Raw genomic sequence first — 55,387 nt, 5'->3', positions numbered from 1 at the left:
AATAGCGGAACCGCACCGACCTGAGATCGTAGGCTTTATCGTAGTCCGTCAAGATGCGCTCCACCATGAGTTTGGTGGCCCCGTAGGGGTTGATCGGGTTTTGGGGATGGGTTTCGGTAATCGGCATTTCCTCGGGCACGCCATAGGTGGCGCAGGTCGAGGAGAAAACGATGTTTTTGACTCCGGCTGCGACCATTTCATCCAGTAGCGATAGCGTCCCGACGACATTGTTTTCGTAGTATTTGCTCGGATCGCTAACCGATTCACCCACGTAGGCGTAGGCCGAGAAATGCATGACGGCGCTAACGTCGTAGCGATTGAAAACTTCCTTTAGGAGCCCCCGATCGAGCGTACTGCCTTCAATCAGCTCGGTCTTTAGAACGTTCTCTACCAGATCGCGATGGCCGTAGACCAGGTTGTCTAAAATCACCACTCGATAACCTGCCTGCTGAAGCGCCATCACGGCATGGCTGCCGATATAACCGGCTCCTCCTGTCACCAGGATTAATTTTGTATCAGTTGTCATAGAAGATATCTCTAGGGTGTTTAGGACCAACGCGTTAAGCCACAGGCTGAGTTACGTGTTGGCTAAGTGATGCCATTTTAGCTTTAGCCCTGGCCTTGTCCTGCGCCCCAAGGGCAGGGTTACGAACTTTTTATGTCTAGACAAGGTTATCGTACAGAACTCCCCTCTCAGGCTCGGATACCAGACCCGAATCGCATAACTCCGATTCAAAACAGGCGGCTTGCGCAGGGGCCAACGATGTTGGTTCACCCCCACTAGAGCTAGCCAGGGCGAATTCAGGATGACAGGGGCAGGCCTGACTAGCTGGAGTCTAGCAATAGTTATAGCGATGGCCATTGCGCTTAGGACATTGGCCTCTTCCAAAGGCAAAAACTGGGGCGGCGCAATGGCGTATAGCCATCGCTTCAGGGGCATTGGTCATGTCCTAACGGTTCTGGCGATGGCTATAACTGCTGCTGGACCCAAGAATCAACAGTTACAGCCCTTAGCAGATACTTGAGATGGAGCGTGTCAACGCTGGTGGTGAAGGGTGGTTGGCCAGAATTGATGACACATCTTAAGTGGGTTTTAACTAAAACTTACCGCTGGCTTAGCTCTCCCATGAAGCTTCAGATGGCGCAATGGTCGAAGATAGCCCCGTAGCAATGGCTACAAGACGTGCCCCCCAGTATTATTTATGGCTGACTTCACCCTCCAACTCTTCCACGCTGCCGACCAAGAGGCAGGTATTCCCGCGTTTGCAGATATTCCGAGGTTTTCGGCGGTTTTAAATGCACTCCTAGCCGAAGATATCGATGGCGATGGCGTAGAAGGCTTTGCCAATACGCTGATCCTCTCCTCTGGTGATGCCTACATTCCTGGGGTATTTTTAAACGCCAGTGAGACTGCCTTTGGCGGAGTAGGGCGCGCTGACATTCTCATTCAAAATCAACTGGGATTTCAGGCGATCGCTTTTGGCAACCACGAGTTTGATCTCGGTACCGAACTGGTCGGAAATCTCATTCGTGGCAATTCTGCTGATGGCTTTCCCGGTACCGCCTTTCCTTTCCTGAGCAGCAACCTCGACTTCAGCACCGACCGCTTTCTGGCCCCGCTAGTGGTGCCCGATGCCCAGGCCCCTCTACCCAATAGCATTGCCGCCTCGACGGTGATCGAAGTCAACGGTGAGAAAATCGGCGTGGTGGGAGCGACGACTCCTACGATCAGAAACGTCAACGTGCAAATCTCTAGCCCCGGCGATGTCACAGTACTGCCCCGGCCGTTTGACGCCAACCCCACCCCTGCGCAGCTCGACGCTCTGGCGGCTGAAATTCAGGCGGATGTGGACGCCCTGCTGGCCGCTAACCCCGACGTCAACAAGGTGATCTTGCTGGCCCACATGCAGCAGCTGGCCATTGAGCTGGAACTGGCAGAGCGGCTCTCCAACGTGGATATCATCGTGGCCGGTGGTTCCAACACCCGCCTGTTTGACGAGAACGATCGCCCCCGGGCGGGCGATACGGTGCAGGGGCCTTACCCGATTATTCAAACCGACCGCGACGGCAACCCGGTGGCCGTGGTCAATACCGACGGCAACTACAGGTATGTGGGCCGCCTGGTGATTGACTTTGACGAAAACGGTTTGATCATTCCCGAAAGTTACGACCCCACCATCAGCGGTGCCTTTGCCACCGACGACGAGGGCGTGGCTGCCGTGGGCGGCGAGGGGCTGGCCGATCCCGAGATTTTGGAGATTTTAGCGGCCCTGCAAGAGGTCGTCATTGCTGGTGAGAGCAATGTGTTTGGCTTTAGCGAGGTGTTTTTAGACGGTCGCCGCGATGCGGTGCGCCGCCAGGAGACCAACTTGGGCAACCTGACCGCCGATGCCAACCTGGCCATCGCCCAAGAGGTTGACCCCACCGTGGTCATCTCCCTCAAAAATGGCGGTGGCATTCGCGACAACATTGGCCGCGTGCTGGCTCCCACTGGCAGCGTAGGCGAAGTAGAGTTTCTCCCCACCGAAGAGATTCCTGGCTTGAAACCCGAGGGCGGCATTTCCCAGACCGATATTCAGAACGCGCTGAGATTCAACAATGGCCTCTCCCTGGTAACCGTTACTGCTGAGGAATTGTTGGCCCTAGTTGAGCACGGTATCTCGGGCATTCGTCTCGACGACAGCGCTACCCCCGGCGCGTTTCCCCAGATTGGGGGCTTTGCCTTTAGCTTTGACGCGACAGCCCCCGCCGGTCGCCGGGTGCAGTCGTTAGCGATCGAAGATAGCGAGGGCAACGACATCGATGTGGTGGTGCAAAACGGCGAAATTGTCGGCGATCCCAGCCGCACCTTCCGCATGGTTACCCTGAACTTCCTGGCTGGCGGTGGCGACGGCTACCCCTTCCCCACTGGGGAAGCAGCTAACCGGGTTGACCTGGTTCAACCCGTGGATGCCCCTCGCACTGGTAATGCTACCTTTGCCCCCGACTTCTCAGAGCAGGATGCCCTGGCAGAATTTTTGCTGGCCAACTTTGGCAGTGCTGAAACCCCCTTTGCCATCGAAGATACTCCCAGAGAACTGGATACCCGAATTCAAAACCTGGCCTTCCGCAGCGACACGGTGATCGACGATCTCACCGGTCTGCCCGGCGGACCTGGAACCGGGCTCTCGGGCCTATTTCTCGATCTGCGCGAGTTCGCTGGGGATGTGAGGACTGCCTTTACGGTCAACCGCGAGGCGGCCTTCGACAACTTTGTGGGTTTCTACCGGGTCACCGACACCGATGGCGGCATCGACCTCACGGGCGACGGCCTAGCCAACGTGCGGCCTGGGGAGTCGGGCTACACGGTTGCGGCCCTCGGCGCTCGGGCGACGGATGTGGCGTTGACTACCCTCAACCTCACAGAGTCGGTGTTTGAGTCCACTGTGGCGGGCGGCAGCCTCTACGCTCCCTTCCTGATTGCCAACGGTAATCTCGATCGCTTTAACGCCAATCGGGTGTACTTCGCCTTTGGAGCGGCCAATGCCGATGGCGTTGAGCATATCCGCTTTGCCGATGGGGCGATTGGCTTTGAGGATCAGTTTGGCGGCGGCGACAACGACTTCAACGATATGGTTGTGACGGTACAGGTCCTGGCCTGAGGCCCCAGCCAGCGGTGGAAATGACCGAGATCCATCGCTGGCCGGGCCAGCCTTACCGCGATCGCAAGTGCCGCTCTGGAGGTTTGCCCGGCAGGGACATCCACCTTGCGATCGCGGTTATCCTGCCAACTTCGTCGGTACAGAGTACCCCTATCGTTTAGAATAGTCAGAGACCAAGTTTGGAGGAGTTAATTTGCTCCGGCATTCTCCCCAAGCAAACGGTCTAAATAGACACGTCCCAGTTTGACAAGGGCATCCCCTTTATCTATACTGAGGATTGTTAAAAAACAGGCCCCCATCGTCTAGAGGCCTAGGACACCTCCCTTTCACGGAGGCGACGGGGATTCGAATTCCCCTGGGGGTATAGTCAAAACCCTGTAGCAATTGCTGCAGGGTTTTGCTCTTTAAAGCACTATGGTTCAAACTACACCCCAGGGGCAAGGGACTGGCGGATGACAAGCCCAGGCACTTCCGCTAAGGTAAGAGGTATAGCGATGGCCATTTCGCTCAAAATATTTTTCTCGGCTGCGGTTGTTAACTGGGGCAGTGCAACGGTCTATCGCCATCGCTTCAAGTTGGCTGGTCAGTGCCAACGGGGCTGGCAGCAGCATACTAGGGACGTCTAGGCCCCTGGTGAACAGTGAAAAAATATGGCTTTCATTACCTTATTAGCGCTTACCGTAGGAGTCGTTTCTGCCCTGGCTTTGGTCATTGTGGGCCTGGTAGAAGCTCCGTGGCAGCTACTGCTGCTGGGGTTGCTGGCGGCTCTCTACGGCCTACAGCGGCAAATGTGGGCCATTCAAGCCATGGAGCAACGGGCTGATAGCGGTATGGCGGAGACGATCGCGGCTCAGGTTCCTCCCGCAGGCTATGCCCCGGTGGCCTCCCCCGAGGGCAGCGGTGGCGATTCTGAAAATGTGGCCGAAACCGATACCCCAGAAACCGCTGCCGAAACTGCTCCCCAGGAGTATGAGTTGATTTACCGAGGCATTCGGTACCGTGTGTCTCAACCGACCTCTGAACCCTCGTCCACAGACTCGTCCACGGCTGGCATCTATCGGGGGCAACCGTGGCACCGGTAGACGACCCCGCCTAGGGCATGTCATCTACTCAGCCTGGGCAAAAATGCTTTCGTCCTGGGCAAAGGCCTTAAACTCGAGGGCATTGCCGCTGGGATCGGTGATGAACAGCGTCGCCTGCTCGCCCACCTGACCGACAAAGCGCTGATAGGGTGCAATCAGGAATTTAACCTGGAGCTGGCGCAGGCGATCGGCCAGAACCTGCCACTCCGCTGGGGTGAGAATGACCCCCCAGTGGCTGACCGGCACGCCGTGACCATCGACGGCATTGGTGGGCACCTCCGGTCGGTTCTGATCGACCAAGTGAGCAGTGATCTGGTGCCCAAACAGATTGAAGTCAATCCAGCGATCGGAGGTACGCCCTACGGAGCAGCCCAGCACGATTTCGTAGAAGTGACGGGTGCTAGACAGGTCGTACACTGGAAACGCGACATGAAATGGACGAAGCATGACTATGCCCTCTAGGGTGACGACGGAGTTGACTGCCGAGACGTTGAGCCGGGCCAGTGAGGAACCCTGTGACCGCTACGCCCTCACCCACTGTACCCTCTACACCGGGCATCAAATTTTGAGGGATCACGCCCTCATTATTGAAGGGGCTACCCTGGTGGGAGCAGTACCCACGGCTCACCTGGCCTCCGATGTGCCCCAGCTAGATGGCCAGGGCTGGGCCGTAGCGCCTGGGTTTATCGATCTACAGCTCAATGGCTGTGGTGGCGTGATGTTCAACGATGCCATTACGGCCAACACCTTAGATACCCTGCACCGAACCAATCTGCGCAGCGGCACTACCAGCTTTTTGCCGACCTTGATTACCACCTCAGATCGGGCCATGCAGGAGGCGATCGCCCTGGTAACCCAGTACCGCCATCGCTTTCCCCAGCGGGTGCTGGGCCTGCATTTGGAAGGCCCCTATCTCAACCCCAAGCGCAGCGGTATTCACAACAAAGCCTACGTTCGCCCAGCGGATTCTGCCATGGTCAGTCACCTGGTCGAGGCGGGGCCAGCGGTGGTAAAGCTGGTTACCCTGGCCCCGGAGATGGTGCCTGAGGATTGTATTCGGCGGTTGGCCCAGGCCGGCATTTTGGTCGCCGCTGGGCACACCGACGCCAGTTTTGAGCAGGCTCTGGCCGGGTTTAAGGCCGGCGTCGGCATGGTGACCCACCTGTTTAATGCCATGTCGCCGTGGCAGGGACGCAGCCCAGGGTTGGTGGGGGCTGTCTTTAGCCAACCCGATATCTATGCGGGCGTCATTGTAGACGGGCACCACGTCCACTACGGGTCCGTCGGCCTGGCCAAAACCCTCAAGCAGGACCGCCTGGTGTTGGTCAGTGATGCGACTCCCCCGGTTGGGGCTGCGATCGACTCCTTTGTGATCGGCGGTCAGCAGGTGTTTTACCGCGACGGCAAGTGCATCTCGGCGGATGGCACCCTGGGGGGCGCGGCGCTAACGCTGATTGAAGCCGTGGGCAACTGTGTGCGCGAGGTGGGCATTCCCCTAGAGGAAGCCCTGCGGATGGCTACCCTTTACCCAGCCAGGGCGATCGGAGTAGACGATTGCCTCGGGCTGCTCCAGCCGGGCTACACAGCGAATCTCACCCTGTTTGACCCGGTCAATTTTGTGGTCAAAGCCTGCATTGCCCAGGGATCTTTAGCCTGGGCGAGCGCTGATTTTGTCCACCCTATAGCCAACTGATGGGCTAAAGCCGAGGGCGGGGGAGACCGGCAACCCTTTGCTGCATGAGTTGAGCGGCCATCATTTGGCTGCGTAGGCTAATCCACAGGCTGCACTGGTCATCGGCAAGGGAGACCAGCGCCCCCGCCTGCTGTTCCGAAAATTTGCAGGCCAGGTGATACAGGCGGGTGCGTTTTTCGGCTTCAACGGTCAACGCTCGGTAGTACAGCTCGTTAGAGTAGTGAGTGCCGTCCTGTAGCGCGCCATTGAACCAGAATTTAAACACCTGAATTCGACTTTCGGGCAAAACCTTAGGCAGCATGAAGGCTCTCTGTTAACCTAGTTTCAGCATACCCAGCTGACCTGGGAAATGCTGATGCTGGGCTAGATAAGCTAGGTTGCCAGCGCTACAATTCATCGTCCAAAACGGGTTATTCCCTAGCCAGGTCAGTGGCAAATGCTGCGGGCAAAAGCCGACTCCACCAGGGAGCGCAGAATGTCCATACTGAGAGGCTGCACCAGCAGCCCATCGACCCCGGGGGTATCCTCGCTGTAATTCCACTGGGGACTGGTAGAATCGGTGAGCGCCACAATGGTCATATCGGGAGCATGGCTGTGTTGGCGCAGCTGATGCACCAGCGGCTGCGACCAAGTCTGAAAGTTATTGCCCACCAAAATTACCAGACAGGGGGGCGCTTGGCTAACTCGAGTGACCGCCTGCTCGGTAGACTTGGCCACAAACACCGGATACTGCAGGTTGGCCTCCAGGGGATGAGCGTCCTCAACCTGTTGACACTCTGGATCGAGCACAAGAATATAGCCTCGGGTCACATTCATGATTAGAAACGACGCAGTTGACTTTTATAATACCTAAGCTTCAAAATCAAATTTTTACTTACGCAACTGCTCTTTTGCCCACAGGCCAGGGTTTTTCAGATTTTTTTTGAATCTAGGCGATATCGGTTCTTTTGTTTTTTTTAGCCTCTCTAAAGGCTTTCCAAAGCCGTATTCTTTCGAATCTCAAACTATGTTTAAGTTATACGAATTAATGCTCTAAAATCAGCGATTCATCTACCCTTGGTAACATTTTGTACCGATAGCGGTGGGGCTGGAGCCTGAGACTGGACCTCAGGGTTGGGTAACCCTAGCTACAAAATTCCCTGAAGGGCTTTGCTATGTTTAGCGAATAAAAATTGCCGTTTATGACGAAACCCAGTGGGCTCTGTATCTGTACAGATTATTGAGGGCAATCCCCATTTGCGATCGCTCCTAGGCTGGCATCTTCAGCAGGCGGGCTATAGGGTTTTTCAGTCGTCAGATTTAGTTCGCACCCGTGATGTGTTTCAGAGCCGCCAGCCTGACCTGGTGATTTTAGATTCTCAGCTGCCCGACGGCGATGGCGTAGAGCTGTGTAAATGGCTGCACAGTCAGGGACAACCGCTGATCATGATTCTCTCCGCCTGCAACACCGAAACCGACATCGTCACCGGGCTGCGAGCAGGGGCCGACGACTATCTCACCAAGCCCTTTGGCATGCAGGAGTTTTTGGCCCGCGTTGAAGCGCTGACCCGACGTGTGCGGTTGATGAGCGCCCCGGCCTCTCTGACCTACGGCGACTTGAACATTGACCTGGTGCAGCGGCGCGTCAACTTTCGCGGCGACTACATTGATTTGACCCCCCAGGAATTTAGCCTGCTGTACGTTCTTACCCAGGCTGCTGGCGCCCCTCTCAGCCGCACCGATCTCCTGCGCCGGGCCTGGCCCGATGCGATCGATAACCCCAGGACGGTGGACACTCACATTCTTTCTCTGCGCAAAAAGATCGAGGTCGATCCCAGGCAGCCGAACATCATTCAAACCGTCCGCAATGTTGGCTACCGCTTCAATGTCGAGCGCGCCTCCGCTGAATCTAACGGCCATAGTCCCCGGGTGAGCCCCAGTCTGGCCTCCTCCTCGCTGAGCTAGGGGCTGTCATCAATTAGCCTCTAATGGCCCAAAGGCAGTGGTTACGGCCCCTGTTTTTTTTGGGGTTCAGGCGTGGTGGGCCCTGAGCACACGGATTTTAGCGGGAATTGACCATCCGCCCTAGTGGGAGAGGGAGTCGTGGTGAATTTTGGTGAAATGAACTATAATTCGAAGTGCACTTGTTTTCGGCCTGTCTACTACCGTGTTCACCACCCTATCGCCTGCTGCTGCGCTTCCCACCTACGATTTGTTTGACGCGATTGAGAGGCTCAAGCGCGAGCTCAATGCCGTCATTTTGGCTCACTACTACCAAGAATCTGATATTCAAGACTTAGCTGACTACATTGGCGATTCCTTGGGCCTGTCTCGCCAGGCCGCTGCAACCGATGCCGATGTGATTGTCTTTGCGGGCGTGCACTTCATGGCCGAAACCGCCAAAATTCTCAACCCCGAGAAGCAGGTGCTACTGCCCGATCTCGAGGCCGGGTGTTCCCTGGCCGACAGCTGCCCTCCCGATGCCTTTGCAGCCTTTAAGGCTGCCCATCCCGACCACCTGGTCATTTCTTACATCAACTGCACAGCGGCGATCAAGGCCATGAGCGATATTATCTGCACCAGCTCTAATGCCGTGAGCATTGTCCAGCAGTTGCCCCCCGAGCAAAAAATCATCTTTGCTCCCGATCGCAATCTGGGTCGCTACGTAATGCAGCAGACCGGCCGCGACATGGTGCTCTGGCAGGGAAGCTGTATAGTTCACGAAACTTTTTCAGAAAAAAAACTGGTGCAGTTGCAGCAGGCCCATCCTGAGGCAGAGGTGATTGCCCATCCAGAGTGTGAAGAGGCCGTTCTCCGCCACGCCCATTTCATTGGTTCCACCACGGCCCTGCTCAACTATGCCCAGCGGAGTAGCAGCCCTAAATTTATTGTTGTTACCGAGCCTGGCATCATCCACCAAATGCAGAAACAGGCTCCAGACAAAGGGTTTATCCCGGCCCCGCCCACAACGGCGACCTGCGCCTGCAACGAATGCCCCCACATGCGGCTCAACACCCTTGAGAAGCTCTACCTAGCGATGAAAAATCGCGCCCCCGAGATTGTTCTCGAGCCAGGGTTACAGCAGCAGGCACTCAGGCCCATTCAGCGCATGCTGGAGATGAGCGCCTAGGGCGTGTCACCAATTGTGGTCAAAAGCTCGGTATATCACGCTTCGCCACGCCCGACCCAAAAAACAGGCTAGGGTCTGCAACCCTTAACTTTTAGGCGTTTGGCAGCTAATTGAGGACAGCCCCTAGTGCTCGTCGACGAAGGTCTTGATCTCAGCGGTCAACTGCTCAATTAGATTGGTGTTGTCAGTGGCTGGTTGACCGCTTTCCTGCTCGATTCGTGCCACCACATCTTCGGGCAGGTTGAGGAGTGAGACCAGGTGCCTGTAAGCGTCCGCCTCCTCTTGATTGATCAGGTCTTCTCCAGGGGTGCGGGCACTGGCGCTGATCACCTGGTGGCCCAGCTTGAGGACAAGCTCTCGCTCTGCCGGGTTGGTGAGCTTGGGCACCAGTTCTTCCAGGGGCAAGTTTTGCATCAGGTAGTCGCGCAGTTCATCGCGTAGAGCGGACTGCTGCCCAGGATTGCTGGCAAACAGTTGGCTAAACTGATCCAGCATGACGCCGACCTCTTCGTCAGCAAGATGCCCATCGCTCCAGGCCATGGTCGACACAATGCGCAGCAAGGTCATCTGGCTGGGGCTGATGGAGGGAGGTGAAGGCGGTTGTAGAGGCATAGCAGGTTCCCAGGTACTGAACCACGTCAGGTAGCTGATGTTGACAACCTACCACGGGGAACTTAAGGGGTTGGTTAACTTAAGCATTCTCTACAAATTTAGAGATCCTGGCTACCTACTGCTGCAAACCGTTTCTACAGCCGCCCGGCCAAGTGGGCGAGTTGGCGCGTATTTTTGAGCAGCAGAACCGATCGCACCGCATCCTCAACGATCCAGCCCTTTTCGGCCAGTTTGCCCATGATCTTCTCGGCTTCTTCGCGGGTGATACCGGCTAGGTCGGCCAGGTCTTTGCGGGGAATATTAAACAGTTCTACCCCGTCTGCCACTGCTTCGCCGTAGGCCTCCTGAATGGCGGTCAGCGTATTGGCTAACTTCACGGCCGGGGGCTGATGGAGGAGTTGAAACCGCAGGTTGGTCTGGCGTATTCGCTGCACCATGAGCTGTAGCAGCCGATGGTGGAGCTGGGGATCCTTAAACAGGGTCTGAATGAACCGCTGCGCCGATATACTCATCAGCTTGACCGCGGTCATGGCAACCACATCGGTAGACCGGGGTGACTCGTCCAAAATGGCCATTTCACCAAAGAAGTCACCTTTGCCCAGCACCGCCAGGGTAATGGAGCTCTCTTCGGCGTGGCGACGCACCTTGACCCAGCCAGACTCAATGAAATAAACAGCGTTGCCCCAGGCATCTTCCATGACTACAGCCCGGTTGGCAGGGTAGTCGTGGTGGGTGGCGACAGAGATCAGCCAGTCAATGGTTTCGGGGCTGGCAGCATGGAATAGAGGGTACAGTTCACTTAGCGTGTCGGCTTGCATAGAAAGCATGGTGGAAACGTGACGCCCAGGGTTGGTTAGAGCTGACCAGCCGTGACGAGGTACGCTTCCATGGTACCCAGAAACCTGGGGCAGACCGAAGCAGGGCCAAGCTTTAGGCGGTGTTATGCATTCTGGCTAAATCCCCTGATCCCCTGCATCGCTACGCCCGACTCAAAAACTACGCATCAGGGGCTGCGGCCCTTGGAGCTTAGGCTGCAGAGAATAAGGGATGACAGATCTCAGGCGCGGGGCTGAGGGTACCCCGTCCTACTCAGGCCTTACCCGCACCCGGGCAAACTTCAGCCCGTTGACCCCCTGGAGTGGTTCGACGGTGCCCTGTTCGATCTCATCCTCGATCAGGCCCTCGCGGTGCAGGTAGCGCAGGTAGCGCTCGTACTCCTGCCACTCTTCGCTGGTGGAGTAGACCACCGTCAGTCTACCGGGCTGGGTAATGCGATCGCCCGTTTCTGCATCGCAGGCCTTGTCAATGCGCTTTTTGACGATTTCGTAGCGGGTGTCGCGGGTGCCCCGCACGTCGAACAGACGCTCGGTGGTCTCGTCGTGGACGATATCGACCGTGTAGCCCTGCACCAGCACCAGGTGGGTGACGGTCATGTCGGTGTCGTAGATGGCCTTGAGGGCAAACCCTTTGCGGGCGCAGTCACACACCGCCCGCAGCTGTTCGTAGCGCAGCGACTTGAGCTGAAACTCCGTGAAGGTACTGTCAATGGCCTGACCGGCGTAGATCATGTGGTCAATGCCGTCGGTGGCCTCCAGATCGCAGTAGTGGGCGGTAATGGCCTGCATGGACTGCTGCCAGTGGTTCCAGGTGTCGCGCAGCAGCCCGTTGATATGGCCAATGGTGGTGTCGTACACGGCGCGGGCGGTGTAGACACAGTCGTGGTTTGGGTCGATGGTGGCTCTGTATTGGGCGATCGCGGCCTCAGCCTCGGGGCTGTGCTGGGCAAAGTAGGCGAAATGGACCTCCACCTCCCGCTGCAGGTAGCGCAGCAGCGTCACCTCCGAATCGACCGTCACCCCGGCCTCCAGGGTGACTATGTGGTCGGCCAGATCCAGCGCCAGCTGCCCTACCAGGGCGTTGCTTACCGAGTGGCCTGCGGCTTCAACCACAGCCAGGGCGAGGCGAAACTGGGTCAGCAGGTCTTTTTGAATCGCCCGGTTGCGCTCGTCCGATGAACCGCGAATGTCGGAGATGCCGTAGAGGGGATAGACCCCCTCAAAGACGATTGGCGCAGGTGGCAGCCCCAGACTCAGCCGTTCGGCCTCCTGCTCAAACCGCCAGCGCACCGAGGGGTGAATGTTGGTGAAACGGTCCTGGACGCTGTGGCGCATGGCGGCGGTCAGGGCCGGCATCAGCGTGGTGGCGCGACTGCAATCGGCCTGGTCAAAGGCGTAGGGGGTGGGGCTGGAGAGGCCCACCAGGCCGACCATCTGGACGTTGCCGTCGCCCAGCCGCGCCGTGCGCATGACCAGGGGAATGAGCAGCAGCGATCGCACCCCCCGATTCAGCATATCCACCTCGCAGGGCGTAGGGCAGTCGAGGCTGAGGTCGGGCACGTTGACCACCTCCCGGCGATCGGTGGCGCGCAGAAAGGCCGAACCCTGCAGGTCCTCCACCCGGTAGCTGGCCGTCTGCCACTCGGGCTGGTCAAGCTGGGTAAACAGCTGCGCCTGGCTGTTCTCGGCGCTCAGCAAAAAGCTGTCGGCGGCCCCAAACAGCTGCTTCATCAGCACGTTCGCCTGATCAAAGCGCTGCGTCCCCAGCACTGACTCGTGGCCCACCAGGAGTTCAATCAGGGCCTTGGAGGTCTCCCGTTCGGTAACGTCAATGCCCTCGATCAGGATGCAGCCGCTCACCGTGTAGTTCCCCGGCTTGAGGGCCGCCAGCAGGTGCCTGAAGGTGGGCTCTTTGCTGAGCAGCTGAATGGCCACCTGCTCCCGACTGGGGGCCTCGGCCCAGCAGTCAGACAAACAGGTCTGTAGCTCAGGACTGATCGCCGCGATCCGCAGACCTTCCTTGGCAGTCCGCAGCCGCAGTTCAATCTGCCGCTGCTGTCCGGTTTCAGAGTCGTTCAGGGTCACCACCAGGGGCTCGTGGAGCAGCCGCTGGGACACCAGATTGGCCTGCCCGTAGGCGTAGTGAAGCAACGCGCTCAAAAAGTGACGACGAAAGCGCTCCCGCAGCGCCTTCTGGTGGGTGAGGGAAAGGCGGTCAAAAAAGCTGAGGTCCAGGTGTCCCCCCTCGGCCTCAATGCCCGTCAGGCGGCAGAAATAGCGGTTGGCGAACAGCACCGGATGGGGCTGCGGGGCCGCTCCCAGCTCGGTGGCCACATCGACGACCGCCATCACCAGGCGGCTATAGTGCTGAATCAAATCCAGCCAGGGCAGGGCAGGATGAGGGGTGCTCCGATCGCCCGGAGGGTTTTGATCAGGGGTATCACCCCCCTGGCTACCGGGCCTGCGATTGCCCACAGTGTAGTCAAGGTCAACCACAGGCATAGCCCTGATGACGGAATCTGTATTGAGCCAGCGAGATGATTCGTTAGCCATAGTTGCGTTTGGTTCACCCTTCACAACGTCTTACAAGGCAATCCAAGCGAATTCCGAATTACGGCTAGAATCTTTGCGGAATCCGAGGGTTAAGTAGAGAGGACATGAACTCTTCCTATTGTGATGCACCCCTGGATGGGTTCGTGCGTCCTGTTCTGGCGGCCCCATTCACCCCTAGAGCCCATGGTACCCAATTGCGGGAGCTAACCGGTTGTGCAACGGGCTGCACGCCTGCTGGGACGTTCACCCTTTAGAATGGAATTTCCGCCCCAGGATAATTCTCCCTGTTAAACCATGTTTGAAGCCCTGTCCGATCGCCTTGAGTCTGCCTGGAAAAGCCTGCGTGGCCAGGACAAAATCAGCGAATCCAATATAGACGGTGCCCTCCGCGAGGTGCGCCGCGCCCTGCTAGAGGCCGATGTCAACCTCCAGGTGATCAAAGACTTTATCGCCCAGGTGAAAGAAAACGCCCTGGGCATTGAGGTGGTCAAGGGGGTCAGCCCCGACCAGCAGTTTATCAAAGTGGTAAACGACGAACTGGTGCGGCTGATGGGCGACACCAACGCCCCCCTGGCCGACGCCCCCACCAAGCCCACCGTGGTGCTGATGGCGGGTCTCCAGGGCACCGGTAAAACCACCGCCACCGCCAAGCTGGCCCTGCACCTGCGCAAGGAAAACCGCAGCACCCTGCTGGTGGCCACCGACGTCTACCGCCCCGCCGCCGTCGATCAGCTGATCACCCTCGGTAAACAGATCGACGTGCCCGTGTTTGAGCTGGGCACCGACGCCAACCCCGTGGACATCGCCCGCCAGGGGGTCGAAAAGGCCAGGGCCGACGGCGTAGACACCGTGATTGTGGACACGGCGGGCCGTTTGCAGATCGACCCCAAGATGATGGCCGAGCTGGCCGACATCAAGACCGCCATCGACCCCGACGAAGTGCTGCTGGTGGTCGATGCCATGACCGGCCAGGAGGCCGCCAACCTGACCCGCACCTTCCACGACCAGATCGGCATTACCGGGGCCATTCTCACCAAAATGGACGGTGACGCTCGGGGCGGGGCCGCCCTCTCTGTCCGTCAGATCTCGGGACAACCGATCAAGTTCATCGGCGTGGGCGAAAAGGTGGAGGCGCTCCAGCCCTTCTACCCTGACCGGATGGCCTCCCGCATTCTGGGCATGGGCGATGTGCTTACTCTGGTGGAAAAGGCCCAGGAGGCTGTGGACATTGCCGACGCCGAAAAGCTGACCCAAAAAATCCTCGAAGCGGAGTTTGACTTCGACGACTTCCTCAAGCAAATGCGCTTCATGAAGAGCATGGGCTCCCTGGGCAGCATCATGAAGCTGATCCCCGGCATGGGCAAGCAAATTTCGGGTGAAATGCTGGAGCAGGGCGAAGTGCAGCTCAAGCGCTGCGAAGCCATGATCAACTCCATGACCACCGAGGAGCGCAAGCACCCCAACCTGCTCTCTAGCTCTCCCAGCCGTCGCCGCCGGATTGCCAAAGGCTCGGGCCACCAGGAAAAAGACGTGGGCAAGCTGGTCAGCGACTTCACCAAAATGCGCACCATGATGCAGCAGATGGGGCGCGGCGGGGGGCTCCCCGGCATGGGCGGTGGCATGCCAGGCATGGGTGGCGGTTTTCCGGGCATGGGCGGCGGCATGCCGGGGATGGGCGGCATGGGCGGCAGGCCACAGCCCGGTTTTCGTGCTCCCAGCAACAAAAAGCAGAAAACTCAGAAGAAAAAGAAGGGCTTTGGCGAACTGTAGACGCCCCCGGCCCGTCGGTTATAGCCCGTTCGATTGGGAATGGAGGCCACCGTCAGGTGGTGGGTGACCCTATTGCCGTCGAACGCTTAGGTGCCCGCGTAGGCGCTGAAGCTGTGAAGGCCTGGGCCAGTTCGGCGAGGGAGATCTGCTCCATTTCGCTGCTGAAGGGCGATCTTACGGGCTGGCTAAAGGGGGCACGATTCCCTCTGGCGATCGCCCCAGCAGTTACCCGTTGGCGGTGTAGGTGAGCAATCCGCTGGAATTGGGACCCGAGGCGTCGGGCACTACGGAACCGTGGGGGTGGATGGCGCGGACGGCGACCAGCCGCCAGGTGCCCAGGTGGAGGTCAGTGGGAATCATCGCCCAATGAGTAGCGGAAAGCGCAATATATAGCGGATTACGCCTGCGGTACCGCGGGGACCGACTGTCAGCCACAACATCCCCAGGGTAATCAGCGGCATACCCAGGTAATATGCCAGGCCTCGGCGAAGCCAGCTGCCCAGCCGCCGTCCACGGAACCAGCTCAGGACAACCCGCCCGATCAGGACGGCAGTGAGCAGCCCATGCAGCCAGACCAGCAGGGCGAACGCATAGGACGCGGCCGTTAGCTCGATCCAGGGTGATCGGATGAGCAGGATAGTACCCAGGACACCCATCACTGCCACGGGCCAAGAGAGGGGGCCAATCAAGACCAGGGTGCGATCCCAGGAGCGGTAGAAACGAGCCATGCTTGTACCCCTAGGCGCAGACGCGAGCCAATGAGAGTGGACGTTTTTCTATCATGGAGACCCCGAAGACGACCAACAGCCCTGGTTGGACAGTAGTACGCCTACCGGCTAGGGGTGCCGATGCTCCCGTTTAGAGGACGTTGGAGCTTCTGAGAGATTTGTCTCAACGCCATGGGGTTGGAGGATGGGGGTTGAGACGATGCTACTCTACCCCAGGTCTGCGGCGATCGCCGCTGCTGGTGCGGGCGGTGCACGGGTGAGTGGGGCCGTTCTAGCTGTTCCCGGGCGATCGCTGCCACAGGTTCAACTCTGGCACATCCACCGCAGGCGGCAGGCTCAGCAGCCAGTCGATCGCCCCGGTGATCACCGCCATCGGAATCGGCGTCTGCGGGCCGAACCGCCCTTCCTCAATGTCGAGCAGGACTTCCTCGGTGGCCACGTTGCCGGGGTTAATCACCGTGAAACCAATATTCTGAACGCCCAGCGCCAGCCGCAGCGACTGCACCGCCCCTTGCAGCCCAAACTTGGCGGCGGTGTTGGCCACCTCCGGCGAGGCGCAGTTGTCCAGGCCGGTGAGGGCACCGATGTAGAGGGCGCGGGGATTGGCTGTCTGGGCCAGGTTGGCCGCCAGGGCGCGGGTGATCTCGATCGGGGCAATGGTGTTGACGGCGATCACAAACCGCGTTTCGGCGTCGGAACTGGCCCTGAAGTCGTAGGCGTCGGTAAACGCCCCCTCCTCCCACACCCCGCCCATAAACAGCAGGGCATCGAGGGGGGTGTTGCCCAGGGCGCGGGCGATCGCCCCAATCCCCTCCGGGCCGGAAATATCTGCCTGGATCCACTCCCCTGCCACCGCCGGACTGCGGGATACTGACCAAACGGTGTCTCCCCGGTCGGCAAAATGCTGGGCCACCGCTGCCCCAATGCCGCGACTGGCACCGACAACGACAACGGTTTTGGCGGCTTGGTCCACGGGCGACTCCTCAATAGATGGTTTCGTACTCCCCATTATCCGCAGTGTGGAGTTTCCAGTACTCTTCGGCGATCAGGTCGCTGCTGTACCTGGGGTCGTCGCCATTGACCGTGCCTGTAATGGTGATGGTGCCCACCTTGATAGGCGAGTCGGCCAGGGCCGCGTGGAGGGTGTTGGCCAGCACGCGCAGGCCCGCCTTGCCGATGGCGAGGGACACAAAGTCGGGATGGGGATAGAGGGCAAAGCCGCCGCCCGTGAACAAGATTGTCCCCTTTTGAGCGGTTTGCATAGCGGGGAGAACAGCCTGGACGCAGGCGATCGCCCCCGCTACATTAGCCTGAAAGTCGCTCACCAGGGTGTCGTAACTGGTTTGCAAAACGCTCTCCATGCGGGGCACGGCGGCGTTGTAGACCAGCACCCTCGGCGTACCCAGCTGGGCCTGAATGTGCTCAAAAGCCGCCGTCAGCGCCACCTCATCCCCGGCATCGGCCAAAAAATAGTGGGCGGTGATGCCCTCGCTTTGCAGCGTGGACTGGTAGCCCCGGAGCTTGTCCTCGTTGCGGGCCACCATGGCGATGGTGAAGCCTTCTCGGGCGAATCGGCGGGCGATCGCCATACCGTTGCCCTCGCCCATGCCCAAAATCACACACAGTTCAGTCATTTCTGGTTTCCTAGCTTGCTTAATTCCTAACCTAATAGGAAGCTATAGATAAATCAAATCGATATTCAAGATAAAAACCATCAGTCAAATTGATTCAATGATTGCGTGATGGATTTGAGTGCCATTGATCTGAACCTGCTGGTGGCCTTTGAGGCGCTGCACGCTGAGCGCAGCGTTACCGGGGCGGCCCAGCGCATCCACGTCGGACAGCCCGCTATGAGTGCAGCCCTGGGTCGGCTGCGATCGCTGCTTGGTGATGACCTGTTTGTGCGTGTGGGGCGTGAGATGAAACCCACGGCAAAGGCCGATGCGATCGCCCCCCAGGTTGCCGCCGCCCTGGATACCATCCGGGCCGCCCTCGCCGCATTCCCAACCTTTAGTCCAGCAAATTCACGGCAGGTGTTTACCCTGGCCGCCTCCGACTATTTCGCCAGTTTGGTCGTGCCAAAACTGCTGGAGTTGCTTAGCAATCAAGCTCCATTCATTGATCTGCGCTTCATCACTGTGGAGAAAGAGTCGTTCGTAGAACTCCTCGAAGGCGGAGTAATTGACGTGGCGCTAGGAACGTTTGCCCAGTTGCCCAATCACATTCTCAAGGAGAATTTGCTGTCAGAGCGGTTTGTTGGGGTCTGTCGAGGGGGGCACCCCGCCCTCCAAAAAGGCAGCGTTAGCCAGGAAAAATTTGTTGCCTTCCCCCACGCGCTCTTTACCCTGCGGCGCGATGCCACGGGCATTGTGGATCAGACCCTGGCAGAACAGGGGTTGCAGCGGCGGATTGCGCTGACGGTGCCCTTCTGGTTTGCGCTACCCTCGGCGATCGCCGCCTCTGACTTGCTAGCCGCCATTCCCTCCTGTTTAGAAAAACACTTTGTTCAGCACTATCAGGTACAGTCGTTTGAGATTCCACTAAACTTGCCGACCTGGCCGATCTCCATGGCCTGGAGCAAGCTCAAAGACCGCGATCCCGCCAACCTCTGGCTGCGGCAAATTATTCAAGCGGTCTGTCAAAGCACTGAGGTTTAGGTGTGGATTCAAGTAGGCGGGCGGCGATTGTGGCAGCGGTGGAGCGTGTTCTGACTCAGGCGCAAATGCCGGGGGCGGCGATCGCCCTCCGCATTGACAACCAGCCCTGGCTCAACCTCGGCGTGGGCTATCGAGACCTCTCCCAGACCCAGCCCCTGCCTGAGCATGCCAGCTTCTACATCTACAGCGTCACCAAAACCCTGATGGCAGCGGCAGTGCTGCATTTGGTCAACCAGGGTCAGCTTGATCTCGAAGCCCCCCTTCAGCGCTACTGGCCCGACTTCCCGGTGGCAACGCCGCTGACCCTGCGCCAACTTCTGAGCCACACCAGCGGTTTGCCCGACTACGGTGGTCTGCCCGCCTACAGCGAGGCGGTGAAGACAATCCCCGAGCAGCCCTGGTCTGTGGATCGGTTTCTGGCGGTGATTCAGGCGCGGGGGCTGCTATTTGAGCCCGGCCAGGGCTGGGCCTACTCCAACCTGGGCTATCTGGCGCTGAAGCTGCTTCTGGAAACCGTCACGGGGCGATCGCTGCAGGCCTGCTTAGACGAGGTGTTCTTTACCCCCCTGGCGTTGAAGCACACCTTTGTCGCCACCTCTCTCGATGACGTCAGAGGGCTAATGCCGGGCTACACCTCGACCTTTGGCGAAGACTTGCAGGATATGTCCCAGCGCTACCATCCCGGCTGGGTATCCCACGGGGTGGTGGTTTCCACCGCGCCCGAGCTGGCGGCGATGGTGGATGCTCTGTTCACCGGGCAGATCCTCGATCCATCCCTGGTAGAGCAGATGGCTCAGCCGGTGCACAGTCTGGGGGCTCATCCACCGCTCCAGAATGTAGGCTGCGGGCTGGGGCTATTTATAGACACGGCCTCGCCCTACGGCAGAGTGATGGGGCACAATGGCGGCGGGCCAGGCTATTCGATCGCGGCCTTTCACTTTTCGGCGCTGGCGGGTCGCCCCACTACCATCGCCGCCGCCACCAACCGGGAGGGCGACAACGTGGGGCTGGATGTGGTCGATGCGGTGGCCCGGGTGCTGGCCGAGGCGTGACCCCTGGCAATATTGCTAAAAAATGTGCAGCGCTGGGAATTGGCTGACCCCAATGGGCAAGATAACGCTGTGAGACCTAGCCCCCCGATATTGCCATGAACGCCAAACGCGCTCCTCGCCGAATTTTCCCCAAAGTGAGCACCATGCCGCGCCAGCAGACTGAAGCGGCCCAGTACCTCGATATGTACAAGCTCACCGTCGAGAAAAAGCGCCTCCAGCAGGAGCTGGAATACATCGACGAGCGCCGCCAGCGGCTGTGCGATCGCCTGGCCGAAATCGAGCAGGCCACCGAGGGCCTGGATGTCCAGGCCATCCACCTGCGCCAGAAAACCCAGGCTCCCGCCGCCGCCAGACCCCAGAACGCCCACTTCGCCCCCAGCGCCAATGTCTACCTGCCCGAGCGCAGCAGCCAGGTTCCGGAGGATTACAACACGTTGATGCTGGACTATTGAGGGGGGGGAGGATCGGGTTTCAGGTTTTGGGTTCACGGTTTTCGGTTCACGGTTTTCGGTTTTGCCGTGCACCGTACACCGCAAACCGTAGACCCGACACCCGACACCCGACACCCGACACCCGACACCCGATAAAATAGACGCATGAAGCGTCTTTTACTCCTGCTCATCCACGGCTATCGGCGGCTGATTTCGCCGCTGTTTCCGCCTACCTGTCGGTTTGACCCCACCTGTTCCCAGTATGCGCTGACGGCGATCGAGCGGTTTGGCCCTGTGAAAGGTAGCTGGCTGGCGGCGCGGCGGATCACGCGCTGTCACCCCTTTCACCCCGGTGGCTACGACCCCGTGCCGGAGGGGGCGGCTGAGTCATCCCAGGAGTAGGGTGCATCCGCGCAGCGATCGCACCGCTTGAGGATTTCTTAATGCAGGAAATGCCGCACGCCGGTCATGGCCATGATCAGGCCCAGCTCGTTGGCGGCTTTAATTGAATCTTCGTCGCGGCGGCTGCCGCCGGGCTGCACCACGGCACGAATGCCCGCTGCCGCTGCGGTGCGAACCGAGTCGTCAAAGGGAAAGAAGCCGTCGCTGGCGAGCACCGCACCCTGGGCTTTGCCCCCCGCCTGGGCCAGGGCAATACTGACTGAGCCTACCCGATTCATCTGCCCGGCCCCAATGCCGAGGGTCTGCTGCTGATGGGTGACCACGATCGCATTCGATTTCACATGTTTCACCACCCGCCAGGCAAACAGCATTTCGGCTAGTTCGGCCTCGGTGGGTTGGGCCTCGGTGACAATCTGCCAGGTGGCGGGGTCGTCGCGGTAGGTGTCGGGGGCTTGCAGCAGAAATCCGCCTGCGATCGCATTCACCACCTGCTTCGGCCCGGTGAGCAGATCCTCCAGCACCAGCACCCGCAGGTTCTGCTTTTTGGCCAGAATTTCCCGTGCCGTGCCGTCGCATCCCGGCGCGACGATGCACTCCAGGAACGTACCCGTGAGCTGCTGGGCCGTGTCGGCGTCGATGGCGCGGTTGAGCACCACAATGCCGCCAAAGGCTGAGACATCGTCGGCATCGTAGGCGCGGCGGTAGGCGGTGGCCAGGGTGTCGCCCATGGCAACGCCGCAGGGGTTGGTGTGCTTGAGGATGGCAGCAGCAGGGCGATCGCTCGGAAATTCTGCAATCATCCGCCGGGCCGCCTCGAGATCCACCAGGTTGTTGTAGCTCAGCTCTTTGCCCTGGAGTTGCTCGGCTCCGGCCCAGCCGGTGGGCACCGAGCCGGTGCGGTACCAGGCGGCTGTCTGGTGGGGGTTCTCGCCGTAGCGCAGGGTAGCCTGCTGGCGACCGGTCAGCGCCCACTGCTGGGGTAGGGTGTCGGGTTCGCCGGTCGCTGCGGTGAGGTAGGTGGCGATCGCCTGGTCGTAGCTGGCGGTGTGCCAAAAGGCCGCCCGCGCACACTCCTGGCGAAAGGTCAGGGGAACCTGTCCCTCGCTGGTCCGCAGCGCCTCCAGGTACGGCCCGTACTGCTCGGCACTGCACAGCACCGTCAGGTGGGCGTGGTTCTTTGCCGCCGCCCGCAGCAGAGTCGGTCCACCAATGTCGATGTTCTCGATCGCCTCGGCCATGGTCACACCGTCTTTGGCGATCGTCTGCTCAAAGGGGTAGAGGTTGACCACCACCAGGTCCAGGGGGCGAATGCCGTTGTCGGCCAGGTCTTTCTGGTCTTCTGGTAAATTTTGCCGGGCCAAAATGCCGCCGTGGATCTTGGGGTGCAGCGTCTTCACCCGACCGCCGAGAATTTCCGGCGACCCGGTGTAGTCCGATACTTTAGTAACGGGGAGATTGGCCGCTGCGATCGCCTTTGCCGTCCCGCCACTGCTGATCAGATCAAACTCAAACTCCTCCACCAGAGTTTTGGCCAACTCCACTAGCCCGGTTTTATCCGATACGCTTAACAGTGCCAGGCGCGCCATAGCTCTCTATCCTCGATTTTGCAGACCCCTACTATACCGAAAAAGCCCACCCCACCCGCCCCTCCCACCTACCCACTTACCCCACCAGCGGATAAGCCCAGATGATCAACTCAAACCTCGGTGAACCCTTACTATGGGCGGCGATCGTGACCAAACGACCTGAGCTAAAGACCCAGCGCCTGCTGCTGCGCCTGGGCACCGCCGCCGACATTCCGGCCATTTTGCAGTACTACCAGCTCAATCGCGCCTACCTAGAACCTTTTGAGCCTCAGCGCCCGGCCAATTTCTACACCCACGAATTCTGGCAAACGGTGCTGGCGGCAAGGGAAACCGACTTTTTCAACGGTTCTGGGGTCAAGCTGCTGATGTGGCTTCAGTCAGAACCTCAAACGCTGATTGGCACCATCAACCTCAATACGATTGTGCGGGGAGCCCTCCACGGGGCCACCCTCGGGTACAGCCTCTCGGCCCAGCACCAGGGCCAGGGCTACATGACCGAAGCGGGTCAGCGGCTGATTACCTACGCTTTTGACGAGCTAAACCTGCACAGAATCATGGCCAACTACATGCCCCATAACCACCGTAGCGCCAACGTGCTCAAGCGCCTGGGGTTTCAAATTGAAGGTACTGCCCGCGACTACCTGTTTATCAATGGCCAGTGGCAAGACCACGTGCTGACCAGCTTGATCAACTCGAACTGGCAAATAGCTGAGCCATAGCTAGATCACTGAGATTCCGCAGGTTCACAGGGATTGCTTTAGGAGATACTCCCGACTAGCCCACGGGGCGAATGCTTTTGCTGCTCAGCCCTGGCCAACTTCCCACCGCTTGCCGGTTCGGCTCACTGAAGAAATCACTGGAGGAAGACGCCTCGGCTCCTTCCCAGCGGGTTCACCGACGGCGATCGCGGCGGCGACTGCCCCGGCTCCGGTGGCCCACGGCTTCAACGATGGCGGCCAGGGCTCCTACCACTACCACTGGCAGAGGCGGAGTCGTCCGCTGTGCTCGGGAGTCCCGAGCAGGTCGGGGGCGGGCAGTCTCCCGGGTGCCATCAGCGGCATCTGTTTTAGTGCCACGGGCTTCCTCCTGCTCTGCGATCGCGGCCACATACTCCGATCGCGGCACCCCCTGCTGTATCCGATCCTCCGTCGTCAGGTCCACCGCAAAGGAGGCCGGACGAATATGAGAACCGTAGCGGCGGGCATACACCTGGGTAAACTCCGCCCCAAACAGCAGAATTTGTGCTGAGTAGAAGATCCAGATCAAAAGCACCACCAGAGAACCAGCGGCACCGTAGGCCGAGCCCACCGCCGCGTTGCCCAGGTACAGGCCAATCAGTGTGCGGCCAATGGTAAAGAGCAACGCCGTTACCGCTGCGCCAATCCAAACATCGCCCCAGGCAATTCTGACATCGGGCAGCACCCGATAGATCAGGGCAAATAGCAGCGTAATCACTCCAAAGGAGACCAGGAAGTTAATCCCTTCCCACAGCGCGCCCATGGCCGGTGCAACATCGTTCACGTAGCTACTCACCCCCACAATGGCGGCGCTGATTACCAGGGAAATCAGCAGCAAAAATGCAATGACCAGCACCATTCCAAAGGACAAAAACCGCGATCGAATAAAGGTCATAATCCCTTGCCCTGGTTTGGGGGCAACTTCCCAAATAGTATTGAGGGCATCTTGCAGTTGTCCAAACACCCCCGACGCCCCAAACAGCAGAATGACGATACCAATAATGGTGGAGATCACGCCCCCTTCCATCTGGTTGGCGTTGGCAATCATACTTTCAATGGCGCTGGCCCCTTCCTGACCCATCAGCCCCTGAATTTGGCCCACAATTTGCCCCCGGGCTGCCTCCTCACCAAAAAAGAACGCCGCCACAGAAATCGCAATGATCAGCAGCGGTGCAATGGAAAAGATAGTGAAATAAGCTAGCGCTGCCGCCAGTCGAGATACCTTGTCCTCCGTCCACTCAGCAAAGGTTTCTTTCAACAGTGGAACGATGGAAGCAGCTTTCATGGGAATGTTGGGGTGATGGGTGCAGGGGTAGCAGGACTGGCCAATAGACCTACAGTAACAAGTCGAAAATATCAGGCTGCCCGGTAAAATTCGTCCTTCTTCCGGGAGAATGTGCCAGTCCAAAGGCCCATCCCAAACCTAACCAGTCACTACTTGCCCTACTACCCCTCCTGCTATGCCGGGTCGCAGCGAATTTCGACCATGAAGCCGTCGGGGTCATAGAAGTACACGCCGCGCCCGGTGGGACGGGTGACCGGGCCGTGGGCGATCGCGATTTGATTCTCGTCCAGCACCGCCAGAGCGCCATCCAACTCGGCTGGGTCAATGTCAAAGGCCAGGTGGTAGGCGCGGGTAAAGGACTGCTCGGGGTCGGGATGGGGCGGCTCCAGGTCGGGGGCCCCAAACAGGTCGAGAATCAGCCCATCGGGCAGCACAAAGTTGGCCACCTTACCCGTCGCCACCAAGTCCTTTAGCGTGTCGTCCACCTCGTCGCCGGTCAGCTCCCGCAGCCCCAGCAGCCCGCCGTAGAACTGGCGCGAGGCCTGCATATCCTTCACATTCAGCGCCAGGTGGTGAATGCGGCGCAGCTGGCCAGGGGCCAGGGCAGGAGCCATTGCGGGGCTGGGGTTCATAGGACTGATCTGAGCACAGCGGCGAACTATGATTAATTATAGAAATCCTAACGCGCTCAGTTGTTCAGCCATCGCCGACCAAACCCTCACCCTCACCGTTGATCACCCCGACCCCAACCGGCTCGATCGCTGGCTCACCGCCAACGTCAAGGAACTGTCCCGCAACCGGGTGCAAAAGCTGATCGACTGGGAATACGTGCAGCTCAACGGCCAGCTCTGCACTAACAAAAAAGAGGCGGTGCAGGTGGGCGATCGCATCCAGCTCACCATCCCCGAACCCCGCCCCCTGGAGCTCACCCCCGAGGCCATTCCCCTCGACATTCTCTACGAGGACGAGCACCTGATTATTCTCAACAAGCCCGCCGGCCTGGTGGTCCACCCCGCTCCCGGCAACATGAGCGGCACCCTGGTGAATGCGGTACTGGCCCACTGCGGCGATCAGCTCCTGGGCATTGGCGGCGTGCAGCGCCCCGGCATTGTACACCGGCTGGACAAAGACACCACCGGAGCAATCGTAGTGGCCAAAACCGATCTGGCCCACAGCGACCTCCAGGCCCAGATGAAGGCCAAAACCGCCCGACGCGAATACCTGGGGGTGGTCTACGGTGCCCCCAAAGCCGACTCGGGCACCATCGATGCGCCCCTGGGTCGCCATCCCGCCGATCGCAAAAAAAATGCCGTGGTGCCGCTAGAGAAAGGCCGCACCGCCATCACCCACTGGCAGGTGGAAGAGCGCCTGGGCAACTTTTCGCTGCTCCGGTTTCGCCTGGAGACAGGCCGCACCCACCAGATCCGCGTCCACAGCACCCACATCGGCCACCCCATCGTGGGGGACCCCACCTACGGGTCGGGTCGGGATGTGGGGGTCAACCTGCCGGGGCAGGCGCTCCACGCCGAGCGGCTGACCCTGCGCCACCCGGCCACCGGGGAAACGGTGATGGCGATCGCCCCCCTGCCGGAGCACTTTCTCAAGCTGCTGACAGTGCTGCGGAGTCGGGTGGTCTAGGACCGGGGGCGGTTACGCCTGCGTCAGCAGCCAGGCGATCAGCTCCTGAACGCCTGCGCCGCGATCGCCCGTCATTACCCGGTCCGCCAGGGCCTTGAGCTCTGGCACCGCGTTGCCCACCGCCACCCCCAGACCACTGCTCTCCAGCAGGCTGCGATCGTTTTCGGCATCGCCAACGCCGACCACCTGCGCTGGCTCCACACCCAGGTCTGCCAGCGCCACGGCCAGTCCGCTGGCTTTGTTGACCCCCTGGGGCAGCACCATGACCGCTTTTTTGTTGCGAATCACCGTAGCTGCCAGGGCCAGTTCCCGCACGGTGTGCTCTACGGTTTCGCCGTGGGGTTCCCAGGTCGCGACCACGATCTGCCCCTGGCTGATGGGGCCAACCCCTCGGGCCTTCAGCGTATCGATCAGTACCGGCGGCAGCGGCTCGGCCAGCCGTCGCGTGATTCCCTGGGCAGGCTGGTAAAACACCCCACCGTTCTCGGCCACAATGCCTGCAAACAGGTGCCCGTGGGGAAATACCTCAAGCAACTCATCGAGCTGACGCCCCGTCACCAGAAGCAGCCGACCGCCCCGGTGGCGGTAGCGCTCCAGGGCGGTCAGGGTAGCGCTATCGACAGCGCCCTCTGTAGCCAGGGTGCCGTCATAGTCGGTAGCCAGAACGGAGTACTGCATGGGTCAAACGTGTCGCATCGGGCACAATAGGCACAATAGAATCTAGGTGTGAGTCAAGGGACCGAGACCCAGACCGTGGCGAACCAACTCATTTTGAACTGATTTTGTCTGAAATGGGTAGCTTAGCCGGAGTAGGGTGAGGTTGCATGACGCTGATTGCGCGATCGCCCTGGTCACATCCAAATGGCCATCGCCCCCGTACCGACTCAGGTGCTCACCCCACGTTGTTGATGTTGCCCCCAGCCGCTGCCATGAATAGACTTACCTCCCTTCCCCCTGTCCCCAAACGGGTTTGGAAACCGCTGATGGCCGTTGGCAGCAGGGCCGCGATCGCGGGGGGGCTCGTCGCGGCGATCGCGCTCCCAGGGGCCACGGTTCCGGCCCACGGTCCGGCCTCCCTCACCGGGGTAGCGGTTCACAGCAAGCAGGACGCAGCGGTTCCCGCCGTGCCGCCCCTGCCCGTCACCGTCCCCGCTCCGATCGCCCCAGAGCAGACTGGCATCCTCGGCCTCACCCCTGCCCCTACGGACAACGTCGGCATCGGCCATCTGCGCCCCACCAATCTAACCTTCGCCCCTGGACCAGACCCTTCGCCCCTGGGGGCTGAGTGGCTCCAGGGGATCGCCCTACCCATCTATCCCACCCCCGACAGTCCCCACTGGGGCTGGCTGATCAACGGCTGGCTGGTGCCCAACGAAGGGGAGCCCCTGGCCATCGGTCGCGATGCCGCCTTTTCCATGGTGCAGACCGAGCAGCAAGTCTACACATTTCCGGTACTCGAAGTTCGCCCTGACGGCTGGTTTCAGTTTCAGTACACCCCTGCCGGGGCCGCCTGGGCCCACACCTCCCACCTGGGCTTGGGGGCTGTCTCCCTGACGGTGGAACCCTGGGAAACCTCAATGCAAAGCGCGACGCGGCTCCAGTTCCGCCGCCCCGGCCTGTCCCAGCCCATGCGTTTGGCTCCCACAGGGAGCGCTCCACTCCAGGCGCTGGTAGGGCCAAACAGCATCATTCAACCGCTGGATCTCGAGGGCGACTGGCTGCGGGTTCGCGTCACCCAGCCTGTTCAGGGTTGTACCCCACTCCCGGGTTCCAGCACCTCAGAGGGCTGGGTGCGCTGGCGTAGCGACGCCGACATGCCCCTGGTCTGGTTCTCTGCCACCGACTGCTAGCTCAACCCTCGCCTTCAGCCGGGCAGCCGCTCCAGCAGCCGTTGCAGACGAATCTTCGTCATCACGTAAAACGGAAACTGGTAGTGCTCCGCCACCAGCCAGCTCACCATAGTGGTGTGGGCCACCAGGGTGCCCAAAGCCCAGGCTATGGACCAGTTAATCCCCACGCTCTCATCGAGGGGCGGAAACACGTATCCCCCCAGCGCCACGATGCCGGCAGGGAAAATTACCAGGGCCAGCCCCACCAGCCACAGGGTGAGGGTAATGTCGCTGCGACTCTGGTAGAGAGGCTGCCAGCGCCACCCCTGCCAGCGCCAGCCCATCGGCTGCACGCTGTCCACCACGTGCACGGTCTGCTGGTCCAGGTTGACATCAAAAATATGGCGGCAAAAGCTACAGGCACAGGCGTCCATCAGGGCCATGGGCTGCATTTGCCCGTGCCGACACACCGGGCAGTCATAGGTATCAGCACCGTCAAGCGCGAGCACCCGAGGCATTTTTTGCCTGCCAGACCTAAGTTCACCGCTGCCCATTGCCAACCCTCAGCCCAATTTTCTTGAGTATGAGCTATGGTGCTGGCCGGATCGCTAAAGCAGACCGAAGGGTGCCAGGTCAGTTCAGGCGTCAATCTAGCCCACAGCCCTCTCAAGTCTAAACGATGCCGCCGGGCCTGACCTGCCTGGGGGAGTTTTCCCTGGGGGGTGCTGCTCGTTCGGGCAGGTCGATCAGGGAGCGCTACAAGGAGCTGACCATCGGGGCTCCCACGGTGCGGGTGTAGTCCCGACCGTCGTAGGTCAGCACCACAACCGGCTCCTGGCCCGATACATCCACCGACTTCACCTTGATTCGACCGCCAGCCAGCATGTCGCCCTGGCTCACCCGGCGGCTGACAGCACTGCCTGGCTCGGTGACAATGACGCTGACGCCGCTGCCCACCTGCACCACACCGCTGACCACCACTTGATCCACAAGATTTTGAAAGACTGGGCTACCGGTGGGGGCAACGGCAATGTCGGTGGGGCTGGGGGGAACGCTACCCGGCAGGAATGGGGCGGGTAGGTTGGGCAGCGCCACCGACTGCACCGGTGCCTGGGGTAGGGGGGGCAAGTTCTGGGTGGCGGCTATGGGCACGGTCGGCAGTCCCTCGGCGGCGATCGCCGCAGGAACTGGGGTAATTGCCGCAGCGGCAGCGCTGGCACGCCCTGACCGGGGACCCGGCAGCACCACTGAGGCAAAGGGATCGGGACGACCGGCCGTAACTGTCTCTACCCGAGCCTGGGAGGAGGTCGACCGCAGCAGGTTGGGTTCGGCCAAGCGCAGGGGAGCCGAGGGTTGAAAGAAGGGCTGGGACTGAAATGGAGTAGCCGCTTCGCCGGTCTGTGGGATCAGGGCGGTGGCTGAATCGTCAGCGGTCCCATCGGTGGCGCTCAGGTCTGTGCCGGCTGGGACTGTCCCAACCACCTGGGGCGAGCTAGAGCCACCGAGGGTGAGCTTGAGGGCCGCGCCTGCCGCGATCGCCAGCAGCAAACCGCCCGAAACAGCCGCGTACAGCTTCCGCTTGGATAGGCCATGGAGCTTAGTTTTCCCAGCTTGCCTGGGCTTGGCAGAGTAGGTCATCGCAGCATTTCCCCACAATTTTCTCCTAACAGTAGCGAACTCTTGAAAAAGTGGCGCACTTTCGCTAAAGTCAGGCCCGCGATCGCGGGGCCAACCCGAAGAGTTGATGACACGCCCTGGTCCCAGGACTTGAATACCTGAACTTAGACAGACTCCCCGACGTCAGTCAGGCCGCTTTGCCGCCGCTGGTGCAGGGCCTGTAGCTGAAGCAGCAGCGCCTCGGCCTCAGCCTGGAGGTGCAGCAGCTCAACCTGCTGATCGGGAGGATAGGGAACCTGGCGCAGCTCGACCCAGCAAATCTTGTCATCGGGGGCAGGAGCGGTCTCGCGACTTACCGAGGCCAGCGCCGCCGCCTCCGGTGCAGACCCACTCGCAGACATGGCCGAGGCACTAGCATGGTCTAAAGGGGCATTCATGGAAGATTTTATTAAAATTAAGAAATTGTACTCAGTCAGAAAGTTAAGGCATTTTAACCATCCTGTCCAGAGGGTAAGCTTAAACTAAGCTCCCCCCCAAGCGCCGACCAAAATGGGTCAGTTTGCTAACTGGGTGGCCCCTGACTGCGGCTCATCCCCCCTTGGCTGGTCAAAACCACTCAGTTGCTCCGCCGGGGGGCAAGGCTCACGGTAAACTAGGAAACAAACAGAGGCTGAGGTTTGGGTTGGGCTGGCGCTCACCTGAGCCTGTAACTGTCGCTCAATCCCTTAACTATTAATACTCTCGACCTATCGTGACCCTAAGCATACCGTCTGCCACCGCCGTCACCCCCGCCTCTCGGCCACCGAGCACCGGGCTCCAGCCCTGGCCAGGGCTGATCGAAGCGTACCGGGCCTACCTGCCCGTGAGCGATCAGACTCCGGTGGTTACCCTGTGCGAAGGCAATACCCCTCTGATTCCCATGCCTGCCCTGGCGGAGCACATCGGCAAAGACGTCAGGGTCTGGGTCAAGTACGACGGGCTCAACCCCACCGGCAGCTTCAAAGACCGTGGCATGACCATGGCCATTTCCAAAGCTAAAGAAGCCGGAGCCGAAGCCGTCATCTGCGCCAGTACCGGCAACACCTCCGCCGCCGCCGCCGCCTACGCTCGCCGGGGCGGTATGCGGGCCTTTGTGCTGATCCCCGACGGCTATGTCGCCCTGGGCAAGCTGGCCCAGGCGCTGCTGTACGGGGCCGAGGTGCTGGCCATCAACGGCAACTTTGACGACGCCCTGGCCATGGTGCGCGAGCTGGCCAAGGACTACCCCATCACCCTGGTCAACTCCGTCAACCCCTACCGCCTGGAGGGGCAAAAAACCGGAGCCTTTGAGGTGGTCGACGCCCTAGGTGACGCCCCTGACTGGTTGTGCATTCCGGTGGGCAACGCGGGCAACATTACCGCCTACTGGATGGGCTTCTGTGAGTACCACCAGCAGGGCAAGTGCAGCCGTCTGCCCCGCATGATGGGGTTTCAGGCCGCTGGGGCTGCTCCCCTGGTCAGCGGTCACGTGGTGCGCGATCCGCAAACGCTGGCGACGGCCATTCGGATTGGCAACCCCGCCAGCTGGACCAAGGCCGAGGCCGTCCGCGATGCCAGCCAGGGCCAGTTTAACGCCGTCACCGACGAAGAAATTCTCAATGCCTATCGCCTGCTGGCCCTGGAGGGAGTCTTCTGTGAACCCGCCAGCGCCGCATCGGTGGCGGGCCTGCTCAAGGTCAAAGATCAGGTGCCCGCTGGGATCAATATTGTCTGTGTGCTCACCGGCAATGGCTTGAAGGACCCTGACACCGCGATCGCCCACAGCAATAACCAGGTCAAGGGTGGCCTCAACCCCGACCCGACGACCCTGGCAAAAGCTATGGGGTTTTAGGCAAGGTTATTCTCCCTATCATCAATCGTCCGTAATTGGTGCTGGCGTCTCTGTAGGTATAGCTGGAGACTGTGAACCGCGTTTCTCCAAAACAACAACGACTTTCTGCCCCGGCTGACCGCTGGGGCATTTTATAGCGATGGCCATGCCCGGCGTCCTGCACCCCGCTAACGTCCTTCTACGGCTAAAGATTCCGCTGTGCGTCGGGTCTCTGACTGGAGCCAAACGGTTTTGAGGCGTTCTAAAAACGCATAGACCGGGGGCGGTAGCAGGGCCTCGCGCAGCACAATTACCCCAATCACCCGCTCCAGGGGCTGGGGCAGTTCAGCCACCCGCAAACCGGGCGGAATTGGCTCCGCCGCCAGGGCCGCCATGATGGTAGCCCCCAACCCCCGTTCCACCATGCTGAGAATGGTCGAATCTTCGCGCACGACATAGTCGGGGTGGAGCTGCTGGCCGCAGCGGTGCAGCAGGCGGTCGAGGTGCTGGCGATCGCCGTCGTCTGCCGGGGTCAAGATCAGCGGGTAGGCGGCCAGATCGGCCCACTCAAGCGGCTGGGCCGGGGGCTGGGGGCTGGGGGGCAGCAGCATGATGTAGCGATCGCGCAGCAGTTCCCACTGGTCGAACTCCTCGCGGCTGGGCAGGTAGGTAAAGCCAACGTCGGCGCGCCCCTGGCGCAGGTCGTTTTCCACCATTTCGTAGTGGGATTTTTCGTCAATCGCGATGGTTACGCCGGGGTACTGCTGCCGAAATTGGCGAATCACCTCGGGCAGGATGTGGGTAGCCACGCTGCGAAAGGCGGCAATGCGCACTTCCCCAGCCTGGAGGCCCTTCGCCTCTTCGGCTTTGTGGCACAGGCTATCGAGCGATCGCAGCACCTGCCGCGCATCTTCGGTAATCTGCTCGCCCACTGGAGTCAGCACCGCCCCCTGTCGGCCCCGGTGCAGCAGCAACACCCCCAGTTCGTCCTCCAGGGTGGCAATGGCATGGCTGACGGCGGACTGGGACAGGTCCAGGTGCAGCGCAGCATCGCTAAACGAGCCCTGGTCGACAATGGCCACCAGGGCTCGAAGCTGGGAGAGCTTGAGGCGGTGGGGGTCAGCTTTAGCCATTGCGCCGTCCTCATCGATCTAGATAAGCTAGACACTAACCTTTGAAGCATCGCTGGGGAAAGCGATTTTCTTTAAATTGCCCGCCAGACGCCCGGGTATTGCCTCTGGCTTACCGGGCTCCTTTGGGAGAACCAGGCAGAACAGTTGCTCCAACACCAGGGTTAGATCCGTATAATTAGCAGTATTTTTTACTTAGACGTCGCTTGAATTACTGATTTTTGGAGGAGGCGATGGGGGCATTTACTCAGGCTGGTCCACGGCCGGTCGAGTAAATTGGACCTATGTCAGATCAACTTTAGCCCTTGTCTAAAGAACGTCTGGAGGATGGTAGGCCCCGCTCAATATCCAAGGGGATGTCCCATCGGCTCCAGGCTGCTCTATTCGACCCTCCCATAGCGGTGGGTGTTCTATGTAACCACACTAATATTTACTCAGGTATCAGGAGATGTTTTTTAACCGTCACCTCTTAGAAGCCGGACTGGCCGCCGCTGCCATGTCCGTTAGCATTGTGGCTACTGCCCCCGCCCACGCCCAGCTGCCCGCAGCCAGTCTCAGTCCCGAGCAGTTTTCCACCGAGCTTGGGTTTGACAACCTCAAGTCCCTCAATTTGCTGGAGCCCTCGGCCACCCTGGAAGAGCTCAAAAAGCTAATCAACAACGAAGCCAATGCCCTGTCCCAGAGCTTTCTGTCCCAGTACCAGCTCGACACCAGTAAGCTGTTCTGGAACGGCGTTGACCCGGTTGAGGTTTACTTCATCAATGAGGGCGCTGGCTACCGCAACCAGCTATTCTTCACCGCTAAAGACCTCAATGGCAACCAGACCGGCGGCGGGATGATCTTTGAGGACGTCTCCTCCCCCTTCAGCAAGCTGAGCGAAAAGGATGGCCCGCTGGTGCTGGGCCAGGGGGTGAGCCTGGGCGGGTTCGTCGGCCCCACCCAGCTCGACTTCATGATCAAGTCCAACGGGAAGAATGGCGGCACCACCATGCTGGGCACCAATGCGGCCGCAAACCCCTTTGGGCTTCAGCACGTGGTGGCCTTCCAGCACAAGGATTGGATCATTCTGGGCTTTGAAGATATTGTTGGCGGCGGCGATCGCGACTACAACGACGTCATCTTTGCGGTGCGCGGTATTCAGCACGGAGCGCCTCCGGCCGCAGATGTTCCCGAACCTTCGGCCCTGCTGGGCATGGTCGTCCTGGGCGTCGGTGGGTTTACGACCCTGCGCCGCCGCAAGCTCTCTGCCTAGTAAGTGGCCCAATAGTGGTAGCGCTGGTTCCCTGGCGCTCCAACAGACTTAAATGCATCCTAATGGTCCATGGGAGGTGAGATTACTCACCTCCTTTTTTTTGACCCGCTGTCGTCAACTAGCTGCTGCTGGCCCAAGGTTCCAGGAGGATGCCAACGTCCAAGCCACGCCAGCGGTATGGACGTTTGGTATTACAACCCCTGGTTCGCTACGATTTCTAGCTGCCCCACCATGCCGGCTTCGGCATGGCCTGCGATCGCGCAGTGCAGCTCGTAGACGCCCGGGCGCTCGGGCACAAACACCCACTCGGCGATCGCCCCGGGCTTGAGTTCTAGCTCGTGGATGGCACCTTTGACCTCCACGCCTGCGGCCTGTACCTTCTGCGACCAGATGCCATCGGCAAAGTCCTTGGCGGTAAAGTAGTGCTTCTCGGGGCTGGGGTTGTCGAGCACCAGCCTGTAGCGCTGGCCGGCCACAAACTGGATGTGGTCGGGCTCAAACCGCAGGCTGCCGTCGGTGGTGCCCAGGTGAATCGTGAGGGGCGTGGGCCCGGTAGAAGACGTGGGGGCGGCGATCGCGATCGGGGGGTGTAGGGTAAGCCCAAGCCCGATCGCCAAACTGACCCCAAGAACGAGTAAAATAGCCTGTTCTAGACAGGTCTTAGCCTTTACCGCTAACTGCTTCATGGCGATTGTATCCCTACCGCTGTGCCAGTGCCTACAGGTACCCCAGCGGCCAGTCGTCGGGGTACGCCGTCTTGAGGGATTCTATCGCGTGCTGGGTAGTTGGCCCCATCACGCCATCGATCGCACCGCTGTAGACCCCCACCCGTTTGAGATAGGCCTGCAGGGCCTTGGTGCGATGCTGCAAATCCTGCCAGAGGGTATCGACCCAGGTTTGGCCAAGGATCCGCCGCAGCTTACCCTGCTGTTGCTGGAGGGTTTCCTCGGGGAGTAGGTCCAGATGTTTGGCCACCCAACTGTCGGCCTCATCGAGCCAAAAACTGAGCAGGGGGTCATCGACTGCCTGGGCCAGAATGCGGCCCAAACGGGTTTCATCGTCGGCACTGAGGTCGGGCTGGAGGGCCAGGGTGCAGTAGTGAACCAGGGTAGAGCGGTACTGTTGCAACGCCAGCCTGAGACCATCGAGGGGAACCTCGCCTTCGACCGCCAGCAGGGCGGGGTTTGTGGGACCGGGGCAACTGGCCGCCGTCGCCATCGACGGATGGTGAAGCTTGTCTTGGGGTGCCGTTGCGTGTTCTGTGTTCATACTCCTCGCGTGCCGTAGTAGAGAACAGCTTCAAATCAGTCTCGAATCAGGGTTGCACCGATCTCCCTCGAACCCGTAGCCTGGCCAAAGCACAGCCAAACTGAGCGCCCATGGCATATCCGCCGCGATGCCCAGCGCCGCAGCCCAGCGCCCAGCCCACGGGCCTCAGGGTTTAACGGGGCACAGGGGCCTGGCGATCGCCACGCTAGTGTATTAGTGCCCCGACCCCTGGAGTTGTGACAGGGGCGCGTTACGTTTCTTTGGAATTTGCTGTCGTGGCCGCAATTTGGATATGTCACATTGGAGCAGCTTATATCACTTGTTAAGTGAGTGATGCCTCACCTAACGCCCCAGGGAATATGAGCCAATCTGCCGACGCCAGTGGTTTGAATGAGTTCCGCCCGCCCGCCGATGCTCCAGCCCCAGACGTCTTCGATCAAGCGCTGAGTGAAATTCTGGGCAGAGACAACCCCCACGCCTACCCGATTCTGAGCGCTATTCAAAGAACCCTCAAGCAGTACCACCTGGAAACTCAGTACGAAGCCTACGAAATTCTCCACGAGGCCTACCTGCGGGGCAAAAAAAAGCTCCAGGCTGGCGAGGTCATCCGCAATCCCCATGCCTGGCTCAAGGCCACGGCCTTCAATGTGATCTACGAACGCAAGCGTAAGCACCGGGAGAGCGCCACCGATCCCCAAGTGATGGAGGCCGTCCTGCCCGATCCCCGCCTCACCCTGATGCAGCAGCAGGTTTTTGTGGAGGAACTGGATCTGCTCTACCAGGCCCTGGACTTGCTCAACCAGGAAGACCCTGAAGCCACTTGTTTGCTCTACCTGCGCACCGTGCGCGACTGGTCGTGGGCCAGGATCAGCCAGTGGCTGGTGGCCGACGGTCAGCCCGCTGCCACCGAAGCTGCCCTGCGCCAGCGGGCCTCGCGGGCCAAGCGTCGGCTGCGAGACATCTTCTGGCAGCGCATCGATCAGGAGATGGCGCTGTTCAGGCTGCCCTCCCCCCTGCCTGAACGGCGGCAGTAAAGCGCCTGGCCCCTGGCCAGGCGCCCCCCGGAACGGCATGATGGGGGTGGCATTAGCACAGGGAGCCTTTGGCCATGGACAATCTGTTGACCCGGCTGCGCAATTCCAAACTTGTCCTGTGGGGCATTGTGGGTGCCCTGGTGGTCGGCATGCTGATTCCGCTGCTGCTCCTGGTGCCCCGGCGCAACCAGGCCGGTCCCCCGGAGAGTCCCGAGGCCCACCAGACCATCGTTACTCAGGTGATTGGGTCTATGGATCGGGCCAGCCTGCTGGGGGATTCGCCGACCCGAGGGAACCCCAACGCCCCGATTGTGCTGTTTAAGTTTTCAGACTTTCAGTGTCCCTACTGTGTGGTCGCGGCGGGCAACATGAAATCCTTCGTGGGCAACCACGAAGATGACCTGCTCTATGTCTATAAGCATTTTCCGCTGACGCAAATTCACCCTGAGGCCATGCCCTCGGCCAAGGCGGCCTGGGCAGCACAGCAGCAGGGCCAGTTTTGGCTGTACCACGACGGCCTGTTTGCCAACCAGGCCCGCCTGGGCGAGGAACTCTATGTGGAGTTGGCCGAGGCCATGGGCCTGGATGTGGAGCAGTTTAACCGCGATCGCGCCAGCGCCGAAGCCGAGGCCGCTATTCAGCAGGACCTGGACCTGGCCGAGCAGCTCCGGCTCCAGGGCACTCCCTCGTTTATCATGAACGACCTGCTGATTTCAGGCGGGGCACCACCCCAGCTGTTTGAGGAAATCTTTAGCCAGATCAATAGCCTGATTCAAGGCCAGGGTCAGTAGGTTCATTCCCAACGGCGAATCCGGGAACCGCCTGCAATATGCCAGTTGGCTGTGCCAGTTGGCAGCCTGCCTGCAAACGTGGGTCAATTCCGTCGCTGGCTGGGAAATAGCGATCGCCCTTTTGCCCCCACCCTAAGCTCGTTAGCCCTTGCCAGGTAAGGGTTTGGAAAACTTGCCGCGTTTTTTGGGTTGGTAGGTGAGTATCACCCACTACACAAAGTGTCATGGCCCCGCTCAAGGGTACCTGGGCCCCAGCGCTACAACAGTGTCATGGCGAAAGCGAAGACAACTGCTTCACCGCCATACCCGTCCCGACCGAATGGCACCGACTCTAAATCGCATTGGCCGGTTTGGGTGGGCCTCAACCACAACAACACACAGTTTGCATTTGGAGAATGACTATGAAAACCCGTTCTATCGCTGCGATCGCCCTGGGTCTTACCGCTGCTTCTATGGTTGCCCTGCCCATGGCCGCTAACGCTCAGCAGGCTCCCACGGACTACAACTACGTCGGCGCTGGCGTCGGCATCGGCAACGTGGGCACTAGCGACGTGGGCCTGTCGGTCAACAGCAAGTTCACCGTGGCTGACAACATCTCGCTGCGCCCCGGTGTGATCACCGACCTCAACTTCAGCGGCAATGGTGAAACCTCCTTCCTGCTGCCCGTCACCTACGACTTCAACCCCGTGACCAACAACGGTCGTCTGCTACCCTACGTGGGCGCTGGCCTGTCGGTGGCTACCGAAGGCTCGACCACCGTCGGCCCGCTGGTCACCGGTGGCGTTGATTACCGCATCACCGACCGTATTGTGGCCAACGGTGGCGTCAACTGGTCGCTGCACGGCAACAGCCGCGTCAACGGCACCATCGGTCTGGGCTACACCTTCTAGTCCCTAGACCCTCCGTAAATCGACCGTTCTGAACCTGTAAACAAGGGCTCAGTGGTTTAACCACCGAGCCCTTTTCTATGGTTTGTCTATGACTCTTTGTTTATAGCCATGTTTATAGCCATCGCCAGAACCGTTAGGACATGACCAATGCCCCTAAAACTAATGGCTATACGCCATTGCGCTGCCCCAGTTTTTGCCTTTAGAGGAGGCCAATGTCCTAAGCGCAATGGCCATCGCTATATGACTTATGGAGCTAAGCGGATTCGAACCGCTGACCCCTTGCATGCCATGCAAGTGCTCTACCAGCTGAGCTATAGCCCCGAGGGATTCATTTAAGCGCGTCAACGGCGGCGTTGAGCGCATCAACAATAGTGACGCAAGGGGGGTACCATCGTCAACCCCTATTTTTGGCTCCAGTTTTAGCCCGATTTTCGGCCCCGATTTTGTCTCACGTTTTGGCCCAAGTTTTGTCTCACGGTAGCGGTGAAGGGCAGCTATCCGCGATAGAGTCAGGGAGAATGTAGCATTGACGTGGCGATCGCAATGGTTTTCCCCGGTTCTTCGTCTCCCCCCGATGCCGCTGCCGTACAGGACATCCTGCTGCGGCTGCGGCGCAAGGAAGGCACCTGGGTTGATTGGGCCCAGGGCTGCCAGGCGCTGCAAAAGGCGGGCCTCACCCCCCAGAAAATTTTTGAGGAAACGGGCTTTGAGCCCATCCAGCAAAACCAAATTGTGGTGGCCGAGCAGGTCTACCAGTCGGCGCTCAAGGCCGGAGTGAAAGAGGCCACCCAGGCCCACTTTACCCGGCAGGGCAGCGATTCGCTCTACGAACTGCGGCTGCTCTCCCAGGGCGATCGCGCCGCCATGGCCGACTTCGCTCTACAGCATGGGCTTGACTCCGAGGCGGTGCGCGACCTGGTCAAGCCCGTTAAAGAATATTCCTACCGCAAGGAGAACCCGCCGGGCTTTGGCGATCGGCCGGGGGATGCGATCGCCTACCACTTCTGGAAGCTGGCTCGCCAAAAAGACGACCTGCAGGACCGCTCTCGGCTGATTGCCCAGGGGCTGCGCTTTGCCGACAGTCCCACCGCCCGCCAGCAGCTCGAAAAGCTGCTGACCGACTTTACTGTGGTCAAAAGCCGCCCTGCCCCCCGGCTGCCCCTCTACCGGCTGGAGACTGAAACCGAGCTACCGCGCGTGATCCCCGTGGTTGGGCAGATGCCCCTGACGGTGGAAGACCTGAAGGCGGTGCCGGTGGTGGTGCCCGAGGGGCCCTTCAGCATGGTCAGCGCCAGCGGGGCCAGCGCCTGGATTGCGGTGCCCGGCTGGCAGGTGATCTTTCGGGCCGAAGACCCGGTGGGGCTGCTGGCTCAATCGCGATTGCTACCCAACTATCCTGCTGAGGCTGCCGATGAGACGGTGCTGGTGGTGGTCGATCGCAGCGATCGCACCTGGGACGACGACGGCTACTTTCTCACCGCCGAAGCCGATCAGCTCACCCTGGTCTGGTCGCCCAGCCCGATCGAAACCCCCATTTTGGGCAAAATCATCCTGATTCTGCGGCCCAAACGCATTCTCGACGAAAACTACAACCGTGAACTCTGGCAGCTAGACGAATAGGAGACCGCTATGGGCCTGGAACGACGTTTATCTCGCACCATGTTTCTGAGCGAAGAAGTGGTGGAACTGCGGCAGATGTGCCTCACCCCCGGTCGTGTGTTTGAACCGGGAAAATACCTGGCGGGCGAGCTGCCCGACTCTGCCTTTGAGATGGGGCTGGTGGAGAAGCTGCCGCCAGTGCGGGGTAAGAGTGAGGAGATTGGGGAGCCACCGGGGGAGGGATGAGGAGATGGGGGGATGAGGGGATGCCGAGGAAAAAATTCAAGTTCAAAATGCAAAATTTTGAATTCTCAATTCTGAACTTTGAATTCATTTTCCCATTGCTCAAACTTTTACGACAACGTGCCTCAGACTACAGCGGCTTCAGTCTCCAGCCTCGACAACAGAACATAGTATCTGTGTTGGCTGGCTATGGCCGTGACATCCTTAACGCCTCGGGAACTGCCCTCATCCCAGCGTCCCCACATCATTGTCTGCGGCCTGGGTCGCACGGGGTTGCGGATTTTTGGCCTGCTGCGGCAGCAGGGGGCCCGGGTGGTGGGGGTGAGCTACCATCCGATGCCAGAGGTGGGCGGCGAGATTGTGGTGGGGGAGCTGCGATCGCCCACTACGCTCACCCATGCGGGCATTCACCAGGCCCACACCCTGGTGCTGGCCACCTCTGATGACGCTCTCAACCTGGCCATCCTGACCCAAGCGCGCATCCTCAACCCCAACATTCGCATCATCAATCGGCTGTTCAACATTGGCCTGGGGGAGCGCCTGGATCACACCCTGCCTCACCATGTAAGCCTCAGCTCGGCGGCGCTGGCGGCTCCGCTGTTTGCCTTTGCGGCGCGGGGCAACCGGGCGATCGGTCAGCTACGTCTGTTTGAGCAGACCTGGCCCATGTACGAGGAGGTGATCGACGCCGCCCATCCCTGGTATGGCAAACCCCTCAAAGCCTTGTGGAACAATCGATCGCAGCTGTTGATTCACTACCATTCGGCCCGCCGACCGATCGACCTGGTAACGGCGGTGGTAACGGGGGAGGTATTGCAGGCGGGCGATCGCCTGGTGATAGCTACCCAGCCCCAGCAGCCCCTGCTCAAGTCTCGCCACGTGGCCCAGTTTTGGCAGCGGCTACTGGTCACCCTGGACCACGGTCGACGCCGCGCCCGGGCCACCCTACTGGTGATTCTGGCGCTGCTGATCACCATTGGCCTGGCCACCTTTACCTACCTCTGGCACAACCTCAACACCAGCTGGGTGGATGCCCTCTACTTCTCGGTGGGCATGATCACCGGTGCTGGTGGCCAGGAACAGGTGGCCGAAAACGCCTCCTCGGCGATCAAAGTGTTCACCGCCGTGATGATGCTGGTGGGAGCGGGGGTGATCGGCATCTGCTATGCGCTGCTGAACGACTTTATTCTGGGATCCCACTTCCAGAGCCTGTGGAGCGTAGCCCGCATGCCCCGCCAGCATCACTACATTGTCTGCGGGCTGGGGGGCGTGGGCTACCGGATTGCCCTTCACCTGCACCAAACCGGGTACAAGGTAGCGGTGATCGAGCAGGATGTGGGCAATCGCTTTTTGCCCGCGGTCAAGGCGCTCAAAATTCCGGTCATCATCGCCGATGCCAACCTGACCTCCACCCTGGAAACCGTCAACCTGGCCTCGGCCCAGGCCCTGCTAGTGGTCACCAGCGACGACACCGTCAATTTAGAAATTGCCCTTACCGCCCGCAGCATTAGCCCCCAGGTGCCCGCCGTGGTGCGAATCTACGATGCCGAGTTTGCCCGGCAGGTGCAGCAGGTGTTTGAGTTTGACCAGGTGCTCAGCCCCATGGACCTGGCCGCCCCCACGTTCGCCGCCGCCGCCCTGGGGGGCCGCATTCTCGGCAACGGCATGGCCGGGGATCTGCTGTGGGTGGCGATCGCGACGCTGATCACGCCCCACCATCCTTTCTACAACCAACCCATCCAGACCGTGGCCCAAACTGCCCACCTGGTGCCGCTGTACATTGAGTCGGCCCACCGCACCCTGCACGGCTACGACTTGCTGGACGTCACCCTGGCCGATGGCGACGTGCTCTACCTCACCATGCCCGCCAACCGGCTCGACTGCCTGCAGTACACCCCTACACCCGTGGCAGAGGAAATGACAGGGTAAAGTGTGGTACGTGCGATCGCCCTCAAGGGCCGGTCTTTGACCATCGCCCCTGACTTAGCAAATTAGTTTTGTTGACACTAGGGGCTGTCATCAATTAGCGGCTAAATGCCCAAAAGTTAAAGGCTACAGCCCCTAGCCTGTCGTTTGGGTCGGGCGTGGCAAAGCTTGATATAACCGAGCTTTTGGCCACGATTGATGACACGCCTTAGCGGCGGTTAACTTGGAGCCAGCTAAAGAGTTGTTCTACAGTCAGCGATAGCGACAGCCCTGGTAGAACTGGCAATTCGGAATTTTCAGGCCACTCCTCAGGCAGGCGGTCGGGACGGTAGACCAGTACAACCCGTTCCTCAGGGTCAATCAGCCAGCCCAGCTGACCCCCGTGGCGAAGGCTGTGCAAAATTTTGCGAGTTACCTTCATCTGGCTCTGCTGCGGGGAGAGAATTTCAATGATCCAGGTTGGGGAAATATTGACGCCAGTACTCACAATCTCGCCATTTTGATCGACCGGAATTTGGCTTCGCTCCAGCACCGCGATGTCTGGCACCATGGAGCGTCCGCCAACAGTACAGCGCAGTTCGCTCAGCGCTTCGTAGGGCGAATCGACCGCGCCATTAATAACGCCTGCCAATCGCGACTGAATTCGACTGTGCTTGCCACCAGGCATTGGTTTTTGGCTGACCTCTCCCTGCACAAACTCCCAGGCGGGTGACTCTTCGATGTAGGGCAGCGTTAGGAACTGCTCCAGGGTCAACCGTTGAGGTAAGGCGACAGTCATGGCGACGGCCCTCACTAACCGTTAACGCCTAAATTGTAGCCTTCTGGAATCTTTCGAGTTGGCCGCTCGCTACAATACCCCCAGTAACCATGAACCACTATGGGGCGCACGCCAACGCTAACCTACGATCGCGGCACGCTCATCCTCCACCCGCCGCCGCGAGGCAAAAGCTGGGTTGACTTTGCCCAATGGGACGACCGGATTGAAAAATTCCGCATTCCCGCCCAGCAGTACCGGGATCTGGTTGAAACCCTGCGGGCCGAGCAGGTGACCTTCAACGATCAGGCCCAAACCTTTGCTCCGCTCGATCTCGAGCCCCAGCTCAGTCTGGAACCCTACCCGCACCAGCAGGAAGCGCTCCAGGCCTGGATTGGCCAGCGCTGGCGCGGCGTGGTGGTGCTGCCGACTGCCAGCGGCAAGACCTACCTGGCCCAGCTGGCCATGCAGACTACGCCGCGCTCGACGCTGATCACGGTGCCCACTTTGGATCTCATGCACCAGTGGTATGCTCACCTGACTGCGGCCTTCCCCGATGTGGAGGTGGGGCTGCTGGGCGGGGGATCAAAGGATCGGACGCCGATTTTGGTTGCCACCTACGACAGCGCCGCTATCCACGCCGAGAGTTTGGGCAACCAGTACGCGCTGCTGATCTGTGACGAGTGCCACCACCTGCCCAGCGACTTCAACCGGGTAATTGCCGAATACTCGATCGCGCCCTACCGGCTGGGGCTGACCGCCACCCCCGATCGTGCCGACGGTCGCCACGACGACCTCACCCACCTGCTGGGGCCAGTGGTTTACGCGAAATCGGCGGCGGATCTGTCGGGGGATGCCCTGGCCCCGTTTCAGATTGTGCCAATTAAGGTCAAGCTCTCGGCCCAGGAGCGATCGCGCTATACCCAGCTGATCGCCCAGCGCAACCGCTTCTTGCAGGAGGCGAATATCTGGCTCAGCTCGGCCCAGGGGTGGCAGCGGTTTGTGCGGGCCAGCGCCCAGTCGGCGGACGGGCGACGGGCGATGCTGGCCCATCGGGAGGCGCGGGCGATCGCCCTGGGTACCGATGGCAAGCTGCGAGTGCTGGCCGACCTGCTGGCCCAGCACTATCCCGATCGCACCATCGTTTTCACCAACGACAATGCCACCGTCTACCAAATTTCCGAGACGTTTTTGATCCCCGCCATCACCCACCAGACGCCGGTCAAAGAGCGCCACGCCATTCTCCAGGCTTTTCGCAGCGGCGAGTACCCCACCCTGGTGGTCAGCCACGTGCTCAACGAAGGGGTGGACGTGCCCGACGCGAGGGTGGCCATTTTGCTCTCGGGCAGTGGTTCAATTCGCGAGTACGTGCAGCGGCTGGGGCGGATCCTGCGCAAGGGCAGCGGCCAAAAGCAGGCCGTACTTTACGAAGTGGTGGCCGAAGAAACCACCGAGGAAGCCATCTCCAGCCGCCGCCGTCAGGGGGTACAGCGCTCCTCCGACCATCCCCGTCAGCTGGAACTGGTTCCGGTCAAGCCGGTGTATGCAGGCGATCCCCTGCCCCCCGTGCCCAGGGCCGCCGAAGCTCTATCTGGTGAACGCCAACCGGACTCTGAGGATAGTCCCTGGGGACAGTTGGACTGATCCCAAAAAAGTGGCAATTTTTCTGCTCAGAGATGTCCGCAACCGCTATCTTAGTGGTAGGCTATTTCTCGCCAGAACATGGTTGTTGGCGCTAGCGTCATAGCCAAGATCAGGCGTCTAATTCACGATTTAAGCCTAGGTTCAGAGGAAACATTGAAAGACGGGCTTCCCCCCACAGCTCGTCTCCGCCCTGGCTTTTGACTGGTCATTCCTTAACAATGCAGTTGGTGGTTGGATGGCTCAATCCATCGTTTTTTGTAGCCCAGCTGCGTCCCTGGCGATCGCCCCTCGCCGTCCCCCTTGGTCACCCCGCCCTGTGTATTTTTCATGCATCACCTGTTTGCTACGACCCTGCTCTTCACCCTCAGCGCTGGCTCTGCGGGGCTATTCATGGTGTCCAATCAGCCGACCCTGGCTAGCTCCTTTAGCCCTGGCCCCACCCGAGCCGGTCAGCTGAGTGCTGCCGCCGCCGAGTCTGCCCTAGCTATTTATTTGACCCAGCTAGGGTCGTCATTTCCCGAAGCGCTACAGGCTCAGAATCTGGAAACCATCGCGTCAGATGTTTGCGTTAACCTGCCCGACTGGCAGCGCCCGTCAGACCTGACCCAGCGGAAGCAGCTAGAGGCTATGCCCATGTACGGAATGGCCCTTCAGAGCGATCCCCTGGCAGAGATGGCTAAAACCTGGTGGAGCCACAACGTGTTTTCGTTCACTACCTACGGCCTCAGCGCCCGCACCGATCCGCTCTACCTCTCCGGGGTTTGGACCGCCCTGGACAACACCTGGGACTGCTACAGCGCCGATCAACCCGAGCAAATCAATCGGGGCGACCTGGCGGAAATGTGGCTGCTGCACCACCGCCTCGTCGATCTGGTGTGGCAGGACGATCAGTACCTGGCCACCGTCGAACCGATGGACAGCGGACTGCAGCTGGTGCAGTTTCCCCGCCGCGAGCAGGGCCAGGGCTTACCCCTCAGCATTGTCACCACCACCGGCCAGGCGCTGGCGGTGATGTCGGGCGACTGGTAGGTTCTGCAACTACAGCCAGGAATAGCCCCAAAACGAAGCCCCCAATTCAACGAATTGGGGGCTTTGCTGATGCATAGCAGGGGCTCAGAGGGTAATGGGTAGCCGATCGGAGCGGCTAGGGGGTCGGAGCGGTGGCCGCAACGTCAAGCCAGCCGGCGCTGAGCACCACCGTCAGCCCCATGAACAGAACCGTCAAGGTCCAGGTGACGCGATTGAGCGTAGTTTCGGCGCTTTTGGTACTGGTGAACAGCTGGGCCTGTCCGCCTAGGCCGCCCAGCCCGTCGCCTTTGGGGCTGTGCAGCAGCACCATTGCCGTCAGGCCCACGGCGGAAACCATCCAGATGACCTTCAAGATTGTGGTAAGTAGCATCGTGTTCCTAAACTAACTGGCTTAACTAACTGGCTCAAAATGAGTGGGGCGGTGGGCAGACACTAGCGGGCGATCGCTCAACAAAACCAGCACCGAGGTGCCCTGGCCCAACTTTTACTATACCCTAAACCCCCCCTAGCCCCAGGAGGGTCGCGCGCGGGTCCACTCTGGATAGTCAAACGCTAGCGGGAAAGCTTGACCGGCGTGCGGTTGTTGCGAATTTCCACGTCGGCGGGGAGAAACATCGATCGCCCGGTCATCTCCTGGGGCTGGGGCAGCCCCAGAATTTGCAGAATCGTCGGCGCAATGTCGGACAGCCGCCCGTCTTCCCGCAGGTTGACTTCGCCACCGTAGGCGGGCACTTTGAGCTTTTCCCCCTCAACCAGGATAAAGGGTACCGGGTTGGTGGTGTGGGCCGTCCAGGGCTTGTGGTTCTCGTCCCACATCAGCTCGGCGTTGCCGTGGTCAGCAATGATTATGGCTGTGCCCCCCGCTTTGCCAACGCCGTCGATCAGGCGGCCCAGCTCCTGATCCACCGCCTGGAGGGCGGTCACGGTCGCTTCCATCTGGCCGGTGTGGCCCACCATGTCGGGGTTGGCGTAGTTGATCACAACCAGGGAGTAAATGCCTTTCTCAATCGCCGCGATCGCCGTATTGGTCACCGCCGCCGCCGACATCGCTGGCGCTTTGTCGTAGGTGGCCACCATGGGGCTGGACACCAACTCGCGGTCTTCCCCTGCCAGGGGCTCCTCCAGTCCGCCGTTGAAGAAGTAGGTGACGTGGGCGTACTTTTCGGTCTCGGCGGTGCGAAACTGCTTGAGCCCGTGGTTGGCCACCACCTCCCCCAAAATATTGCTCAGGTTCTGGGGCGCAAAGGCCACCTTCACCGGCATCTCCGGGTCGTACTGGGTCATGGTGACAAAACTCAGCGGCGCAATCTGCTCCCGCTCGAAGCCCTTGAAGTTGGGATCGACCAGCGCCTGGGTTAGCTGTCGGGCCCGATCGGGGCGAAAGTTGAAGAAGATCACGCCATCCTCAGGGGCGATCGCCCCTGGGGCCAGCCGCACGGGCTCCACAAACTCGTCGTTAATCTCCTGGTCGTAGGAGGCCAGCAGTGCCTCCAGGGCGGTTTGGCCGCTGCCCTCGCCGGGATCAGTCATCACCCGGTAGGCTTTTTCAATCCGATCCCAGCGGTTGTCGCGATCCATGGCGTAGTAGCGACCGCTGAGAGTCACCAGCCTGCCCAGCCCCAGCCCATCGACGTAGTCCTGAATGGTTTGCACCGCAACCTTGCCCTCGGTGGGCTTGGTGTCGCGGCCATCGGTGATCACATGAATGCAGACTTCGTCAATGTCCTGGGCCTTAGCCATCTCCAGCAGCCCAAACAGGTGGGACAGGTGGGAGTGCACGCCGCCCTCCGAACAAAGACCAATCAGATGCAGTTTGCTGTTGCGGTAGCGGACCGCCTGACACACCTCCAGCAGTGCTTCATTTTCCTGAAGCGTACCGTCCTCCACCGCGTCCGAAATGCGAACCAGTTCCTGGGGCACAATCCGCCCGGCCCCAATGTTGAGATGGCCCACCTCAGAGTTGCCCATCTGTCCCTCGGGGAGGCCCACATCTTTACCCGATGTGCGAATTAACGTGTGAGGATAGGCGGCCCACAGGCTGTCCATCACCGGAGTCTTTGCGGCAGCGACAGCATTGCCGTCGGTATTTTCCCGATATCCCCAGCCGTCGAGAATAACTAACACCATCGGCGGGATTGACGCTTGACTCATGGGTAAAAATCCTTGGGATTTGGACTAACGTCTCAGCAATCATACCATTTCAAAATTTGGCCCCGATTCTGAGTCAGGGCAGAGGTGAAATGGAAAATACAAAGCATGCGCCAGCAAAAAACTGAGCTTTAGGCATAGCTTAAACTCCTACCAGCAAGGGATTGGATTCGCCTGAGGGCTTGGCTGTTGCCATCGAAACCCAGACTCTCACTGGTAGGTGAGCAAAGAGATTAACTTAAGGGAGATTTTTTATAAAAGGCATATTACTCTACAAACGCATCATTTTGTAGCGCTGGCCTTACGCTTGGCCTGCTGCTGTTGGCGCTTGGCCTCGGCTTTGGCTTTTTTCTCAGCCGCTAGAGCCGCCTGTTTTTCAGCTTCGGCTTCTTCGGCCACCTTGTCAAGGTAGTAGTGATAATCACCCCGGTAGAGCCGCAGTTCACCGTCGCGGATCTCGACAATTTTGGTGGCGACCCGGGAGATAAAGTAGCGGTCGTGGGAGACCAGCAGCACGGTGCCGTCGTAGTGCTGGAGCGCTTCTTCCAGCATTTCTTTGGCGGGAATGTCGAGGTGGTTGGTGGGCTCATCGAGCATCATCAGGTTGGCGGGGCGCAGCAGCATTTTGGCCAGGGCCAGACGGGCTTTTTCGCCGCCGCTGAGGGCCTTGACCTGCTTAAAAGCCATATCGCCCGTGAACAAAAACCGCCCCAAAAGGGTGCGGACTTCTTCGTTGGTCCAGTCGGGCACTTCGTCGTGGATAGTGTCGATGACAGTTTTCTCCAGGTCGAGGGCTTCGGCCTGGTTTTGCTCAAAGTAGCTGGGGATCACGTTGTGGTGGCCCAGCTCGACCTTGCCGTCGGTGGGGGTTTCAAGGCCTGAGATCAGCCGCAGCAGGGTTGATTTGCCCGAGCCGTTGTGGCCCAAAAAGGCGATCCGATCGCCCCGCTCAATCAGCAGGTCGGCCCCCAGAAACAAAATCTTCTCATCGTAGCTGTGGGTGAGGTCCTCAATGGTCACCACCTCGCGGCCGCTGCGGGGGGCAGGGGGAAAGCGAAAGTGCAGGGTGCGAACGCTGCCGGTGGGAGCCTCAATGCGCTCCACCTTGTCGAGTTGCTTTTCGCGGCTCTTGGCCTGGGTGCTGCGGGTGGCGCTGGCCCGAAAGCGATCGACAAAGGCCTGCTGCTTGGCAATTTCCTTTTGCTGGCGCTCATAGGTACTGAGCTGGGCAGCCAGGTTCTCTTCTTTTTGGCTCAGGTAGGCGCTGTAGTTGCCCAGGTAGGTGGTGGAGACGCCGCGCTCGGTTTCCACAATTTGCGTGCAGAGGCGATCGAGAAACTCGCGGTCGTGGGAGACGATCACCATGGGGGTGGTGAGCTTTTTGAGGTAGCCCTCCAGCCACTCAATCGTGTCGAGGTCGAGGTGGTTGGTGGGCTCGTCGAGCAGCAGCACGTCGGGGGCTTGCAGCAAAATTTTGCCCAGGCCCATGCGCATCTGCCAGCCGCCGCTAAACTCGCTGACGTAGCGATCGCCGTCAGCTGCCTCAAAGCCCATTTCCGGCAAAATTTTCTCAATCTGCGATTCCAACCCATAGCCGCCCAGGGCCTCGAACCGACGCTGGAGTTTATCCAGCTCGTGGATGAGTTTTTCTAGCTGGTCGGGATCGGCGGTCTCCATCAGGATGGGAATATGGTGCAGCTTGGACTGCACCTCGTTGGCCTCTTTAAATACTGTCCAAAACTCGTCGCGCACAGTGTGGTTGGGGTCCACCTCAAACTCCTGGGACAGGTAGGCAATCTTGAGGTCAGCGGGGCGAATGATGGTGCCCGTAGTGGGCTCGATCTTGCCGGTGATGATTTTGAGCTGGGTCGACTTGCCCGCGCCGTTGACGCCCACCAGGCCAATGCGATCGCCTGGCTTCACCTCCCAGTTCACATCCTTAAGGACTTCCCCCGTGGGATAGATCTTGCTGATGTGCTCTAAACGCAGCATGGGCGGCTCCAAAGGCGGGGAGTAAACGAATCTTTACCAAAGGTAACGAAAAATGGCCCCGGGTTGTCTACTTCTGCACCATCTGATTAATTCATTGTCGAGAGAATATTTCCTGGCCATAAAAAAGGACGCAGCTCAGCCGCGTCCAGACACATTCATTGGCTCGTAGATGCCGTAGCTGGGTGATACCCAACAGGGGAGGGTCGCCTACTTCTTGATGTCCTTGGCCATCTTGCGGAACATATCGAGGTTGGTATCGACCTTGCGGCGATCGGCAGTGGCGTCCTTTTTGACGGTGGGCTGACTGGACACCTCGGAGGGAGAGAGCTTTTGCACCGGGGCGCCCTGCTCCTGCAGGCGTTTGGCCTCTAGGGAAGAGATCTGGCGAATGCTTTCCTTCTCTCCGGTTTCGCCCCGCTTTTTGGCGTAGGTGCGCCGTACGGTTTTAGCCGAGCGCATGAACTCAATGTTGCCGTAGCTTTTGGCGTCGTCCTCGCTCAGAAAGTAAGCGCCGCCAACCTGCTTGATGGTGGGTTGCTGCGGTGCGGGTTTCTGCCTCACAGGACGATCGGCCTCGCCGGGGTTCTTAGCCTTGCCGCCAAACAGCCCGCGAATAAATCCAGTCATGAACCTCTCCTGCGTCGATAAATAGTTGGGTCGAATGAGCCAAGCCCACGGGCAAAGCGCCCTGAGCAGGGCAGATGGCCAGACTGGACTTAGCTGAAGGTTTGTTAACTACCATGTTAACTTTTGTTGGGGGAAAAGTAGGGGCGAAGTTGGCTAAATCCTCACTTTCCCTTTGGTTGGCCGTTTATGAGAGGCGTTCCCTCGCCCCCGCCCCGGCACCCAGCCTTGGCTTGGCTAAAACGGAGTCACCTTCTGTGGAATGAGCTGTCGGGGCTACCCGGTGGCGGCAAAGTAATGGCGGCAAAGTAATAGAGTGGGAGAGAACGTTTATCAGCCCAGTTCCATGGTTACCTCTCCGTCCTCGCCCTTTGCCGCCGCGGTGCCCGTCGATCGCATTCGCTACAACGACCAGGGGCTGGTGCCTGCGATCGTGCAGGACTACCTCGACGGCACCGTGCTGATGATGGCCTGGATGAACGCCGAGTCGCTGCAAAAAACCCTGGCCAGCGGCGAAACCTGGTTCTGGAGTCGATCGCGCCAGGAATTCTGGCACAAGGGAGCGACTTCGGGCCACACCCAGCGCGTCAAGGCCATCCGCTACGACTGCGACAGCGATGCCCTGCTAGTCACCGTTGAGCAGTTGGGTGACATTGCTTGCCACACGGGCGAACGCAGCTGCTTTCACCAGGTGGACGACCACAAAGTCGCTCCCCCCGCCGACACCCTGTCCCAGGTGTTTGGGGTGATCTGCGATCGCCGCGACCACCCCACCCCCGACTCCTACACCGCCAAGCTGCTGGCGGGCGGCGACAACAAAATCCTCAAAAAAATTGGCGAAGAAGCCGCCGAAGTGGTGATGGCCTGTAAGGATGACGACGCTGAGGCGATCGCCGGAGAAGCCGCCGACTTGATCTACCACACCCTGGTTGCCCTGGCCCATCATGGGGTCGATATTAAGGATGTGTACCGGAAGCTGCAGGAGCGGCGGCGGTAGGTGGGTGGATGGGTAGGCGGGTAGGCGGGTGGATGGGTAGGTGGGTAGGTAGGTGAATGGGGCATCCAGAATTGAACTTGCTCTGGTCAGCGATCTACTCTCCCACTCATCCACTCTCCCACTCGCCCACTCATCCACTCTCCCACCCGCCCACTCTCCCACTTATCCACCCGCCACTCTCCCACCTAAACCAGCGGTGTCTTCGCCGGAATCCCCGGCCGCCGAGGAAACTTATCGGGGGTGCGATCGACTTTGGTGAGCACCACGTTGTGGCGAATGCCCTGGGTCAGGGGGGTGGTTTGCGATCGCACCGACCGGAGTTTGCCGCCCAGGCGCGGCAGGATAGCCGCCAGGCCGGCCTCCTCGTCCGCCGTCCACTGTCCCCGGTAGAGCACCGCCTGGCCGCCCAAACGCAGCAGAGGTAGCGCGTACTCGGCACAGGTGTTGACGGGGCCAACCGCCCGCAGCAGGGCCAGGTCGTAGGTTTCGCGGTGGGTGGGCTGGTGGGCGACCTGCTCCGCCCGCTGGGGTAAAAAGCTGACGTTGGCGATCCCCAAATTCTGGCAGACAAGCTCGATCGCGGTAATTTTCTTGCGGGTGGCGTCCATCAGAGCGATCGTCCAGTGGGGGAAGACGATCGCCACCGGCAGGCCTGGAAAGCCGCCACCGGTACCAATATCTACCACCCTCAGCCCCGCCACCTCCGGTTGGGAATCGCTGAGCCAGGGGGCGACGCCCTGGAGGGAGTCCCACAGGTGCTTTTCCCAAAAGTCTTCGGAGGTTGTAATTCGGGTCAGGTTGACCTGCTGGTTGACGGCCAGGATTTCTGCGTAGAGCTGCTGAAAGTCCTGCTGCTGAGCATCCGTTGGTTGCCAGTGCAGGCTGCTCTGCCAGCGATCGCCGTGCATCGGGAGTCGATCCATAGCGCTACCTAGCCTGAGGTGACAGTCACAGAGGGCTGGGAAACCGCCGTTACCCGGCCGTGGTCGAGCTGCCAGCAGCGATCGGCCAGCTCCGCCAGTTCGTCGGCATCGTGGGACACCACCAGCAGCGTCCAGTGCTGCTTGAGCTGCTTCAGCAAGCCCAGAATTTGCTGCCGCATCGACCAGTCCAGCCCAGCGGTCGGTTCGTCTAGCAGCAGCAAGTAGGGTTTGCGAATCAGCTGTACCGCCAGGGCCAGGCGCCGCTGCTGCCCCCCGCTCAAATCCTGGGGCGAGGTTTTCAGGGACAAATGCTCCAGCCCCACTGCCTCCAGCGCTTGATCGACCTGCTCACGGGCCAGGTCCGGATGGCCGAGGCGCAGTTCTTCCAGCAGCGTATGGCCACAGAAGTGGCGCTCTGGGAACTGAAACACCAGTCCCGCCAGCTGCCTCAGGGATTCGGCATCTAAATCCTGCTGTCGCCACTGAATAGCTCCCAGCGTGGGCTGGGCAAACCCCGCCATAATTTCTAGCAGAGTGCTCTTGCCCGATCCGCTCGGCCCGTAGATTAGCCCCAGCTGCTGGGGAGCCAGCTCCAGGGAAATGTTGCTTAAAATAGCTCTCGGACTGGCCGGCGGATGGTAGGTGAGCTGGCGAAGGTAAAGCATTTTAGCCGACAGGAAAACAGCAGACGACACAGCTAAGCTAGGGAAGATTGCTCAACGGAGTTGATCCCCTCTCCAGTGTGCCCTACAGAGCTGCTCCCGGTGGATACTGAGGGGTTGTCACTGGGGGCAGGGGTGTCGTCAATCAGTAGTGCCTGGCACACGTATTGACGGTTTCAGCCCCTGGCCTGGTTGCTGAGCCAGGCGTGGCAACGCTGATGGGAGAAGCGCTCTGGCTAGACCTGGAGGATAAGCCCTAGGCCAGTGTAGCTTCTGTAACATTACTGCCGCAAACCCGGGGCAAATTCGCCACAATGGGGCCATTGAATAGCACCACTGCCACTCAATCATCTCCTCCCCTCCAGATCCAACGTTTGGTTCCACCTGTTCAGGTCGTAACGGAAAATTGATTATGGTTCTTCACGCTCGCCTTGCCTCCCTGCGTCTAGGGACGCGCCTGAAAGCGCTATCGGCCGGTACGCTCACCGTCGCTTTTTTGGCCTTGGCTCCCGCAGCCCAAGCTGGGGATCCGTTTCGCACCACCAATCCTCACAACATCGGCGAGAAGACCGAAGCCGTCTTCAACGCGCTGTTTTTTGAAGGCAACTACACCGCGGCTGAGGCGCTGGTGGGGCAGGCGATCGCCGCAGAACCCCACGAGCCCATGAACTATGCCATTGCGGCCGCCCTGGGCTACCTGAATAGAGACCTGACCCAGCTGGCCCAGCAGGCCCAGCGCACTCAGCAGACCGCCACGGCGCTCAAGGCGACCGATCCCCTGCGGGGACACCTCTACACAGCCGTGGGCATCTTTATGGAAGGAGCCCACACGCTGCAAACCCAGGGTATCGCTCGGGGCACCCCGACGGCCCTGCGCCTGCTCCAGCGGGTCTTTCGTGAGCTGGAGGCCGCCGAGCAGATCAACCCCAGCGATCCCGAACTCAGCCTGCTGAAGGGCTTTATGGACCTGCTGCTGGCGGTCAACCTGCCCTTTGCCAACCCCGACCAGGCGATCGCTCGTCTGCAAAATGGCCACCCCGACTTTCTCACCCATCGGGGGATTGCCATCGGCATGCGCGACATGGGCCGCTACAGCGAAGCCCTGGCCGAGGTCGACAAAGCCCTGGCGGCGGCTCCCGAGAACCCCGACCTGCTCTACCTGAAAGCCCAGATTTTGTTCCTGCAGCAGCAGTACGCTGCCAGCCTGCCCTTCTACCGCTCGGCGCTGACCTACGCCGACCAGCTGCCCGCTTCGACGGCGCGGCAAATCGCCTTCGAAGCCTGTCAGGCTGAGGGCGTCGCCAGCGACGTGTGCGTCGAGCGATCGCGCATTAACGAAGGCTAGCGATCGCGAGTTCAGCTTAATTAAGCCCTATGCTGAGTAGTGCAGCGTAGGGCTTTGTTATGCAGGTGGAATTTCGCGAGTGCGACTTCTTTAACCTCTGGATTTGGCTGAAGTTTGAAACCGTGCCCTCCACAATGGAGCAGCAGTACATCGACGAAGTTTTTTCGTCGTGGTTTTTCCTGGGCAAGCTGGGCGGCTTCAATGCCGAAAATCTCCAGGTCCAGGACACTGGTCTGGACATCAACTACCTGCCCTACGACCAGGATCAGCTGACCGGCAGTATGCTCTCGGTGATGCACAACATCGGCGAAGTCGAATACCAGGGGCTCTGGGCCCGCTGCTGGCTCGACCTAGGCACCAGCGATGCCCTGGCCCTCGACGTTTTGATCAACACTCTGGAGCAGTTCAGCCGCGAATACGTGGCGATCGAAACCTGCTACGTCGGCGGCGAAAACCCCGACTGGCCGATCCCAGGCAGCGGTCAGCCTGAGTTTCTAGACGAAGACGCTTGAGCCCAACCGCGAAGGGGGAGGATGCCCAGCATTCTCCCCCTTCACCTGAACCCCAGACACAGTCGGGGCAGAGCAGTCGATCTTGGCCAGCTCCTAGCGGAACATGCTGCTGACCGAGCTTTCCTCGTGAATACGCCAGATTGCTTCGCCCAGCAGGTTGGCCATCGACAGCACGGTGAGCTGCTTAAACTGACGGGCTGCCGTCATGGGAATGGTGTTAGTGACAATCACTTCCTCGAATAGCCCCGCCGAAAGTCGCTCCACCGCCGGGGGCGAAAACACCGGGTGGGTGGCGCAGGCGTAGACCTGGCGAGCCCCCTCCTGCTTCAGCAGGCGAGCCCCTTCGCAAATGGTGCCAGCGGTATCGATCATGTCGTCCACCAGCACGGCTGTTTTGCCATGCACATCGCCCACCACGTTCATCACCTCGGCCACGTTGTGGGCCTGACGGCGTTTGTCAATAATGGCTAGGGGCGCATCGTTCAGCTTCTTAGCAAAGGCTCGGGCTCGGGCCACACCGCCCACATCTGGAGAGACGACCACCAGGTCCTCGAGGTTTTTGCTGGCGATATAGTCGATCAGCACCGGAGTGCCGTAGACATGGTCGCAGGGAATATCGAAGTAGCCCTGAATTTGGGCCGAGTGTAGATCGATAGCCAGCACCCGACTGGCTCCGGCCTTGGTTATCAGGTTGGCCACCAGCTTGGCGGTAATTGACTCGCGCCCGGCGGTCTTGCGATCGGCCCGAGCGTAGCCGTAGTACGGGATCACAGCCGTAATCTGCCGAGCCGAGGCGCGCCTGCAGGCGTCAATCATGATCAGCAGTTCCATCAGGTGATCGTTCACTGGCTGACAGGTCGGCTGAATTAGATAGACGTCGCAACCACGAATCGACTCCTGAATCTGAATGTAGAGTTCGCCATCGGCAAAGCGCTTGCGCACCATTGGGCCGAGGTCCAACCCCAGGTAGCGAGCCACTTCGCGGGCCAAATCAACGTTGGCTGAACCGGAAAAAAGTTTGAGGCGGTTGTTCTCTCCGAAGTGCGGCAGCGACGGAGTTTGCGTTGGCAAAGTGGCAGAACGGATCACATCAGGCCCTCTGAGCATGTTCACCTAGGAAATCCTAGCATCCCAACTCAAAAAGCTTTTGAGCATTTATCCTTAAAAATGCGCGATCGCGGCGGTGGTTATCACTCGCAGCCTCAGTATCCTCGGGCGTTCAGCGTTCTCAGCCCGGGACGGCTCTTGCTCCAGCAGTTACTGACTGTAGGTTGAGACTGCAAATTTCCTTTACTGGCTATGTCATTGTTCCACGGCATTCACCACATCGCCATTATCTGTGGTGACTACCCCCGCTCAAAGCGTTTCTACACCCAGGTGCTGGGGTTCGAGGTCATCCGCGAAACCTACCGGGCCGAGCGTCAGTCCTACAAACTCGACCTGAGCCTGGCGGACGGTACTCAGATTGAGCTGTTTTCCTTTCCCTGTCCACCGCCCCGGCCTTCCCGCCCGGAGG

56 protein-coding genes and 2 tRNA genes (2 of these 58 running past the window's edge) are annotated in these 55,387 nt (G+C 60.0%); 28 read left to right on the top strand and 30 right to left on the bottom strand.

Features of this window, described 5'->3' with window-relative positions; all coding sequences use genetic code 11:
- Positions 1-526: the 5' portion of a UDP-glucose 4-epimerase GalE gene (galE, locus tag NF78_RS10945; RefSeq protein ID WP_035986272.1), read on the bottom strand. The gene continues 473 nt to the left of window position 1, outside the view; only the first 526 of its 999 coding nucleotides appear in the window; its start codon is at positions 524-526; its stop codon lies off the left edge, out of view.
- A 676-nt stretch (positions 527-1,202) separates the two neighbouring features.
- Here galE and NF78_RS10940 point away from each other — a divergent pair.
- The 3 genes from NF78_RS10940 to NF78_RS10930 all read left to right on the top strand — a co-directional run bounded on the left by NF78_RS10940 (position 1,203) and on the right by NF78_RS10930 (position 4,723).
- A complete protein-coding gene (locus NF78_RS10940) occupies positions 1,203-3,641 on the top strand; it encodes a 5'-nucleotidase C-terminal domain-containing protein (RefSeq protein WP_035986270.1) in 2,439 nt (812 codons plus the stop codon).
- Positions 3,642-3,932: 291 nt separating this feature from the next.
- Positions 3,933-4,005, top strand: a tRNA-Glu gene (locus NF78_RS10935).
- A gap of 286 nt (positions 4,006-4,291) precedes the next feature.
- A complete protein-coding gene (locus NF78_RS10930) occupies positions 4,292-4,723 on the top strand; it encodes a DUF4278 domain-containing protein (protein WP_156119729.1) in 432 nt (143 codons plus the stop codon).
- Positions 4,724-4,747: 24 nt separating this feature from the next.
- Here NF78_RS10930 and NF78_RS10925 read toward each other — a convergent pair whose 3' ends face one another.
- On the bottom strand, positions 4,748-5,170 hold the full coding sequence (locus tag NF78_RS10925) for a VOC family protein (protein ID WP_035986265.1): 423 nt from the start codon (positions 5,168-5,170) through the stop codon (positions 4,748-4,750).
- On the opposite strand from NF78_RS10925, the gene nagA reads away from it, so the two are divergent.
- On the top strand, positions 5,169-6,416 hold the full coding sequence (gene nagA, locus NF78_RS10920) for an N-acetylglucosamine-6-phosphate deacetylase (RefSeq protein ID WP_225885282.1): 1,248 nt from the start codon (positions 5,169-5,171) through the stop codon (positions 6,414-6,416). The genes NF78_RS10925 and nagA overlap by 2 nt on opposite strands.
- Before the next feature lie 4 nt (positions 6,417-6,420).
- Here the strand turns inward: nagA and NF78_RS10915 are convergent, their stop codons facing one another.
- On the bottom strand, positions 6,421-6,717 hold the full coding sequence (locus tag NF78_RS10915; RefSeq protein ID WP_035986263.1) for a hypothetical protein: 297 nt from the start codon (positions 6,715-6,717) through the stop codon (positions 6,421-6,423).
- A gap of 125 nt (positions 6,718-6,842) precedes the next feature.
- Positions 6,843-7,232: a two-component system response regulator gene (locus tag NF78_RS10910; protein ID WP_035986261.1), complete on the bottom strand. Its 390-nt coding sequence runs from the start codon at positions 7,230-7,232 to the stop codon at positions 6,843-6,845.
- A 378-nt stretch (positions 7,233-7,610) separates the two neighbouring features.
- Between NF78_RS10910 and NF78_RS10905 the strand changes: the two genes are divergently transcribed.
- Positions 7,611-8,360 (top strand): response regulator transcription factor, encoded by a 750-nt coding sequence (locus tag NF78_RS10905; protein WP_035986259.1) that lies wholly within the window; start codon positions 7,611-7,613, stop codon positions 8,358-8,360.
- Positions 8,361-8,562: 202 nt separating this feature from the next.
- A complete protein-coding gene (gene nadA, locus NF78_RS10900) occupies positions 8,563-9,525 on the top strand; it encodes a quinolinate synthase NadA (RefSeq protein ID WP_035986257.1) in 963 nt (320 codons plus the stop codon).
- Between the two features lie 123 nt (positions 9,526-9,648).
- On the opposite strand, the gene NF78_RS10895 is transcribed toward nadA, so the two are convergent.
- The 3 genes from NF78_RS10895 to NF78_RS10885 form a co-directional block, all read right to left on the bottom strand.
- Positions 9,649-10,137: a TerB family tellurite resistance protein gene (locus NF78_RS10895; protein ID WP_035986255.1), complete on the bottom strand. Its 489-nt coding sequence runs from the start codon at positions 10,135-10,137 to the stop codon at positions 9,649-9,651.
- 134 nt (positions 10,138-10,271) lie between these two features.
- Positions 10,272-10,964: a Crp/Fnr family transcriptional regulator gene (locus NF78_RS10890; protein ID WP_081972579.1), complete on the bottom strand. Its 693-nt coding sequence runs from the start codon at positions 10,962-10,964 to the stop codon at positions 10,272-10,274.
- Between the two features lie 258 nt (positions 10,965-11,222).
- Positions 11,223-13,469, bottom strand: coding sequence for a histidine kinase (locus NF78_RS10885; protein WP_035989401.1), 2,247 nt, complete (start codon positions 13,467-13,469; stop codon positions 11,223-11,225).
- Positions 13,470-13,820: 351 nt separating this feature from the next.
- Here NF78_RS10885 and ffh point away from each other — a divergent pair, with 351 nt between their 5' ends.
- The gene (gene ffh / locus NF78_RS10880) at positions 13,821-15,296 is read left to right on the top strand and encodes a signal recognition particle protein (RefSeq protein ID WP_035986250.1); all 1,476 of its coding nucleotides are present in this window, start codon (positions 13,821-13,823) and stop codon (positions 15,294-15,296) included.
- Positions 15,297-15,521: 225 nt separating this feature from the next.
- Here ffh and NF78_RS29325 read toward each other — a convergent pair whose 3' ends face one another.
- The 4 genes from NF78_RS29325 to NF78_RS10860 form a co-directional block, all read right to left on the bottom strand.
- Positions 15,522-15,656, bottom strand: a complete 135-nt coding sequence (locus tag NF78_RS29325) for a lipocalin-like domain-containing protein (RefSeq protein WP_081972578.1) — start codon at positions 15,654-15,656, stop codon at positions 15,522-15,524.
- Positions 15,653-16,024 (bottom strand): hypothetical protein, encoded by a 372-nt coding sequence (locus tag NF78_RS10870; protein WP_035986248.1) that lies wholly within the window; start codon positions 16,022-16,024, stop codon positions 15,653-15,655. Before NF78_RS10870 ends, NF78_RS29325 begins: the two co-directional genes overlap by 4 nt.
- 271 nt (positions 16,025-16,295) lie before the next feature.
- Complete coding sequence (locus tag NF78_RS10865) at positions 16,296-16,997, bottom strand: SDR family NAD(P)-dependent oxidoreductase (protein WP_035986246.1); 702 nt, start codon at positions 16,995-16,997, stop codon at positions 16,296-16,298.
- Positions 16,998-17,007: 10 nt separating this feature from the next.
- Positions 17,008-17,658: an SDR family NAD(P)-dependent oxidoreductase gene (locus tag NF78_RS10860; RefSeq protein ID WP_035986244.1), complete on the bottom strand. Its 651-nt coding sequence runs from the start codon at positions 17,656-17,658 to the stop codon at positions 17,008-17,010.
- Between the two features lie 108 nt (positions 17,659-17,766).
- On the opposite strand from NF78_RS10860, the gene NF78_RS10855 reads away from it, so the two are divergent.
- The 4 genes from NF78_RS10855 (at position 17,767) to yidD (ending at position 20,566) form a co-directional block, all read left to right on the top strand.
- Positions 17,767-18,681, top strand: a complete 915-nt coding sequence (locus NF78_RS10855) for a LysR family transcriptional regulator (RefSeq protein WP_035986242.1) — start codon at positions 17,767-17,769, stop codon at positions 18,679-18,681.
- Positions 18,682-18,683: 2 nt separating this feature from the next.
- Positions 18,684-19,733, top strand: a complete 1,050-nt coding sequence (locus NF78_RS10850; RefSeq protein ID WP_156119728.1) for a serine hydrolase domain-containing protein — start codon at positions 18,684-18,686, stop codon at positions 19,731-19,733.
- 95 nt (positions 19,734-19,828) lie between these two features.
- On the top strand, positions 19,829-20,185 hold the full coding sequence (locus tag NF78_RS28165; protein WP_052050129.1) for a hypothetical protein: 357 nt from the start codon (positions 19,829-19,831) through the stop codon (positions 20,183-20,185).
- A gap of 144 nt (positions 20,186-20,329) precedes the next feature.
- A complete protein-coding gene (gene yidD, locus NF78_RS10840) occupies positions 20,330-20,566 on the top strand; it encodes a membrane protein insertion efficiency factor YidD (RefSeq protein WP_035986240.1) in 237 nt (78 codons plus the stop codon).
- A 38-nt stretch (positions 20,567-20,604) separates the two neighbouring features.
- Here yidD and purH read toward each other — a convergent pair whose 3' ends face one another.
- On the bottom strand, positions 20,605-22,152 hold the full coding sequence (gene purH / locus NF78_RS10835; RefSeq protein ID WP_035986238.1) for a bifunctional phosphoribosylaminoimidazolecarboxamide formyltransferase/IMP cyclohydrolase: 1,548 nt from the start codon (positions 22,150-22,152) through the stop codon (positions 20,605-20,607).
- A gap of 146 nt (positions 22,153-22,298) precedes the next feature.
- Between purH and NF78_RS10830 the strand changes: the two genes are divergently transcribed.
- A complete protein-coding gene (locus NF78_RS10830) occupies positions 22,299-22,871 on the top strand; it encodes a GNAT family N-acetyltransferase (protein WP_263970580.1) in 573 nt (190 codons plus the stop codon).
- A gap of 172 nt (positions 22,872-23,043) precedes the next feature.
- On the opposite strand, the gene NF78_RS10825 is transcribed toward NF78_RS10830, so the two are convergent.
- Together NF78_RS10825 and NF78_RS10820 are read right to left on the bottom strand one after the other, a co-directional pair.
- Positions 23,044-24,174 carry a YihY/virulence factor BrkB family protein gene (locus NF78_RS10825; RefSeq protein WP_035986236.1) on the bottom strand — a complete coding sequence of 377 codons (1,131 nt, stop codon included), beginning with the start codon at positions 24,172-24,174 and terminating at the stop codon, positions 23,044-23,046.
- A 173-nt stretch (positions 24,175-24,347) separates the two neighbouring features.
- Entirely contained in the window at positions 24,348-24,806 is a 459-nt protein-coding gene (locus tag NF78_RS10820) for a VOC family protein (RefSeq protein ID WP_035986234.1), read from the bottom strand.
- A gap of 28 nt (positions 24,807-24,834) precedes the next feature.
- Between NF78_RS10820 and NF78_RS10815 the strand changes: the two genes are divergently transcribed.
- Positions 24,835-25,812, top strand: a complete 978-nt coding sequence (locus NF78_RS10815) for an RluA family pseudouridine synthase (protein ID WP_072016045.1) — start codon at positions 24,835-24,837, stop codon at positions 25,810-25,812.
- 12 nt (positions 25,813-25,824) lie between these two features.
- On the opposite strand, the gene NF78_RS10810 is transcribed toward NF78_RS10815, so the two are convergent.
- Positions 25,825-26,490, bottom strand: a complete 666-nt coding sequence (locus NF78_RS10810; RefSeq protein ID WP_035986232.1) for an HAD family hydrolase — start codon at positions 26,488-26,490, stop codon at positions 25,825-25,827.
- A gap of 305 nt (positions 26,491-26,795) precedes the next feature.
- On the opposite strand from NF78_RS10810, the gene NF78_RS10805 reads away from it, so the two are divergent.
- Complete coding sequence (locus NF78_RS10805; RefSeq protein WP_035986230.1) at positions 26,796-27,662, top strand: hypothetical protein; 867 nt, start codon at positions 26,796-26,798, stop codon at positions 27,660-27,662.
- 14 nt (positions 27,663-27,676) lie between these two features.
- Here NF78_RS10805 and NF78_RS10800 read toward each other — a convergent pair whose 3' ends face one another.
- The 3 genes from NF78_RS10800 to NF78_RS10790 form a co-directional block, all read right to left on the bottom strand.
- Positions 27,677-28,159 (bottom strand): hypothetical protein, encoded by a 483-nt coding sequence (locus tag NF78_RS10800; protein WP_225885280.1) that lies wholly within the window; start codon positions 28,157-28,159, stop codon positions 27,677-27,679.
- 238 nt (positions 28,160-28,397) lie between these two features.
- The gene (locus NF78_RS28160) at positions 28,398-29,279 is read right to left on the bottom strand and encodes a hypothetical protein (protein ID WP_052050126.1); all 882 of its coding nucleotides are present in this window, start codon (positions 29,277-29,279) and stop codon (positions 28,398-28,400) included.
- A gap of 143 nt (positions 29,280-29,422) precedes the next feature.
- On the bottom strand, positions 29,423-29,659 hold the full coding sequence (locus tag NF78_RS10790) for a hypothetical protein (protein ID WP_035986226.1): 237 nt from the start codon (positions 29,657-29,659) through the stop codon (positions 29,423-29,425).
- A gap of 362 nt (positions 29,660-30,021) precedes the next feature.
- On the opposite strand from NF78_RS10790, the gene thrC reads away from it, so the two are divergent.
- A complete protein-coding gene (gene thrC / locus NF78_RS10785) occupies positions 30,022-31,128 on the top strand; it encodes a threonine synthase (RefSeq protein ID WP_052050647.1) in 1,107 nt (368 codons plus the stop codon).
- Between the two features lie 167 nt (positions 31,129-31,295).
- Here thrC and NF78_RS10780 read toward each other — a convergent pair whose 3' ends face one another.
- A complete protein-coding gene (locus NF78_RS10780; protein WP_035986221.1) occupies positions 31,296-32,240 on the bottom strand; it encodes a LysR family transcriptional regulator in 945 nt (314 codons plus the stop codon).
- Positions 32,241-32,685: 445 nt separating this feature from the next.
- Here NF78_RS10780 and NF78_RS10775 point away from each other — a divergent pair, with 445 nt between their 5' ends.
- The gene (locus tag NF78_RS10775) at positions 32,686-33,489 is read left to right on the top strand and encodes a DUF4114 domain-containing protein (protein WP_035986218.1); all 804 of its coding nucleotides are present in this window, start codon (positions 32,686-32,688) and stop codon (positions 33,487-33,489) included.
- 191 nt (positions 33,490-33,680) lie between these two features.
- On the opposite strand, the gene NF78_RS10770 is transcribed toward NF78_RS10775, so the two are convergent.
- The gene (locus NF78_RS10770; RefSeq protein ID WP_156119727.1) at positions 33,681-34,175 is read right to left on the bottom strand and encodes a multicopper oxidase domain-containing protein; all 495 of its coding nucleotides are present in this window, start codon (positions 34,173-34,175) and stop codon (positions 33,681-33,683) included.
- A 31-nt stretch (positions 34,176-34,206) separates the two neighbouring features.
- The gene (locus NF78_RS10765; RefSeq protein WP_156119726.1) at positions 34,207-34,758 is read right to left on the bottom strand and encodes a peptidoglycan-binding domain-containing protein; all 552 of its coding nucleotides are present in this window, start codon (positions 34,756-34,758) and stop codon (positions 34,207-34,209) included.
- 359 nt (positions 34,759-35,117) lie between these two features.
- On the opposite strand from NF78_RS10765, the gene NF78_RS10760 reads away from it, so the two are divergent.
- From NF78_RS10760 to NF78_RS10750, 3 genes are all read left to right on the top strand, one after another.
- Positions 35,118-35,792, top strand: coding sequence for an RNA polymerase sigma factor (locus tag NF78_RS10760; protein WP_035986214.1), 675 nt, complete (start codon positions 35,118-35,120; stop codon positions 35,790-35,792).
- A 74-nt stretch (positions 35,793-35,866) separates the two neighbouring features.
- Positions 35,867-36,583, top strand: a complete 717-nt coding sequence (locus tag NF78_RS10755) for a DsbA family protein (RefSeq protein WP_052050124.1) — start codon at positions 35,867-35,869, stop codon at positions 36,581-36,583.
- 401 nt (positions 36,584-36,984) lie between these two features.
- Positions 36,985-37,473, top strand: coding sequence for a porin family protein (locus tag NF78_RS10750; RefSeq protein ID WP_225885279.1), 489 nt, complete (start codon positions 36,985-36,987; stop codon positions 37,471-37,473).
- 248 nt (positions 37,474-37,721) lie between these two features.
- Here the strand turns inward: NF78_RS10750 and NF78_RS10745 are convergent.
- Positions 37,722-37,794, bottom strand: a tRNA-Ala gene (locus NF78_RS10745).
- 222 nt (positions 37,795-38,016) lie between these two features.
- Between NF78_RS10745 and NF78_RS10740 the strand changes: the two genes are divergently transcribed.
- From NF78_RS10740 to NF78_RS10730, 3 genes are all read left to right on the top strand, one after another.
- Entirely contained in the window at positions 38,017-39,093 is a 1,077-nt protein-coding gene (locus NF78_RS10740; protein ID WP_035986208.1) for a RuBisCO accumulation factor 1, read from the top strand.
- Positions 39,094-39,102: 9 nt separating this feature from the next.
- Entirely contained in the window at positions 39,103-39,318 is a 216-nt protein-coding gene (locus NF78_RS10735; protein ID WP_035986206.1) for a hypothetical protein, read from the top strand.
- Between the two features lie 186 nt (positions 39,319-39,504).
- Positions 39,505-41,244: a potassium channel family protein gene (locus tag NF78_RS10730; RefSeq protein ID WP_052050122.1), complete on the top strand. Its 1,740-nt coding sequence runs from the start codon at positions 39,505-39,507 to the stop codon at positions 41,242-41,244.
- A 205-nt stretch (positions 41,245-41,449) separates the two neighbouring features.
- Here NF78_RS10730 and NF78_RS10725 read toward each other — a convergent pair whose 3' ends face one another.
- Positions 41,450-42,019, bottom strand: coding sequence for a Uma2 family endonuclease (locus tag NF78_RS10725; protein WP_035986203.1), 570 nt, complete (start codon positions 42,017-42,019; stop codon positions 41,450-41,452).
- Positions 42,020-42,118: 99 nt separating this feature from the next.
- Between NF78_RS10725 and NF78_RS10720 the strand changes: the two genes are divergently transcribed.
- Both NF78_RS10720 and NF78_RS10715 read left to right on the top strand, forming a co-directional pair.
- On the top strand, positions 42,119-43,639 hold the full coding sequence (locus NF78_RS10720) for a DEAD/DEAH box helicase family protein (RefSeq protein WP_035986200.1): 1,521 nt from the start codon (positions 42,119-42,121) through the stop codon (positions 43,637-43,639).
- A gap of 327 nt (positions 43,640-43,966) precedes the next feature.
- Complete coding sequence (locus NF78_RS10715; protein ID WP_035989378.1) at positions 43,967-44,668, top strand: hypothetical protein; 702 nt, start codon at positions 43,967-43,969, stop codon at positions 44,666-44,668.
- A gap of 115 nt (positions 44,669-44,783) precedes the next feature.
- On the opposite strand, the gene secG is transcribed toward NF78_RS10715, so the two are convergent.
- From secG to NF78_RS10695, 4 genes are all read right to left on the bottom strand, one after another.
- Positions 44,784-45,038, bottom strand: coding sequence for a preprotein translocase subunit SecG (secG, locus tag NF78_RS10710; RefSeq protein WP_035986198.1), 255 nt, complete (start codon positions 45,036-45,038; stop codon positions 44,784-44,786).
- Positions 45,039-45,220: 182 nt separating this feature from the next.
- Positions 45,221-46,819 (bottom strand): 2,3-bisphosphoglycerate-independent phosphoglycerate mutase, encoded by a 1,599-nt coding sequence (gpmI, locus tag NF78_RS10705; protein WP_035986196.1) that lies wholly within the window; start codon positions 46,817-46,819, stop codon positions 45,221-45,223.
- 279 nt (positions 46,820-47,098) lie between these two features.
- Positions 47,099-48,808, bottom strand: coding sequence for an ABC-F family ATP-binding cassette domain-containing protein (locus NF78_RS10700; RefSeq protein WP_035986193.1), 1,710 nt, complete (start codon positions 48,806-48,808; stop codon positions 47,099-47,101).
- Between the two features lie 207 nt (positions 48,809-49,015).
- Positions 49,016-49,435 carry a hypothetical protein gene (locus NF78_RS10695; protein ID WP_035986191.1) on the bottom strand — a complete coding sequence of 140 codons (420 nt, stop codon included), beginning with the start codon at positions 49,433-49,435 and terminating at the stop codon, positions 49,016-49,018.
- Between the two features lie 343 nt (positions 49,436-49,778).
- On the opposite strand from NF78_RS10695, the gene hisIE reads away from it, so the two are divergent.
- Positions 49,779-50,429 (top strand): bifunctional phosphoribosyl-AMP cyclohydrolase/phosphoribosyl-ATP diphosphatase HisIE, encoded by a 651-nt coding sequence (hisIE, locus tag NF78_RS10690; protein ID WP_035986189.1) that lies wholly within the window; start codon positions 49,779-49,781, stop codon positions 50,427-50,429.
- 185 nt (positions 50,430-50,614) lie between these two features.
- On the opposite strand, the gene rsmG is transcribed toward hisIE, so the two are convergent.
- Both rsmG and NF78_RS10680 read right to left on the bottom strand, forming a co-directional pair.
- Entirely contained in the window at positions 50,615-51,352 is a 738-nt protein-coding gene (gene rsmG / locus NF78_RS10685) for a 16S rRNA (guanine(527)-N(7))-methyltransferase RsmG (RefSeq protein WP_035986187.1), read from the bottom strand.
- A gap of 8 nt (positions 51,353-51,360) precedes the next feature.
- Entirely contained in the window at positions 51,361-52,017 is a 657-nt protein-coding gene (locus tag NF78_RS10680; RefSeq protein WP_035986185.1) for an ABC transporter ATP-binding protein, read from the bottom strand.
- 409 nt (positions 52,018-52,426) lie between these two features.
- Here NF78_RS10680 and NF78_RS10675 point away from each other — a divergent pair, with 409 nt between their 5' ends.
- Complete coding sequence (locus NF78_RS10675; RefSeq protein ID WP_072016044.1) at positions 52,427-53,359, top strand: Sll0314/Alr1548 family TPR repeat-containing protein; 933 nt, start codon at positions 52,427-52,429, stop codon at positions 53,357-53,359.
- A 59-nt stretch (positions 53,360-53,418) separates the two neighbouring features.
- Complete coding sequence (locus NF78_RS10670) at positions 53,419-53,871, top strand: DUF3531 family protein (protein ID WP_035986182.1); 453 nt, start codon at positions 53,419-53,421, stop codon at positions 53,869-53,871.
- A gap of 93 nt (positions 53,872-53,964) precedes the next feature.
- Here the strand turns inward: NF78_RS10670 and NF78_RS10665 are convergent, their stop codons facing one another.
- Positions 53,965-54,960 (bottom strand): ribose-phosphate pyrophosphokinase, encoded by a 996-nt coding sequence (locus tag NF78_RS10665; protein ID WP_035989371.1) that lies wholly within the window; start codon positions 54,958-54,960, stop codon positions 53,965-53,967.
- 210 nt (positions 54,961-55,170) lie between these two features.
- Between NF78_RS10665 and NF78_RS10660 the strand changes: the two genes are divergently transcribed.
- Positions 55,171-55,387, top strand: the 5' portion of a protein-coding gene (locus NF78_RS10660) for a VOC family protein (RefSeq protein WP_035986180.1). It continues 173 nt past the right edge of the window; 217 of the gene's 390 nt are visible here — the first part of the coding sequence; it begins with the start codon at positions 55,171-55,173; its stop codon lies beyond the right edge, outside the window.

The sequence above is a fragment of the Leptolyngbya sp. KIOST-1 genome, assembly GCF_000763385.1.
Lineage (GTDB): Bacteria > Cyanobacteriota > Cyanobacteriia > Phormidesmidales > Phormidesmidaceae > Nodosilinea.
The sequence above is the reverse complement of the archived record's forward strand: the minus strand, read 5'-3'. Positions and strand labels throughout refer to the sequence as shown.

Coding starts and splice junctions, on each gene's coding strand:
- NF78_RS10940 (WP_035986270.1), top strand. CDS start 1,203: ATGGCTGACTTCACCCTCCAACTCTTCCACGCTGCCGACCAAGAGGCA.
- NF78_RS10930 (WP_156119729.1), top strand. CDS start 4,292: ATGGCTTTCATTACCTTATTAGCGCTTACCGTAGGAGTCGTTTCTGCC.
- nagA (WP_225885282.1), top strand. CDS start 5,169: ATGACTATGCCCTCTAGGGTGACGACGGAGTTGACTGCCGAGACGTTG.
- NF78_RS10925 (WP_035986265.1), bottom strand. CDS start 5,170: ATGCTTCGTCCATTTCATGTCGCGTTTCCAGTGTACGACCTGTCTAGC.
- NF78_RS10915 (WP_035986263.1), bottom strand. CDS start 6,717: ATGCTGCCTAAGGTTTTGCCCGAAAGTCGAATTCAGGTGTTTAAATTC.
- NF78_RS10910 (WP_035986261.1), bottom strand. CDS start 7,232: ATGAATGTGACCCGAGGCTATATTCTTGTGCTCGATCCAGAGTGTCAA.
- NF78_RS10895 (WP_035986255.1), bottom strand. CDS start 10,137: ATGCCTCTACAACCGCCTTCACCTCCCTCCATCAGCCCCAGCCAGATG.
- NF78_RS10890 (WP_081972579.1), bottom strand. CDS start 10,964: ATGCTTTCTATGCAAGCCGACACGCTAAGTGAACTGTACCCTCTATTC.
- ffh (WP_035986250.1), top strand. CDS start 13,821: ATGTTTGAAGCCCTGTCCGATCGCCTTGAGTCTGCCTGGAAAAGCCTG.
- NF78_RS29325 (WP_081972578.1), bottom strand. CDS start 15,656: ATGATTCCCACTGACCTCCACCTGGGCACCTGGCGGCTGGTCGCCGTC.
- NF78_RS10870 (WP_035986248.1), bottom strand. CDS start 16,024: ATGGCTCGTTTCTACCGCTCCTGGGATCGCACCCTGGTCTTGATTGGC.
- NF78_RS10860 (WP_035986244.1), bottom strand. CDS start 17,658: ATGACTGAACTGTGTGTGATTTTGGGCATGGGCGAGGGCAACGGTATG.
- NF78_RS10855 (WP_035986242.1), top strand. CDS start 17,767: ATGGATTTGAGTGCCATTGATCTGAACCTGCTGGTGGCCTTTGAGGCG.
- NF78_RS28165 (WP_052050129.1), top strand. CDS start 19,829: ATGAACGCCAAACGCGCTCCTCGCCGAATTTTCCCCAAAGTGAGCACC.
- yidD (WP_035986240.1), top strand. CDS start 20,330: ATGAAGCGTCTTTTACTCCTGCTCATCCACGGCTATCGGCGGCTGATT.
- purH (WP_035986238.1), bottom strand. CDS start 22,152: ATGGCGCGCCTGGCACTGTTAAGCGTATCGGATAAAACCGGGCTAGTG.
- NF78_RS10825 (WP_035986236.1), bottom strand. CDS start 24,174: ATGAAAGCTGCTTCCATCGTTCCACTGTTGAAAGAAACCTTTGCTGAG.
- NF78_RS10820 (WP_035986234.1), bottom strand. CDS start 24,806: ATGAACCCCAGCCCCGCAATGGCTCCTGCCCTGGCCCCTGGCCAGCTG.
- NF78_RS10815 (WP_072016045.1), top strand. CDS start 24,835: ATGATTAATTATAGAAATCCTAACGCGCTCAGTTGTTCAGCCATCGCC.
- NF78_RS10810 (WP_035986232.1), bottom strand. CDS start 26,490: ATGCAGTACTCCGTTCTGGCTACCGACTATGACGGCACCCTGGCTACA.
- NF78_RS10805 (WP_035986230.1), top strand. CDS start 26,796: ATGGCCGTTGGCAGCAGGGCCGCGATCGCGGGGGGGCTCGTCGCGGCG.
- NF78_RS10800 (WP_225885280.1), bottom strand. CDS start 28,159: ATGCCTCGGGTGCTCGCGCTTGACGGTGCTGATACCTATGACTGCCCG.
- NF78_RS28160 (WP_052050126.1), bottom strand. CDS start 29,279: ATGACCTACTCTGCCAAGCCCAGGCAAGCTGGGAAAACTAAGCTCCAT.
- NF78_RS10790 (WP_035986226.1), bottom strand. CDS start 29,659: ATGTCTGCGAGTGGGTCTGCACCGGAGGCGGCGGCGCTGGCCTCGGTA.
- NF78_RS10780 (WP_035986221.1), bottom strand. CDS start 32,240: ATGGCTAAAGCTGACCCCCACCGCCTCAAGCTCTCCCAGCTTCGAGCC.
- NF78_RS10775 (WP_035986218.1), top strand. CDS start 32,686: ATGTTTTTTAACCGTCACCTCTTAGAAGCCGGACTGGCCGCCGCTGCC.
- NF78_RS10770 (WP_156119727.1), bottom strand. CDS start 34,175: ATGAAGCAGTTAGCGGTAAAGGCTAAGACCTGTCTAGAACAGGCTATT.
- NF78_RS10765 (WP_156119726.1), bottom strand. CDS start 34,758: ATGAACACAGAACACGCAACGGCACCCCAAGACAAGCTTCACCATCCG.
- NF78_RS10760 (WP_035986214.1), top strand. CDS start 35,118: ATGAGCCAATCTGCCGACGCCAGTGGTTTGAATGAGTTCCGCCCGCCC.
- NF78_RS10755 (WP_052050124.1), top strand. CDS start 35,867: ATGGACAATCTGTTGACCCGGCTGCGCAATTCCAAACTTGTCCTGTGG.
- NF78_RS10750 (WP_225885279.1), top strand. CDS start 36,985: ATGAAAACCCGTTCTATCGCTGCGATCGCCCTGGGTCTTACCGCTGCT.
- NF78_RS10740 (WP_035986208.1), top strand. CDS start 38,017: ATGGTTTTCCCCGGTTCTTCGTCTCCCCCCGATGCCGCTGCCGTACAG.
- NF78_RS10735 (WP_035986206.1), top strand. CDS start 39,103: ATGGGCCTGGAACGACGTTTATCTCGCACCATGTTTCTGAGCGAAGAA.
- NF78_RS10730 (WP_052050122.1), top strand. CDS start 39,505: ATGGCCGTGACATCCTTAACGCCTCGGGAACTGCCCTCATCCCAGCGT.
- NF78_RS10725 (WP_035986203.1), bottom strand. CDS start 42,019: ATGACTGTCGCCTTACCTCAACGGTTGACCCTGGAGCAGTTCCTAACG.
- NF78_RS10720 (WP_035986200.1), top strand. CDS start 42,119: ATGGGGCGCACGCCAACGCTAACCTACGATCGCGGCACGCTCATCCTC.
- NF78_RS10715 (WP_035989378.1), top strand. CDS start 43,967: ATGCATCACCTGTTTGCTACGACCCTGCTCTTCACCCTCAGCGCTGGC.
- secG (WP_035986198.1), bottom strand. CDS start 45,038: ATGCTACTTACCACAATCTTGAAGGTCATCTGGATGGTTTCCGCCGTG.
- gpmI (WP_035986196.1), bottom strand. CDS start 46,819: ATGAGTCAAGCGTCAATCCCGCCGATGGTGTTAGTTATTCTCGACGGC.
- NF78_RS10700 (WP_035986193.1), bottom strand. CDS start 48,808: ATGCTGCGTTTAGAGCACATCAGCAAGATCTATCCCACGGGGGAAGTC.
- NF78_RS10695 (WP_035986191.1), bottom strand. CDS start 49,435: ATGACTGGATTTATTCGCGGGCTGTTTGGCGGCAAGGCTAAGAACCCC.
- hisIE (WP_035986189.1), top strand. CDS start 49,779: ATGGTTACCTCTCCGTCCTCGCCCTTTGCCGCCGCGGTGCCCGTCGAT.
- rsmG (WP_035986187.1), bottom strand. CDS start 51,352: ATGGATCGACTCCCGATGCACGGCGATCGCTGGCAGAGCAGCCTGCAC.
- NF78_RS10680 (WP_035986185.1), bottom strand. CDS start 52,017: ATGCTTTACCTTCGCCAGCTCACCTACCATCCGCCGGCCAGTCCGAGA.
- NF78_RS10675 (WP_072016044.1), top strand. CDS start 52,427: ATGGTTCTTCACGCTCGCCTTGCCTCCCTGCGTCTAGGGACGCGCCTG.
- NF78_RS10670 (WP_035986182.1), top strand. CDS start 53,419: ATGCAGGTGGAATTTCGCGAGTGCGACTTCTTTAACCTCTGGATTTGG.